The organism is Haemophilus sp. HN_Hi10 (assembly GCF_049821985.1).
In the GTDB taxonomy this organism is placed as follows: domain Bacteria; phylum Pseudomonadota; class Gammaproteobacteria; order Enterobacterales; family Pasteurellaceae; genus Haemophilus; species Haemophilus influenzae_D.
On record NZ_CP187495.1, the window covers coordinates 228953 to 286623 of the forward strand.

Here is a 57671-nt window from a genome sequence, read left to right on the forward strand (position 1 = left end):
ATCCGTTTTGGCAGTGTTTGACCGTGTGCATTTAAATAAAAATGTGCAAACAGATGAAAATCCCTTAATTGAATTTGCAGGCAACCTAAAAACGGATAATTTGCAAAAAATCCAACAAGCCAATAATGTGGGCGATATAGCGTTATCTCATAGCAATGTGCTTGATATTTCAATGGAAACGGGGACAGGCAAAACTTATACCTACACAAAAACGATGTTTGAGCTCAATCGTGTGCTGGGCGTGTTTAAATTTATCGTGGTTGTACCCACTCTTCCCATTAAAGCAGGAACGAAAAACTTTTTGCAAAGCGCGTCGCTTGCAGAACATTTTCGCAAGGATTTTGCAGGGCAATATGGCGAAACAGAAATTGAATTGTATGTGGTAGAAAGCCAAAAAAACAAAGCAAAAAAAGCCTTTATGCCCTCTGAAATTGTGCGTTTTGTGGGGACGGAAGATAAGCAGAAAATCCACGTCTTATTGATTAATGCAGGTATGATTAATTCCGACACAATGGCGGGAAAAGATAGGGGCAATGACGGCAGCCGCTTGATTAAAGATAAGTTTTCTGTGCCCTTTGAGGCCTTGGCTTCAACTAATCCCTTTGTGATTATTGATGAACCGCATAAGTTTGATAAAAATGGCGTTACTTGGCAAAACATACAAAAATTTAATGCTCAATTTATCTTGCGATATGGGGCAACATTCCCTAGTGTTGAAGTAAATAAAAAAGATGAAAACGGCAAAAATGTTAAAAATGAACAAGGAAAAGTTGTTAAATTAACCATACAAAAATATGAAAACTTACTTTATCGATTAAGTGCGATTGATGCGTTTAATGATGATTTAGTAAAAGGCATTCGTGCGTTTACTGAACAAATTGACGGCGATAATGGCGAGCGGATTAAACTGATTGATTTAGACGGCAAAGAAGCGACGTTTATTTTAGATAAACAAGAATTTAAGTTAAGTAAAGGCGAAAATTTAAACCGTATTCATCAAGCCATTAGCGATTTGTTTGTGTCTGAAATGAATAAAAGCGTGCTGGTGTTGAGCAATGGTATTGAGTTGAAAAAAGGCGATACCATCAATCCGTATTCATACAGCGATACTGTGCGGGATAAAATGATGCGACAAGCAATTAGAGAGCATTTTGTCTTGGAAAAAGAATTGCTTACGAGAAATGGCGGACGGATTAAACCGCTCACATTATTTTTTATTGATGATATTGCAGGCTATCGTGATGAGAAAAATCAACTTTCAGGCAGCCTAAAAACCGTTTTTGAGCAAATGGTAAAAGTGGAATTAGAACATCGTTTGCAAACAGAAAATGATGAATTTCTACGCCAATATTGGCAAACGGCATTAAACGATATTGCCAAAACTCACGGCGGTTATTTTTCGCAGGATAACAGCGATAAAGACGACAAAATCGAGCAAGAAGTAAATGAAATTTTGCACGATAAAGAAACCTTGTTATCGCTTGCTAATCCACGTCGTTTTGTGTTTTCCAAATGGACGTTGCGAGAGGGTTGGGACAATCCTAATGTGTTTCAAATTTGCAAATTGCGTTCTAGCGGCTCTGAAACGAGCAAATTGCAGGAAGTTGGTCGTGGCTTACGTTTGCCTGTAAATGAATATATGGCAAGGGTGAAAGATCACGCCTTTTTCTTGAATTATTTTGTGGATAATAGCGAAACGGATTTTGTTAAAAAATTAACTGATGAAGTGAATAGTGCGGTGGTAAAACCGATTGTTTTTACGGCTTTAACTGATGAATTAATTAAGAAAATTCAGACGGCTTATCCTGATCTCAGTAAGAAACAGATTCGCAATCAATTAGCAGATTTAACCGATGACGATGATGTCTTTTTGGAAAATGGCTTTGCTGAAACGAAAAAATTATTCCCAAAAGCCTTTGAAAGTTCAGGCAGCCTGAAAGATGGAAAAATCAAACGTTCAGGTGAAAAAGCTGAAAAAGTCAAAATGCGTATCGCTAAATATGATGAATTAAAATCCTTATGGGAAACGATTAACCAAAAAGCCTTGTTACAATACAAAATTAAAGATGAAGATGAATTTTTGAGTTTGTTTATCCGTTATCTGAAAGAAAATGCGGATAAATTTACGGCAACTGGCATACGCACCGTACAAAATAAAATTCGTGTGGATAATGGTTTATTGTCTGCCACTGAAACAAGAAGCCTGAATGATGAAGTTTTTGAACCGATTAATACGCTGAATTATCGTGAGTTTTTATTGAAATTATCGCAAACGGCTTTGATTCAAATGCAGACTTTGCACAAGGCATTTTTTGCGATTCGTGATGTGTTGGAAATTTCAAACTTCCTGAATGAACGCACGATTCACACAATAAAAGCAGGGTTTGACCGCTGGTTATTACTCAATTCCTTTAATGCGTTTGAAGTAGGATTTAGCCGTGTGAGAGGCAGTGTTCACCCAACCAAATTTACGGATAATCAAGGTAAGGCGTTGCCAGAAGTGAATGCTTCGGATTTAGGCACACAGTTTGATTCGGGTAGTCCATTGGCTGAATTTTTATTTGAAAGTGTGTTTTTTGATAGTGAATTGGAACACGCAAACATTACGAAAAATCAAGTAAAAGAAGTGATTGTGTTTACCAAAATTCCCAAAAATTCCATCAAAATCCCAGTGGCAGGCGGCGGCACATACTCGCCCGATTTTGCTTATATTATAAAAACAAGCTCGGGCGACACGTTGAATTTGATTGTAGAAAGCAAAAATGTACCAGATGATCAATCTTTACGTTCGGAAGAACAGCAAAAAATTAAACACGCAGAAAAATTGTTTAATCTCGTTGCATCGGATACGAAAATTGTGTTCAAAACCCAATTTGAGAAAGATGAAATTGTGAATGTGATAAAAAATGCACAGCAACAATGATGAGTAGTTTGTTTTTCTCATACCTAAAAAATAACCGCACTTATTAAGTGCGGTTAAAAAGAATGATTAATGCACACGAGTCTCTTCTTCATCATCATCAAAAAATTCCCCATCATCGCCGTATTCATCGTCATCGGCATTTGGGTCTTCAAAATAAGTTCCCCAACCGTCATAAATGCCTTTATGTTTTTCTAATAACGGAAGGATTTCTTTTTGTTGAGCATCAATAATTTCCGCTTTTAATTCTACTTCACTGATAATGTCAAAGCAGAAAATTGGTCTGCCATCATCATCTTTAAATTCTTCTGCTTCGGACACTTCATAACCAGCTTTAAACGCATCTACGGCGATTTTTTCTAACAAATCAAAATCATGGTGCGCGATGTGATGCTCAATAATATAAAGGGCATTTGGATCACTACCATCATTCAGTAAATCTTCGATAATTTCACGGGTTTCTGCTTGTAACTCTGCCAATTTTGACATAATAAAATCCTTCAACAAGAACAAAAGTGCGGTTATTTTAGTGGATAAATCACGAAAAGTCGCATAAAATTTCGCACAATTATTTTCGATAAAAAAGAGTCCTTAACTATGCTCGAACAACTCCCTTATTTGGCATTAAAAACTCCGCCAAAAACTACCGCACTTTTAAAGGCTGAATGTGCGGATTTTATTGTAAAAGAGCATTTGGGCTATGAAATGTCAGGCGATGGAGAGTTTGTTGCCTTGTATGTACGCAAAACAGATTGCAACACCTTATTTGTTGGCGAAAAATTAGCTAAATTTGCCGGTATTTCTGAACGCAATATGGGATATGCAGGGTTGAAAGATCGTCGAGCAGTAACAGAACAATGGTTTTGTTTACAAATGCCTGGAATGGAAACGCCCGATTTCAGTCAATTTGAATTAGAGGGCGTAGAGATTTTAACGGTTACTCGACATAATCGAAAAATTCGCACGGGTAGTCTTGAGGGAAATTATTTCGATATTTTATTACGCGGTGCAAAAGAATCTGACGAGCTTAAAGTGCGGTTAGATTTTGTGGCAAATTTTGGTTTCCCCAATTATTTTACGGAACAACGTTTTGGTCGAGATGGTCATAACCTCACGCAAGCATTGCGTTGGGCGCAAGGGGAAATCAAGGTAAAAGATCGCAAAAAACGCAGTTTTTATCTTTCCGCCGCGCGTAGTGAAATTTTTAATTTGGTTGTGGCTGCACGTATTGCAAAGGACGCAACAAATCAAGTTTTGCCAAACGATATTGTGCAATTAACAGGTTCGCACAGTTGGTTCAAAGCGGATGAAAAAGAAGACTTAACTGCTTTGCAAGTGCGGTTAGAAAATCAAGATATTTTGCTTACTGCTCCTTTAATTGGCGAAGATATTTTGGTAGCAAGTGATATTGAAAATGAAATTGTGAGCCGACATTCAGTCTTCGATCCTTTAATGAAACAAGAAAGAATGAAGGCAGCACGTCGCCCATTATTGATGAAAGCAAAAGGGTTTTCTTGGGCATTTGAGCCAGAAGGCTTGCGTTTAAAATTTTATTTGCCAGCAGGCAGTTATGCCACGGCATTAGTTCGTGAGTTAGTAAATTACACAGAAGCATAAGGAAGTACAATGCGAATTTTAGTCAGTAATGATGATGGTTTTCACGCGGAAGGCATTCAGGTTTTAGCAACGGAATTAAGAAAAATTGCAAAAGTCATTGTTGTTGCCCCTGATCGTAATCGAAGTGCAGCATCAAGCTCGCTCACATTAGTGGAGCCACTTCGCCCACGCCATTTAGACAATGGCGATTATTGTGTGAACGGCACACCAGCAGATTGCGTACATTTAGCGTTAAATGGATTTTTGTCTGGCCAAGTGGATTTGGTTGTGTCAGGCATTAATGCAGGTTGTAATATGGGCGATGATACGATTTATTCTGGCACTTTGGCTGCTGCCCTTGAGGGGCGTCATTTAGGTTTGCCCGCTATTGCGGTTTCGTTAGATGGTCGTCAGCATTATGAAACAGCAGCGCGAGTGGTATGTGATCTTATTCCTAAATTACATCATCAATTATTAAACCCTCGTGAAGTGATTAACATCAATGTACCAGACTTACCTTTTGAAGAATTAAAAGGGTATAAAGTATGTCGATTGGGTTATCGTTCATCTTCCGTTGAAGTGATTAAACAAAGAGATCCGCGTGATGAAACCATTTATTGGATTGGTCCTTCAGCATTACCCGAAGATGAAAGCGAGGGAACAGATTTTTATGCCGTGAAGAATGGCTATGTGTCTATTACGCCAATTCAAGCGGATCTTACCGCGCATCATTCATTGCTTTCTTTACAAAATTGGTTAGATCAGGAATTTACCAAATAGAGAAAAATATGAAAATTTTCAGCACGATGTACGATAAAACGATGGAATGGTCAAAACATCGTTTTGCTGTTTTTTGGCTCTCTTTTGTAAGTTTTATCGAGGCGATATTTTTTCCTATTCCGCCCGATGTGATGTTGATTCCAATGTCTATGTCAAAGCCTAAAAGTGCAGTTAAATTTGCATTTTATACGGCAATTGCTTCTGTCATCGGTGGAGTTATTGGTTATGCAATTGGTTTTTATGCAACGGACTGGGTGGAAAACATTGTACAACAATGGGGATATGCTGCGCATTGGGCAAAAGCCGTCAGTTGGTTTAAGCAATGGGGCGTATTAGTTGTGTTTGTGGCAGGTTTTAGCCCAATTCCTTACAAGGTGTTTACGCTCTGCTCTGGCGTGATGCAAATGGCATTTTTCCCTTTTGTCATCACCGCATTTATTTCACGTTTAGCGCGTTTCTTGCTGGTGGCAAAATTAGCCGCGTGGGGCGGGGAGAAATTCGCAGCAAAATTGCGAAAATCTATTGAGATTATTGGCTGGTCAGTGGTTGTACTGGCTATAATCGCTTACTTTATACTGAAAAACTAGGATAGAAAATGAACAAATTAAGTCTTGTTTTAGTAGCTGGATTTCTTTTGGTTGGATGTGCATCAGAACCAGTTAAAGATCCAGATGCATTACCAAATGGCATTATGCAACCAGTAGAAGGCACAGGTGCTGTTGCTGGCGGTAGTTTTATGCCAGAAATTCAAAAAAATACGATACCAACACAAATGAAATAATAACGGAACAATAAGGAATAACTATGAACAAATCGTTTCTCTTACTCCCTTTAAGTCTTGTTGTATTATCGGCTTGTACCTCTAATTCTCCTGCACCTATTTCTGATGCAGATGGAAATCTTTCCCCTAGTGTAGTGCAATCTGTAAATGGCAGTAATGTAGGTGGTGCTTGGCAACCTGAAATTCAAAAAAATTCATTACCTACAATGGGAAATATGGCCACGCCACAACCAAATTTTCAACCGATTAATCAACAACCAGCAATGCCAACAGCACCTGCGCAACCTGCATTTCAACCCTCTCCGAAAACGGTAGTTAGCGCGCCGACAGTACAAACAAAAACAGTTACCAAAACAATTGCTGATTGTGTAGATGGACAGCATATTAATATCCCACGTAATCCAAATACCAATGCGCCAGATTACAGCAAAATTTCAAAAGGCTCTTACAAAGGCAATACCTATAAAGTAAACAAAGGCGATACAATGTTCTTGATTGCTTACTTAGCAGGAATTGATGTAAAAGAATTGGCAGCGTTGAATAACCTATCCGAACCTTATAATTTAAGTTTAGGGCAAGTTTTAAAGATTTCTAATTGTGGCACAAAAACGGTTACTACAACGGTTTCTGTAAAACAGCCTGCAGTCACGGCATCAACAGCAATGCCAGCTAAACCAGCCGTCACTTATACTCCGGGCGCAAACGGTACTCAAATAGGATCTGACGGTACTATTATTGGCCCAATTAAATCAGAGGCTGGCACATCGTCTAGTGTATCTGTGGCAACTTCATCAACACAGGTTACATCATCTGTAAATAATGCGAATAGCACACCGATTAATGCAAATGTCGTTGCACCAATCGCCTCAAATGTTGCGTGGCAATGGCCGACTTCAGGTAATATTATTCAAGGTTTCTCAAGCACAGATGGCGGTAACAAAGGGATTGATATTAGCGGTTCACGAGGACAAGCTGTAAAAGCGGCTGCAGCAGGGCGAATAGTGTATGCTGGCAATGCTTTACGTGGTTACGGTAATTTAATCATCATCAAACATAATGATGATTTCTTAAGTGCTTATGCGCATAACGACAAAATTCTTGTCGCTGATCAACAAGAAGTCAAAGCTGGTCAAGACATCGCAAAAATGGGTAGCTCTGGTACAAATACCGTGAAACTCCACTTTGAAATTCGCTACAAAGGCAAATCAGTAGATCCAGTGCGTTATCTACCAAAACGTTAAGATCTCTTTAAAAAGTGCGATAAAAAATCTCAACAAATTTTTACCGCACTTTTTTATCTGGCTTTTTCCCCTTTCGGCACCTAAAATAGCCGCCATAAAACCTATCTTTATTCAGTTTCAAAGCAGGTAATTAGATGATTTCCGAAGAAAATTTCCAACAGCACACGCCAATGATGCAACAATATCTAAAACTCAAAGCAGAGAATCCAGATACTTTGTTATTTTATCGCATGGGGGATTTTTACGAGTTGTTTTATGACGATGCGAAAAAAGCGGCGGCATTGCTGGATATTTCTTTGACGAAACGAGGGCAATCTGCAGGACAGCCCATTCCAATGGCAGGAATGCCTTATCACGCGGTGGAAGGTTATTTAGCAAAATTAGTGCAGTTAGGCGAATCTGTGGCGATTTGTGAACAGATTGGCGATCCTGCCGCAAGCAAAGGTCCTGTGGAACGTCAAATTGTGCGAATTGTTACGCCTGGTACGGTCAGTGATGAAGCACTGTTGCCAGAACGCCAAGACAATCTGATTGCTGCGGTATATCAAGAAAAAGAAAAATTTGGATTAGCCACTTTAGATATGACTTCTGGGCGTTTTCAGCTTTGTGAACCTGCAGATAAAGAAACATTGCGCGCTGAATTGCAACGTATTGCGCCTGTAGAATTGCTGTATTGTGAAGAATTTAACGAAATGGCTGCGATTGAACATTGCAAAGGATTACGCCGTCGCCCGATTTGGGAATTTGAACTTAGCACTGCCATTACGTTATTAAATCGTCAATTTGGCACAAAAGATTTACGCGCCTTTGGTGTGGAAAAATCCCCTCTCGGCTTAAGTGCGGCAGGTTGTTTATTGCAATATGCAAAAGAAACCCAACGTACTGCATTACCCCATATTCAAAGCATTAGCTTAATTCAAAATCAAGACTGCATTCAGTTAGATGCTGCCACGCGCAGAAATCTTGAATTGACGCAAAATCTTGCGGGTGGCACAGAAAATACGCTAGCGTCTGTCTTGGATAAATGCGTTACGCCAATGGGCAGTCGTTTGCTGAAACGTTGGATTCATCAGCCTATTCGTGATGTGGAAAAATTAAAACAACGCCAACAATCGATTGCGGAAATTCTGAATTTTGATTTGGTCGATGAACTCCAACCTTACTTGCAATTAGTCGGCGATATGGAACGTATTTTGGCGCGTGTGGCATTGCGTTCAGCGCGTCCACGCGATCTCACTCGCTTGCGCACGGCATTAGAACAAATTCCTGCATTACGCACGATTGTGCAACAAAAAACACCGCCATTTTTAACCGCACTTTTCAGCCAAATTGCCGATTTCAGTGAGCAATGGGATTTATTGCAACGTGCATTGATTGAAACTCCTCCGCTTTTAATTCGGGATGGTGGCGTGATTGCTGAAGGCTATAATACCGAATTAGACGAATGGCGTATGCTGTCTGATGGTGCAACGCAATATTTGGAAAACCTAGAAAAAAGAGAACGTGAAAACACTGGCATTGACACCTTAAAAATCGGTTTTAATGCAGTGCATGGTTATTACATTCAAATTAGCCAAGGCCAAGCGCATAAAGCACCCATTCATTATGTACGTCGCCAAACCTTGAAAAATGCAGAGCGTTACATTATTCCTGAGCTCAAAGAATATGAAGACAAAGTACTGAAATCGAAAGGTGCAGCGTTAGCATTAGAAAAGCAGCTTTATGATGAATTGTTTGATTTATTATTACCGCACTTAGGTGCGTTACAGCTGGCTAGCCTTGCACTTTCTGAATTGGATGTATTGGTCAATCTTGCCGAGCGCGCAAATACCCTCAATTACGTTATGCCAACATTCTGTGATGAAGTGAGTGTGAAAATTGAAAATGGTCGCCATCCTGTTGTGGAACAAGTATTGAAAGATCCCTTTATCGCCAACCCTGTGGAGTTAAATCACAACCGTCATTTGTTAGTTATTACCGGGCCAAATATGGGTGGTAAAAGTACTTATATGCGTCAAACCGCATTAATTACATTGCTTGCGTATATCGGCAGCTTTGTGCCGGCAGACAGTGCGCGAATTGGGCCGATTGATCGTATTTTTACTCGAATTGGTGCTTCCGATGATTTAGCCTCGGGGCGTTCAACCTTTATGGTGGAAATGACCGAAATGGCAAATATTCTTCATCAAGCTACAGCGCAAAGTCTCGTACTTATTGATGAAATTGGTCGTGGCACATCCACTTATGATGGCTTATCCTTAGCTTGGGCTTGTGCAGAATGGTTAGCCAAAAAAATCCGCTCGCTTACATTATTTGCCACCCATTATTTTGAATTAACCGCATTGCCAGAACAGCTAGAAGGCATCGCCAATATTCATTTAGATGCTCTTGAGCATAACAACACCATCGCCTTTATGCACGCCGTACAAGATGGCGCCGCAAGTAAAAGTTATGGTTTGGCAGTAGCGGCTTTGGCTGGCGTGCCACAATCCGTTATTAAACTAGCAAAACAGAAATTGACACAATTAGAAAAAAACTCAAGCCATTCAGCCGATCAACAAATTCAAGCATTGCGTGAAGCCAATCACAATCAGGGCGAATTATTGTTTGAACAAGAAACGGACGCATTGAGAGAGGCAATCGAAAAACTTGATCCTGATGATTTAAGCCCTAAACAAGCATTGGCATATTTGTATCAGTTAAAGAAAATGGTGGGGTAAATATTATATCCCAGCGATAAGTTCAAAGGCTTGCGGTGCTTTATCCACCATACGCAATGATAAAGAGGTGTGTACACTGGGTTTTGCTGGTGGATTGTTTACGTGGATTTATGCAGGTTTATATGGATTGGCAGGGAATGGGAGTTGAATTTAAGTTGTAACTTTATGAAAAATAAGGATATTATTTTTTAGCATTAAAATTATGGTACAAAATATAGTACTAAAAAATTTTTTTCGTTGATTTTTGATTGTTTTTTTAATCAAACTTTAAACATCTTAAAGCCACCAGCAAAAAATAAAAATGCGATCTATTTGACCGCACTTTATTGTTTGATATTTGCCTTAGCTATTTTCCTTAATCCACGTTTGAAAATATGGGCTGTTTATTTTTATTGTGCCGTTTGCGTTACGTGTAATAAGCTCTTTTCTTTCTAGCTTTCGCACTTTCCCTTGTATTGTGCTTGAGCTAATATCTTCTACCCCTAACGCTTTAGCAAAATAGGCTCTTTTTTCTTTGCTATATAGCGCATTTTCGCCAGTTACAACGCTCTTTAATATTTCCCGTTCTATTGAGCTTAATTCTTGCCATATCTTCACGCTGTCGCCTAATTCACTCATTTGAGTAATCCTATATTCTGATGCTTGTTTAAGTGATAGATTAGGGTTGATAATCATATCTTGAGCAATTGAACGCATATAAAGAGGGGTAAAATTAAATCGTTCAAAGAGTTCATAAAATTGATGCTTGTCGATTTCTTGCCCTGTTCTGCTGTGATAAATATCGGCTAGAAAATCCGTAAAATCTTTGCCTAAATTTGGAAAATCTAAAGGATGTGCAAAATGAAAAAACGGTGCTTTGTTGTCATTAAACATTGCCCGCAATCCATTTGTGCTACTTCCTGTGAAAATCACTTTTATCTTTTGTTGATTTATATCTAAACCAGTACGCAATGAACGGATTAGCCCTATAGTATGGCTCACTCTTGCCAGTTCTTGAACTTCATCAAGTAACATTAAAACGGGTTTATCGCTAGATTCTGTAATGGCATTAATAATCTGAACAAGGCTTAGTTCATCAAGTTTAGTTTGATTTTTATCTTGTAATTCAACGCCTACGCCCATTAAGTCAATGGCTTTTAGTTTATCAAACAAGTTATTAGTTTTACCGTCCACCACATCAAGAAAGTGTATTAGCTCACGTATAAAAACATGGCTCAATTCGTTACTAGTCCTATCCATAAAACTAAAATAGAACACATTAAACCCTAATTTCTCTGCTTTCGGCTTTACGTCATTAAGTAAAAATTGGGTTTTCCCCATTCTGCGGGGTGCAAAAAGGGTTATGGCGTGTAATATTCCATCTTTTAGGCTTGATAGTAATCGTTCTGCTAATTCAGAACGGGGGAAATAAAGGGGATCTGCCTGTGTCATTTTTAGCCTCTTTATATTGTTTTATACTCTCTTTGTATAATTATACTTTTAATGTATAAAAATGTATAAGCCTTTATTCTGTTTCTGTTGGCTGTCGTGTGATCATGATGAAAGATGATTATCGCTAGTAGTTAGAAATTAAAAGGCTTGCGGTGCTTTATCCACCATACGCAATGATAAAGAGGTGTGTACACTGGGTTTTGCTGGTGGGTTGTTTACGTGGATTTATGCAGGTTTATATGGATTGGCGGAGGGGAATGGGAGTTGAACCCACCCAAGAACGCTGGCGTCCTCAACAGGATTTGAAATCCTGCCACCTCACCGGAGATGACGCCCCTCCGTGGTTGAAATTGCAGTTACTTTAGCGTAAATTAATCAGCAGTTCAACGTTATTTTAAACGGATTCAAAAATGACCGCACTTTTTCAACAACTACCTTCCGTTGATAAAATTCTCAAAACATCTCAAGGCTTACAACTCATTACCGAATTTGGTCACACTGCTGTCGTGGCAACGTGTCGAGAATTATTAACGCAAGCTCGTCAATTTATTCAAAAAAATAATCAACTTCCTGAATATTTTTCTAATTTTGACCGCACTTTTGTAGAAATTCATTCTCGCCTACAAAAACAAAACCAAGTACAAATCAAAGCGGTGCATAATCTGACTGGTACGGTGTTACACACAAATCTTGGGCGAGCGCTTTGGTCTGAAGCAGCACAACAGGCAGCCCTTTCTGCGATGCAAAAAAATGTTTCGCTTGAATATGATTTAGATGAAGGTAAGCGTAGTCATCGCGATAATTACATCAGTGAATTATTATGCAAACTCACAGGTGCTGAAGCAGCCTGTATTGTGAATAACAACGCCGCTGCGGTATTGTTAATGCTGGCAACCTTTGCTCAAGGTAAAGAAGTAATTATTTCTCGTGGCGAATTAATTGAAATCGGCGGTGCATTTCGTATTCCAGATATTATGGAACAAGCTGGATGCAATTTAGTGGAAGTGGGCACCACTAATCGTACTCACCCGAAAGATTATCGTAATGCTATCACTGAAAATACGGCTTTTTTGATGAAAGTGCATAGTAGCAATTATCAAATTTGTGGTTTTACCTCTTCTGTTTCAGAAGAAGAGCTTGCAAAACTAGGGCGAGAAATGAATGTACCCATAGTAACTGATTTAGGCAGCGGCGCATTAGTTGATTTAAGCCAATATGGCTTGCCAAAAGAACCGACCGTGCAAGAAAAAGTCGCACAAGGTGTGGATTTGGTCTCTTTCTCTGGCGATAAATTGCTTGGTGGCGTGCAAGCAGGCATTATTGTGGGTAAAAAAGAATGGATCGAACAATTACAAGCCCATCCACTCAAGCGTGCATTACGTTGCGATAAAGTTATTTTAGCAGGCTTAGAAGCGACATTACGTTTATATTTAAACCCTGAAAAATTAACTGAAAAATTACCAACTTTGCGATTACTCACGCAACCATTAGAACAACTCAAAATAAATGCTATGCGTCTCAAAGAGCGGTTAGAATCTCGTTTAAATTCACAATTTGAAATTCAAATTGAAGCTAGCCAAGCACAAATCGGTAGTGGCTCACAACCGATAGAAAGAATCCCTTCTGTGGCTGTCACTATTGCAGAAAAAACAAACGTAAAACTTTCCGCACTTTCGGCTCGTTTTAAACAACTTTCTCAACCTATTATTGGGCGAATGGAAAACGGAAAAATTTGGCTAGATTTACGTAGCCTTGCGGATATTGAAACATTATTAAATACATTGGATGAACTATGATTATTGTTACTTCAGGTCACGTTGATCACGGCAAAACAGCATTATTAAAAGCATTAACTGGCACAAGTACCGCACATTTACCAGAAGAAAAAAAACGCGGTATGACCATTGATTTAGGGTATGCCTATCTGCCGTTAGAAAACAAAGTGCTTGGTTTTATTGATGTACCAGGGCACGAGAAATTCTTGTCAAATATGCTGGCGGGTTTAGGTGGTGTGCATTATGCAATGTTAATTGTCGCTGCCGATGAAGGCGTTGCAGCGCAAACAAAAGAACATTTAGCAATCTTACGCCAACTTCAATTCCACGAAATTATTGTTGTCATCACAAAAGCAGATCGTACAAATTCAGAGCAAATTGAATCGTTAATCCAAGAAATTAAACAAAATTATAGTTTTTTACGCGATGCTAACTACTTCGTTACTTCAGCAGAAACGGGACAAGGAATTAATGAATTACGTCATTACTTAGCTAATCTACCTGAATTATCTGATACCCAGAAACCTTTCCGCTACGCAATAGACCGAGTATTCAACGTAAAAGGGGCGGGTACCGTCGTGACAGGCACAGCCTTTTCAGGAACAGTGAAAGTAAACGATGAACTTTACCTTTCCACTGGACAGAAAGTTCGTATAAAAGCGATTCACGCACAAAATACATCAAGCGAACAAGGTATTGCGGGGCAACGTTTAGCGTTAAATTTAAATGCTGATTTAGACCGCACGCCAATGAAACGAGGCGATTGGTTATTGCAGAATGAGCCACTTCCACCAACAGATCGCATTAGTGTGCAAATTTTGGCTGAAGTACCATTAAATGAAAGCCAACCAGTGCATATTTATCACGGAGCAAGTCGCACTACGGGTAAGCTCACCTTATTACAGGGAAAAAATGCCGCAAAAAATGACCGTACTTTAGCTGAAATCATATTAGATTCGCCATTATTCTTGGCTTTTGGAGACAAACTTATTTTACGCAGTGGCGATACAAAAACCTTAATTGCCGGCGCACGAGTATTGGAAATTAACTCGCCAAAACGTCATAAACGCACTGAAGTGCGGTTAAATTTCTTAGCGAATTTAGCATTGGCAGAGAACGCCTCGCAACGTATTGCGCTTACCCTTAAACATAATGCGACAACAGCACGCCAATTAATGTGGACGGAACAACTGACTTCCTTGCAATTAGATAAAGCACTCGTCGAGCGAGACGCGGTACGTTATCAAGATTGGTGTTTTAATACTAATTACATACAAGAAAAAACACAGCAAATTTTAACCGCACTTAATACTTATCACGAGCAACATAATGATCAACTTGGTGTAAGCAAAGCCAGATTATATCGAATGACCGCCTTAAACCAGCCTGAAAACTTGATCAATCATTTTATTGATGAAATGTTAGAAGAGGGAAGATTACAGCAAACTCGAGGTTGGCTTCACTTACCCGAACATAAAATCCAATTTAGCCAAGAAGAACAAAAACACTGGGGGAATGTGTTGAATGAATTTGAAAAAGCCCAAGGTCAAGCAATTTGGGTGCGAGATATGGCAAATGCACTCGCTATTGATGAATCAATTATGCGTAATTTTATGTATAAAGCTGGGAAATTGGGTTACCTCACGCCAATCGTAAAAGATAGATTTTTCTTAACTGAAACCATCTATGCTTATGCAAGACTTATTAAACAAATCGCAGAAGAAAAAGGAAAAGTTTCCGTAAATGAAGTACGTGATAAATTGAATTTCGGACGTAAACTTACCGTTCAACTGATGGAATATTTCGACCGAATGGGATTTTTACGTCGCAAAGGTAATGACCATATTCTACGCGATAAGAATGTTTTTGATTTATGATTTAAAAAGGAAAAAAGTATGAAAAAAACGCTCGTTGCTGCATTAATTAGTTCTGTCATCTTACTCACAGGCTGCCAAGATAAAGATACTGAAGCAAAAATAAAACAACTAAATCAAACGGTAGCACAACTCAGTGCTGAAAATACCAAATTAAAAGAGCAAATAGAAAAAACAGTTCCAGCAATTATTGTGGAAAATGATGAAATATTTAATCAATCTGAAATTATTAAACATCCTAAATCGAAAGAAGATTACCAGCCTGAAGAAACCAAAATTGAGTATTCAATTTCAACAATAAAAACCAATATTGATTGGCTTAATGATCTATTGTGGAAAAAATTGACTGAAAATGAAGAAACGAAAAATATTTCTCGCGAACAATTTGTAGCACGTTATCAAACCGCTTTTGAGGAAGACAAAAAAGAGGCAAAAGAAACACCATCTTTTGGAATTTCTCATTCTATATGGACAAATTTTATCGGGCAAAAAGAAAAACTTGCAACCTTTGCGATTAGTTTTTATGACTATGAAGGTGGTGCGCACGGTATTGAAGGTAATCGCTATTTCACAATTGATCTAACTACACGCCATATTTTGACATTAAATGATTTATTTAATGAAAAAGATTTACCGAAAGTAAAAACGCTTTTATGGGAACAATATAATAATAGCAATAAGGAATATGAACCTATTATTGAAGCCGATAGTTTTAATTTATCGAACAATATTTACTTAGATTCAAAAGGTGTACATTTTATTTATGATGTTTATGAAATTGCCCCTTACGCAGCAGGAGAGCAAGATTTAATGCTCCATTTTGGGCAACTAGAAGAATTATTTAAACCAGAATTTAGACAGGGTAATGATATTTAAATCCTTTAACTTTTGAATAGCAATCAAAATCCCTAATTACATTAAAAATGAGAGACTATAGATTTTGCACTTCATTTTTATTATAATAGTCTTTCAATGTAATACTAAGGAGAAAAATTATGGCACTTACGAATTCCTCTATCAGCTTTAGAACAGTTGAGCAAACAAAATCAGAAGCTTATCAAGTTATTGAACAATATGGACTTACCCCATCACAAGTATTCAATATGTTTTTGGCTCAAATTGCCAAGACTCGCTCTATCCCTATTGATTTGAATTATCTTCGCCCAAATAAAGAAACCCTAGCAGCTATTGATGAATTAAATAGTGGTAACGCAGAGAGCTTTTTTATTGAAGCTGGTGAAAATTATTCTGCCGAAGAATTTACAAAACGCATTCTTAATGGTGGTCAATAATGTCAGAAGAGAAGCCATTAAAAGTAAGCTATTCAAAACAATTTGTAAGAGATTTAACTGATTTAGCTAAACGCTCCCCCAATGTGTTAATTGGCTCAAAATACATTACTGCAATATACTGTTTATTAAATCGTTTACCTTTACCCGAAAACTACCAAGATCACGCATTAGTAGGAGAGTGGAAAGGTTATCGAGATTGCCATATTCAAGGCGATTTGGTACTGATTTACCAATACGTTATACAGGATGAATTTGATGAATTGAAATTTTCTCGTTTAAATACACACTCACAAACCGCTTTAAAATAGAAGTAATCTTAAATAATAATCCGCACGTAAAATGTGCGGATTATTTTTTTATAAAGGATTAAAACTCAAACTGAACAGACATTCTGTAATTTCTGCCGGGTGCGTAGAAGCGGTTTAAGCCTTTACCTGTTGCTGTCTGTACTCGGTTAATCGTGCCGATATGACGAATAGAACGGGCAGAGTCCCAAGTGAGATATTTTTTGTTGGTTAAATTATATACACCAGCGGTAAATGTAAGATTTTTAATTGGTTTCCAATAGGCAATCGTATCGATCACTGTATAGCGATTATTACGCCATAATCCGCGAGAATCTTTTACTTCTTTGCCGTTTGCTGTTGATGCTTCCGCATCTTTTTCATTGCCATAAATCTTTTCTTTTCGTTCGACCATACTTGTCCATTGAGAATTAAAGCTATCTTTTGCTTTTTTGGCTGCAACATTAGTGATATACATATCCACGCCCCATTTTTGGCTTGGTGCATCATAGCCAATATTGTATACCGATGTGGTTGGTTGTAAGGCATTCATTGGTTGAGGTTTACGAGCAATGGCTTCGTATTCTGGATGTTTATCTTTATTCAATTCCAAAAATTCTTTATATTTTGGATTTAATCCATTGTCTTTAATTCTGCCTTTTTGATAGGTAAATTTATAGCCTAAATGGAAACCTTGTAGTTTTTCAAATAAATCGCCCATTTCAAGACGTGAAGCAATTTCGATACCTCTGACTCTTGCTCGATCTCGATTTTGGTTTTGATGGAACGGATAAGCGATAGAGCCTTCTTCAATAGGACGTTCGCCTACTTCTACTAAGTCAATAAAATTACGGTAATCGTTTTGAAACGCATTTAACGTAATATAACTACTGTTTTTATAAAAAGTGAACGCGACTTCTTTTGTTTTAGAGGTTTCAGCTTTTAAATCTGTGTTAGGCTGAATGGAAAATTGTGGATGTTTAAATGTCATATAAATTTCATCAGAGGTTGGCGCACGAAAACCATTGGCGTATTTAAGCTGTACACGAAGCCAATCTGTGGGATCAAGGTTTAACGCTAAATTGTAAGAATGATGTTTATAGTCAGTTTTGCGTAATAACAGGGCAAGATTGTCTTTAAAATTTTGGTTATAACAATCTGAATTGTAAGTGCAGTCAGTATAGTCTTTAGGCTTCGAATATTTATTGCCATAAACATAGTCTTTTTGGCCAAATTTCTTAAATAGCCCAGTAATTAATCCTTTAGGAACAGGAATGTTTTCGTCATAACTAGGTAAATATTTTACGTGGTCATAGCGATAATTTAAATCTAGCCCTAGCCAAGAGGTAAGTTGCACATTATCTCCAAAATACAACACATTATTTTTAGTGGTAACAGGGATTAAATAGGTCTCTTTGCCTTTATCAGTATTCATTAAGCTACATCTGTGACTATAATCAGGTGCAGGAGTACGCTTACCATTTTCAAGTTTGTTACAGAAAAAATTGCCAGCCCACCATTGCACATTGGCAACAGTGTTGTATTGATGATTCACCATACTTTTTAGTGTTTTTTCATAAAAACCACCATATTTTAAACTGTGTTGGGTATGCCAAAGGCTAAATTCTTTATCTAAATCAAGTTTAATTTGTTGGGTGTTGGTATTTAAATCACGATCATTGACGAAGTCTGTACTATAGCCATAGCTTTTTGGGAATAAAAAACGTGCGGATTCTTCTTGATAAAAATTATCCCATAGTGGCGTCTTTCCCTTTTTCAGTGTAATTTTTCCATATTTTTTACCATTCGGTAATGTTTCAACTATGATATCTCGCTCTTCATACTCGTATTTATCCTTCCCCTCTTCATCTTTTTCAACAAAAACCTGAAATTTGTTTTTACAATTTAATCTTTCGCAATCAATTAAGACCGAATCAAGTGAGCCTCCAGTGGAATCAATATCGTTATCAACATTTTCACCATTCTTATTCTGAAATTGACCATACCAGCCAGCGTTTTTGTTGTATGTAAGTTTATCCCCATTTTTATCCACAATTTTATAAACTCCGCCTTCTTCTACTAAATGTAGCCCTTGTGGATTACTTACACCATTACAAGTGGATTGATGACAATACTCATCAGAACGTGCTTTATTGGTGATTTTTTGTGAAGAATAACTTAGTTTAATATGATCCCAAAAAGGGGTTTGACTGAAATTTTCATAACTAAATTGAATATTTTTTCGTTTGGATTGATCGTTAATAATACGCTCACCGTATTTTTCACTGTTAGCTGTACTATATGGTCTAAGAGCGTAAGACAAATCTATACCCTTTGTTTCTAAAGTAGAATCATCTAATGCCACACTCAAGCGATGGTTTTCATTAGGCTGAAAGCCCAATTTTATTAAAGTACTTTGGCGGGTAATTTGATAAGGATCGGCTTTTTCACGGGTAGGACCAACCGCACTTAAATCCGCCTGTTTATTGGGATAAATTTTATAATCGTAGTTTTCTATTTCGTGCCCATCACGTTTTGTATCAACGACTAAAATATCAAATTTTTTAGAACGTCCTGCTAATGTAAGTGTCTTAAGGTTTTGATTATTCATTGTTTGATAGCCACGTTTATAGGAAAGATAATAATCTTTATCTATCAGATAATCTCGAGCATCTTTTGTTTCAAAGATAACAGAGCCACCCAATGCGCCACTACCAGATTTTAAGGAGTCAGCACCTTTGGTAATAGTTGCTGTTTTAACATTTTCAATTTCAATGCTATTACGAGTATTATTAAAATTGCCATAGCCTTCAAATAGTTCTTTAAATCCTTGAGAGCTTAAGGTTTCAGCTTGACGAAGCCCATCAACCATAATACCTACACGGTTTTCATCAACCCCTCGAACAGCATAACCACTTGCACCCGTTCTACCTGTTTCAACCACCGTAATACCTGTTTCATAGCGAACGAGATCACGAGAATCAGACGCCTGCTGTTTCGCTAATTTTTTGGCAGAAATTTGGGTTTCACCTACCTTTTTCTCTTTCACATTAATTGTTTCTGTGCTTCCTGAAACATTAATTTGTTCTAGTTGTTCAGAAACATTACTATTTTGGTTGGTTGGTTGGTTGGTTGGTTGGTTGGTTGGTTGGTTGGTTGGTTGGTTGGTTGGTTGGTTGGTTGGTTGGTTGGTTGGTTGGTTGGTTGGTTGGTTGGTTGGTTGGTTGGTTGGTTGGTTGGTTGGGCAGCATAGGCTGTGCTTGCATTTAATGCAAATGCAATAGAGCAAGCAAGCAGGCTGAATTTAAAGTTGGTCATAGGTTTCCTTATTCTTAATGATAATAATTGTCATATATTAAATAATTCAATTTATCTAATCAATATCAAAATGAAAAAGTATAATAAGTACAAAATCCTAATTGCTTTGTATCAGCATAAAAGAAAATCATTTTGACCGCACTTTTGTTTGTAAGCCGTATTTTAAAATCATCAAAATGCAATTTTTAATCACTCTTTTATCGACTGCGTAGATTTCTTTAGTTATAATTGAGCGTCTTTTTATTTAACAAACGTGTTCGGTGTGGATTTTGACCGAGTGCAAATTAATTGAGGTAACAAATGTCATTAAATATTGAAACAACTCAAGGTTTAGAACGTCGCGTAGCGATCACCGTTCCAACTGAAATTGTCTCTAAAGCCATTCACGAAGAATTTAAACGTGCTGCAAAAAATGTGCGCGTAGATGGTTTCCGTAAAGGTCATGTTCCTGCCCATATCATTGAACAACGTTTTGGGGCGTCAATTCGTCAAGATGTATTAAACGATTTATTACCACGTCATTTTTTTGATGCTGTTATTGCAGAAAAAATTAATATTGCAGGTCGTCCAACTTTTGCGATTGAAACTTTTGAAGAAGGTAAAGACTTAGTTTTCACTGCAACTTTCGAGGTTTATCCAGAAGTTAAATTACAAGGTTTAGAAAATATCAAAGTTGAAAAACCAACTGTTGAAATCACGGAAGCTGATATTGATAAAATGATCGATGTGTTACGTAAACAACAAGCTACTTGGGCTGAAAGTCAAGATATTGCAAAAGCAGATGATCGCGTCACTATTGATTTTGTTGGCTCTGTAGATGGCGAAGAATTTGAAGGTGGTAAAGCTACTGACTTCGTATTATTTATGGGTCAAGGTCGTATGATCCCTGGTTTTGAAGAAGGAATTATCGGTCATAAAGCAGGTGAGCAATTTGATATTGATGTGACTTTCCCAGCGGAATACCACGCAGAAAACTTGAAAGGTAAAGCGGCAAAATTTGCGATTACTTTGAAAAAAGTCGAAAATATGGTATTGCCTGAATTAACAGATGAGTTTGTTGCTAAATTTGGCCCTAATACTAAGTCTGTTGCTGATTTGCGTGCAGAAATCCGTAAAAATATGGAACGTGAATTGAAAAATGCGTTAGTTTCTCGTGTTAAACAACAAGTAATTAATGGTTTAATTGAACAAAATCCGATTGATGTACCCGCTTCTGTAGTAGAAGAAGAAATTAATGTATTACGCAATCAAGCGGCTCAACGTTTTGGTGGCAACACACAACAAGCTGCACAGTTACCACGTGAATTATTTGAAGCGGAGGCAACTCGTCGTGTTCAAGTAGGTTTATTATTCTCTGAAGTAATTAAATCTAATGAATTAAAAGCTGATAAAGAACGTGCTAAAGCAATGATTGCAGATATTGCATCAGCTTACGAGCAGCCAGCAGAAGTGGTGGAATATTACAGCAAAAACAAAGAGTTAATGAACAATATTCGTAATGTCGTATTAGAAGAACAAGCTGTTGATGCAGTACTTGCAAAAGCACAAGTAACAGAAAAAGTTTCTTCATTCGATGAAATTATGAATCCACAAGCATAATAAGTAATATCATTATGATTGAATAAAAGTGCGGTCGCTCTTTCTAATAAAAGCGATCGCATTTTTATTTGTGGGTTATTTACGATAAAATAATTAGCAGTTTTAATGAAAAAGGTAAGAAAATGAGCGTAATTCCTATGGTCGTTGAACAGACTTCGCGTGGCGAGCGTTCGTACGACATTTATTCCCGTTTATTAAAAGAACGTGTGATTTTCCTAAGTGGAGAAGTGGAAGATCGTATGGCAAATTTAATTGTGGCACAGCTTCTTTTTTTAGAATCGGAAGATCCAACTAAAGACATCAATATTTATATCAACTCTCCAGGCGGTTCTGTGACTGCAGGTATGGCAATTTACGACACAATGCAATTTATTAAGCCAGATATTCGCACTCTTTGTATTGGTCAAGCCTGTTCAATGGGCGCATTCTTGCTTGCTGGCGGAACTGCTGGCAAACGAGCTGCGTTGCCTAATGCACGAGTGATGATTCATCAACCTTTGGGTGGTTTCCGTGGTCAAGCATCGGATATTCAAATTCACGCACAAGAAATTTTGAAAATTAAACACACCTTAAATGATCGTTTAGCATTCCATACTGGACAAAGTATTGAGCGTATTGAGAAAGATACCGACCGCGATAATTTTATGTCAGCGGAAGAAGCACAAGCGTATGGTTTGGTGGATGAAGTCTTAGTTAAACGTTAAGGGTATACAATGACAGACAAAGATAAAGATTTGCACTGCTCTTTTTGCGGAAAAGAAAAAGACGAAGTAGATAAATTAATTGCTGGCACAGACGGTTATATTTGTAATGAATGTATTGAACTTTGTCACTCAATGCTTGAAGAAAGTAATGATGAAAACCTAGAGGAAAGTGCGGTCGAAAATAAAGATAAATTGCCAACGCCTCACGAAATTCGCGCCCATCTGGATGATTATGTTATTGGTCAAGATTATGCGAAAAAAGTGCTTTCTGTAGCGGTTTATAATCATTATAAACGCTTGCGAACTAACTATGAAAGCAATGATGTAGAGCTTGGCAAAAGTAATATTTTACTTATAGGGCCTACAGGTAGCGGAAAAACGTTACTTGCGCAAACATTAGCTCGTCGTTTAAATGTACCCTTTGCGATGGCAGATGCAACCACATTAACGGAAGCTGGTTATGTGGGAGAAGATGTGGAGAATGTATTACAGAAACTTTTGCAAAATTGTGAATACGATACTGAAAAAGCAGAGAAAGGCATTATTTATATTGATGAAATTGATAAAATTAGCCGTAAATCGGAAGGTGCATCAATTACTCGAGATGTTTCAGGAGAGGGGGTGCAACAGGCTTTATTAAAACTTATTGAAGGTACAATCGCTTCAATTCCACCTCAAGGCGGTCGTAAACATCCACAACAAGAAATGGTAAAATTGGATACGTCTAAAATTCTCTTTATTTGCGGCGGTGCATTTGCAGGATTAGATAAAATTATTGATAAACGCACTCAAACCAGTACGAGTATTGGTTTTAATGCCAAAGTTGAAAAAGATGAAAAACAACAATCTCTTTCTGAATTATTCCGTCAAGTTGAACCTGATGATTTAATGAAATTTGGTTTAATTCCAGAATTTATCGGACGTTTGCCAATGATTGCCCCATTAAGTGAATTAGACGAAGATGCGCTGATACAAATTCTCACAAAACCAAAAAACGCATTAATTAAACAATATCAAGCCTTATTTGAATTGGAAAAAGTAGAATTGGATTTCACACCAGAAGCATTAAAAGCAATGGCGAAAAAAGCACTTGAAAGAAAAACAGGTGCGCGTGGCTTACGTTCTATCGTAGAAGCAGTGTTGTTAGATACAATGTATGATCTACCGTCTCTTGAGAATTTACAAAAAGTTATCGTTGATGAATCGACAATTGTAGATAATCTTGCGCCCAAATTAGAATATTAGATTTAATCGCAAAAGTGCGGTTGTTTTCGCCAGATTTTCTATGTTGATGCTTATTTTCAATAGGCAAGGCGAAAAGAAAATGCTACAATCGCACGTTCTTATGGCATTATTCTTACATTTCCATTTAAAACGGATTCAATTCTATGGCAACCGAAATTGTTGATAAAAAGAAAAATACGCAAGAAGTGATCGTTGAAGGCAAGTCTAAAGGTTTAAATACATTCCTTTGGGTTTTAGCTGTGATATTTTTTGCTGCTGCGGCAATTGGGAATATTTATTTCCAACAAATCTATTCTTTACCGATTCGTGTTATTGGTATGGCTATTGCATTAGTCATTGCATTTATTTTAGCGGCAATTACTAATCAAGGAACAAAAGCACGCGCATTCTTTAATGACTCTCGCACAGAAGCGCGTAAAGTCGTATGGCCAACCCGTGCTGAAGCACGTCAGACAACATTGATCGTTATCGGGGTAACAATGATTGCTTCTCTCTTCTTTTGGGCAGTAGATTCGATTATTGTGACAGTAATTAATTTCTTAACTGATTTGAGATTCTAAAATGACTGAAGAAACAACAGTATCAAAAAAACGTTGGTATGTATTACAAGCGTTTTCTGGCTTTGAAAGTCGTGTAGCTCTAACTTTACGTGAATACATCAAACAACAACAAATGGAAGATCAATTTGGTGAAGTTTTAGTGCCAACTGAAGAAGTGGTGGAAAATGTAGCAGGAAAACGTCGCAAAAGTGAACGTAAATTTTTTCCAGGTTATGTACTTGTAGAAATGGAAATGAATGATGAAACTTGGCATCTAGTAAAAAGCGTGCCAAGAGTGATGGGTTTTATCGGTGGTACACCAGATAAACCTGCGCCTATTTCTAAACGTGAAGTGGATACTATTTTAAATCGCCTTGAACAAAATACTGATAAACCTCGTCATCGAAATGAATATCATCCAGGCGAGGAAGTTCGTGTGACTGAAGGGCCATTTGCTGATTTTAATGGTACGGTAGAAGAAGTGGATTATGAAAAAGGTCGCTTAAAAGTGTCTGTATCAATTTTTGGTCGTGCAACACCAGTTGAGCTTGAATTTGGTCAAGTTGAAAAAATACACTAAGAAATAATTAAAATATAACCGCACTTTTGTAGTGCGGTTTTTTGTTTTTATTTAACAAATTAGGTAGAATAATCCCATATTTATGTAAGGATCAAAAATGAAAACAAAGGCAATTTTGACCGCACTTTTGGGTGCCATTGCACTAACAGGTTGTGCAAATAACAACGACACGAAACAAGCGAGTGAGCGTAATGATTCTCTTGAAGACTTCAATCGAACTATGTGGAAGTTTAACTATAATGTGCTAGATCGCTATGTATTAGAACCTGTTGCAAAAGGTTGGAACAACTATGTGCCTAAGCCGATTTCTTCTGGTCTTGCTGGCATCGCAAATAATCTTGATGAGCCAGTCAGTTTCATAAACCGCTTAATTGAAGGCGAACCGAAAAAAGCATTTGTTCACTTTAATCGTTTTTGGATTAACACTGTATTTGGTCTAGGTGGTTTTATTGATTTTGCAAGCGCAAGCAAAGAATTACGCATAGATAATCAACGTGGATTTGGGGAAACTTTAGGTAGCTACGGCGTAGATGCTGGCACTTATATTGTGCTACCGATTTATAATGCAACAACGCCACGTCAATTAACGGGAGCTGTGGTTGATGCAGCTTATATGTATCCATTTTGGCAATGGGTTGGTGGCCCATGGGCATTAGTGAAATATGGTGTGCAAGCAGTGGATGGCCGTGCGAAAAATATCAATAATGCAGAATTGTTACGTCAAGCTCAAGATCCATATATCACGTTCCGAGAAGCTTATTACCAAAATTTACAATTTAAAGTAAACGATGGGAAATTAGTCGAAAGCAAAGAATCACTTCCCGATGACATACTAAAAGAAATTGATTAATAAACAGAAAAGTGCGGTAAAAAAGAACCGCACTTTTTATCAACTAAGGAGAAAATAATGACTCAAATTATTCATACTGAAAAAGCACCGGCAGCTATTGGCCCTTATGTTCAAGCGGTTGATCTTGGCAATTTAGTTTTAACCTCAGGGCAAATTCCTGTGAATCCTGCAACAGGCGAAGTGCCAGCTGACATCGTTGCGCAAGCACGCCAATCTTTAGAAAACGTGAAAGCGATTATCGAGAAAGCGGGTTTAACCGTAGCCGATATTGTAAAAACAACAGTTTTTGTGAAAGATCTTAATGATTTTACTGCGGTTAATGCAGAATACGAACGTTTCTTTAAAGAAAATAATCATCCTAACTTCCCTGCTCGTTCTTGTGTGGAAGTTGCGCGTTTACCAAAAGATGTGGGATTAGAAATCGAAGCGATTGCAGTGAGAAAATAATTTTCTATTTTGAACCCTTGTTTAAAAGTGCGGTCATAAACTCGCAAGTTTTTGACCGCACTTTTTGTTTATCTGCTGATAACAAAAATTTTACATTACACCTTGAATTTTTTGTGAATTTTCCCCACAAAGGAAATACTTAACCCTAACTTTGAGAGAACACATTATGATGCGAATTCTTCTTTTCTTGGCAACCAATATGGCTGTAATGCTCGTATTGGGGATTATTTTAAGTGTGACTGGTATTGCAGGAAATAGTACTGGCGGCATTTTAATTATGGCGTTGCTATTTGGTTTTGCTGGTTCATTAATTTCCTTATTCCTGTCTAAAACAATGGCATTACGTTCTGTAGATGGAGAAGTGATTACTCAACCTCGTAATCAAACTGAACGTTGGTTAATTGATACCGTTAGTCGCCAAGCGCAGAAAGCGGGTATTCCCATGCCAGACGTGGCAATTTATCATTCACCCGATGTGAATGCTTTTGCTACAGGCGCGACAAAAAGCAATTCTTTGGTAGCAGTGAGTACGGGATTATTAAACAACATGACGGAGGCTGAAGCTGAAGCTGTTTTAGCACACGAAATTTCTCATATTTCCAATGGCGATATGGTGACGATGGCATTATTGCAAGGCGTATTGAATACTTTCGTGATTTTCTTATCTCGTATTATTGCAACGGCGGTAGCAAGTTCGCGTAACAATAATGGAGAGGAAACGCGCAGTTCAGGTATTTATTTCTTGGTTTCGATGGTATTGGAAATGCTCTTTGGTGTGCTTGCGAGTATTATCGCAATGTGGTTCTCACGCTACCGCGAATTTCGTGCAGATGCTGGTTCCGCAAGTTTAGTAGGCAAAGAAAAAATGATTATGGCACTGCAACGTTTGCAACAACTTCACGAACCACAAAATCTCGAAGGTTCTTTAAATGCCTTTATGATTAATGGTAAACGCAGTGAACTCTTTATGAGCCATCCACCACTCGAAAAGCGTATTGAAGCCTTACGCAATCTTTAAAAATTATAAAAAATAACCGCACTTATATATCAAAGTGCGGTTATTTTTTGAGTTATTTTCAGTTGATATTAGAACAATAAAAACGGTGCTATTTCAGCACCGTTCTTTGTTATTGAATCACATTTTAAAGAATAATGTGAGAAAGACCCAAACCGATTAACAAACAGAAAAACATACTTAATAAACCCGGAAGCATAAAGCTGTGGTTTAAAATGTATTTACCGATTTTGGTTGTTCCAGTGGTATCGAAGTCAAGAGATGCGATGATTGGACCGTAGTTAGGAATAAAGAAGTAACCATTTACAGCAACAAATACACCGATTAATACTGGCGCAGGAATACCTAACGCGATACCAAGTGGGAACAATGTTGCTACTGTTGCGCCTTGGCTGTTTACTAATACAGAAAGTACAAATAGCGCGAAAGCAAATGCCCATGGTGCAGTTTCAACTAAGCCTTTTACCATTTCTTTTACTTCAGTAATGTGTGCCTGCATTAAGGTGTCACCTAACCAAGCAATACCGAAGATTGCGATTACTGCACGCATACCTGCATGGAATACAGAACCTTTGGTAATCGCTGTGCCATCTGGTTTACAAGTTAAGATAATCAATGCACCAATTGAAAGCATAATAATTTCAATGGTATGTGCCATTCCCATTGGTTTTCCATCAAAAACAGGTCGAATAGAAGGAACTGCCCCCATTAACACAACAAGTAAAGCTCCAAATAAGAATAAAGAAACAGAAACTTTAGCTGTTTTGCTGACTTCGATTTCTTCGTTTGATGTGTTACTTGAAAAAGCATCTTCGTATTTTGGATCATTTAAACGACGTTGATATTCTGGATCATCTTTTAACTCTTTTCCCATTTTATTAACAAATAAACAAGTAAGGAAAAGTCCTAGAATAGTTGAAGGAATGGTTACCATTAAAACATCGCCAAGATGAATGCCTTGTGGCTCAAGATAAGCAACCACCGCTACCACTGCCGCAGCGATTGGGCTTGCTACGATAGCAAATTGTGATGCAATTACCGCCATTGACATTGGACGTTCTGGACGAATCCCATTTTGACGGCTTACTTCAGCGATAACTGGCAATACAGAATATGCTACGTGGCCTGTACCCGCTAAGAAAGTGAATAACCAAGTTACTGCTGGCGCAATAAACGTAATGTGTTTAGGATTACGACGTAAGATTTTGGTTGCGATTTTGATCATGTAGTCTAAACCGCCAGCTGCTTGCATTGCTGCCGCAGCTGCCACAGTAGCCATAATCATAAACATAACATCAATAGGTAAACCTGCTGGTTTCAAGCCAAAGCCAAAAGAAAGAATAGCAAGACCTAAACCACCAAATACACCTAAACCGATACCACCTACACGTGCACCCACAAAGATACACAATAATACGATGGCAAATTGTAGTAAAAACATTGCAGACATACTGCCCCCTAAGTTAATAAAAAAACACTTTGTTTTATTTGTTGAAACGGCGTGTAATATAGCAACAAATAGGTAGAGATTCCATAACTTGGATCAATAAATTATGGTCAAAAGTGCGGTTATTTCGAGCCACACTACCGTTACTATTAATCTTAAAAGTCTTCGAAATATTGTTGAATTACGTTTGGATCTTTAGTTTGAGTTAAAGCTAATTGTAAGAGAACTCGTGCTTTTTGTGGATTTAAAGTACCTGATGCTACAAAGCCATATTTACTATCATCAACTTCAGCGTCACGAGTTGTATAGCCAGTTGGTACACGAGAAGAACGAACTACAACGACGCCATCTTTCGCAGCTTTTTCTAAGCGATCTAAGTGTGCAGCATTAACATTTCCATTGCCAACTCCAGCTGATACAATCCCTTGATAGCCAGCATCTAGCAATGCGTTTAATGGTTCAACTGGTGCATTTGAATAAGCATAAATAATCCCCACTTTTGGTAGGTGGTCTAATTTTTCTATGTTAAATGGAGTGTTGATGGTATGTTTGCTTTCTGGGGAACGTTCATAGTCCACTTTGCTGTTATGAATATAGCCTAGAGAACCATAATTTGGCGAATGGAAAGTTTGCACTGCGGTAGTACTGGTTTTTGTGACATCACGAGCACCTAGTACTTCATTATTCATTGCGACTAAAACACCACGACCACTCGATTTTTTGTCTGCCGCGACGACGACAGCATTGTAAAGATTTAATGGGCCATCAGCGCTTTTTTCTGTCGCAGGACGCATAGCCCCTACGAGAACAACCGGTTTTTCACATTTTACGGTTAAATCTAAGAAATAAGCCGTCTCTTCCATGGTATCTGTACCATGGGTAATGACAAATCCATCAGTACTTTTACATTGAGCATTGATGGCTTTTGCCAGTTTTAGCCAGACTTCGTCATTCATGTCTTGTGAACCTATTTTTACAATTTGCTCACCTTTAATGTTGGCAATATTTTTTATTTCTGGTACGGCTTCAATTAAAGTATCAATACTTAATTGTCCAGCTTTATACGCAGAATTTACTGAACTTTGCCCGCTTCCTGCAATGGTACCACCCGTTGCCAAGATTGTAATATTTGGCAAGTCTGCTGCATTTGCTATTGAAATACCTAGACCAAATAAAGTACATAAGGCTAATTTAGTTAATTTCATAGATTTCTCCTCAGATGAATAAAAATTCTCCAAAAAGTAATCTAACTAAATTAAGTTATTTATCAACAATGGAAAAACAAATTTATGATCTCGATCACATAATTTTTTGTTGATTGTATAACCTTTCTTTATGCAAGTACGGAATTTAAGCATAATTTTTTTGAAAGATAACCCAAGTGCGGTTATACTTGGGAACTATTTTTTTATACGGTATTAATAGAGAACACAATGCAAGAATTTATCTCAATGGCAACAGAGTTTGCTCAAAAACATACTCTTTTAGCAGTTTCTTGGTTTGCGATTTTCGTAATGGTAATTTATACATTCTACAAAGGCGCAACGAGTAAATTTAAAGTAATTACGCACAATGAAGTTATTCGGTTAATAAATTCCGATGAAGCCATTGTGGTAGATTTACGTAGTCTTGAAGAATTTCAACGTGGACATATCATTAATAGTATTAATGTGCTTCCAAGCGAAATTAAAAATCAAAACATCGGAAAATTGGAGACCCATAAAGAAAAAGCTCTTATATTAGTCGATACAAATGGTACTTCAGCCTCTGCTTCTGCAGTATTTTTAACCAAACAAGGTTTTAATTCTGTATTTGTGTTGAAAGAAGGCCTTTCCGCGTGGGTAGCAGCAAATTTACCTTTAGTTAAAAAACATAAATAATAAGGAATAGAAAATGTCAGAACAAAAACAAGACGTTGCAGCAACAGAAGAACAACAACCGGTTCTTCAAATTCAACGTATTTATGTGAAAGATGTGTCTTTTGAAGCACCAAATCTTCCGCATATTTTCCAACAAGAATGGAAACCAAAACTTGGTTTTGATTTAAGCACTGAAACGACTCAAGTTGGTGATGACTTATATGAAGTGGTATTAAACATTTCTGTTGAAACTACACTTGAAGATAGTGGCGATGTAGCATTTATTTGCGAAGTTAAACAAGCAGGCGTGTTCACTATTAGTGGTTTAGAAGATGTTCAAATGGCACATTGTTTAACCTCTCAATGCCCGAATATGCTTTTCCCTTATGCACGTGAATTAGTATCTAACTTAGTAAATCGTGGTACGTTCCCTGCATTAAACTTATCTCCAGTAAACTTTGATGCATTGTTTGTTGAATATATGAATCGCCAACAAGCAGAAAATGCAGAAGAAAAACCTGAAGAAGAACAAACTAAACATTAATTAAATAGCAAAACAAAAGGCAAGTTAGAAATCCTAGCTTGCCTTTTTTGTTGCTAAAGTGCGGTCAATTAATAGCTTGAATTAATTAACACTTCTTCGCCATAGCCGCCTAAAGTTGGCATTGGTTGATAAGTTGAGTTTGCGGCACGCATTAAACGAATACCACGAACACCTGCTTCTTTAGCTGCTAGTACATCATCATCGCTATCGCCATAGTGAATACTCACTTTATGTGAAATGATTGCAGGCGTTTTGTTATATTTTGTTGTACGTTCACGGCTGCCCATAAATTCAACTGGGTGCATATTCTTAATATTGAACGTTTTTTCTAAAATTGGTGTTACGCCATCTACTTTACCTGCAGTACGGCCAGTGAAAAAGTAAACTTGGTCGCCACGTGCTTGATGCATATTAATTAAATCTATGGCAATTTGTTTAGGAATAGAATATTTATCGCAACCTGCGTTTACTTCATTCCAGAAATCTTGATTTTTCAAATAATCGTGTTTACCTGGTGAGAATTTTTGTTGTCCGTGGTAGAAGCAAGGGCTGCTGAAAAGCACAGTATCATCAATATCAAAGCTTACATTAATTGGTGCTTTACCTTCTAAACTTTGCTTGATTTGATCAACACTAATCCAATGAATTGCTTGCTCTTGTAACATTTCACGAGCATTAGTGCCAGATTGAGTATAAGGTTCAGTTTTACCTGCCATCGCTGGAACTGCAGCTGCAGTTAAAAGTGCGATTACAGATAATTTCATGATGTTTTTCATTGTGTTTCCTCACAAATGTTGATTTAAAAATCGTCCACATCATACACTTTTTTAATATGCATTCAATGACTAGCAATCGTTTGCTAGTTCAAAGTATGATCCAGTTCACATTTTTATTTATGAGTGAAGAATAAATCGTCAATATAAATTTTCCTCTTGAATTTAATCAATTTGTCGCCATATAACGAACAACTTTTCACTTTATAAAAAGGACTGAATAATGACAACGATTGTAAGCGTACGTCGCAATGGACAAGTCGTCGTAGGCGGTGATGGACAAGTTTCTTTAGGCAATACCGTAATGAAAGGTAATGCCCGTAAAGTACGCCGTTTATATAATGGCAAAGTGCTTGCTGGTTTTGCAGGTGGCACGGCTGATGCATTCACGCTTTTTGAATTATTTGAACGTAAACTTGAAATGCACCAAGGGCATTTGCTAAAAAGTGCGGTGGAATTAGCGAAAGATTGGCGTACAGATCGCGCACTTCGTAAGTTAGAAGCGATGTTAATTGTGGCGGATGAAAAAGAAAGCTTAATCATCACGGGTATTGGCGATGTAGTTCAACCAGAAGAAGATCAAATTTTAGCCATTGGGTCTGGTGGTAACTATGCGTTATCTGCGGCACGTGCGTTAGTGGAAAATACTGAACTTTCTGCACGTGAAATTGTTGAAAAATCTTTGAAAATTGCTGGCGATATTTGCGTATTCACAAATACCCATTTCACTATTGAAGAATTACCAAATTAAGGAAAAAGCTATGTCTGAAATGACTCCTCGCGAAATAGTTTCTGAATTAGATCAACATATTATTGGTCAAGCCGATGCAAAACGTGCTGTGGCGATTGCGTTGCGTAACCGTTGGCGTCGTATGCAGCTTCAAGAACCTTTGCGTCACGAAGTAACGCCAAAAAATATTTTAATGATTGGCCCAACTGGCGTGGGTAAAACTGAAATTGCGCGCCGTTTAGCCAAATTAGCTAACGCACCATTTATCAAAGTTGAAGCAACGAAATTTACCGAAGTGGGCTATGTGGGGAAAGAGGTGGATTCCATTATTCGTGATTTAACGGATAGTGCGATGAAGCTTGTTCGCCAGCAGGAAGTTGCGAAGAACAGAGCAAGAGCTGAAGATGCGGCTGAAGAGCGTATTTTAGATGCTTTACTTCCTCCAGCTAAAAATCAATGGGGCGAAGTTGAAAGCAATGATAGTCACAGCAGTACTCGTCAAGCGTTCCGTAAAAAATTACGTGAAGGTCAATTAGATGATAAAGAAATTGAAATTGATGTGTCTGCTGGCGTGTCTATGGGTGTTGAAATTATGGCTCCTCCAGGCATGGAAGAAATGACAAATCAGTTGCAATCATTGTTCCAAAATTTAGGTTCAGACAAAACGAAAAAACGCAAAATGAAAATTAAAGATGCGTTAAAAGCGTTGATTGATGATGAAGCAGCGAAATTAATTAACCCTGAAGAACTTAAACAAAAAGCCATTGATGCTGTAGAACAAAACGGTATCGTCTTCATCGATGAAATCGACAAAATTTGTAAGAAAGGCGAATACAGTGGGGCTGATGTATCGCGTGAAGGCGTGCAACGTGATTTACTTCCGTTAGTGGAGGGTTCGACAGTTAGCACCAAACACGGAATGGTAAAAACCGATCACATCTTATTTATTGCATCTGGTGCATTCCAAGTTGCCCGTCCTTCAGATTTGATTCCAGAGTTGCAGGGGCGTTTGCCGATTCGTGTTGAACTTACCGCATTAAGTGCGGCAGATTTTGAGCGTATTTTAACGGAGCCACATGCCTCTTTAACCGAGCAATATAAAGCGTTGATGGCAACAGAAGGCGTGAATATTGAATTTACAACAGAGGCGGTTAAGAAAATTGCTGAGGCTGCATTCCGTGTGAATGAAAAAACGGAAAATATCGGTGCACGCCGTTTGCATACGGTAATGGAGCGTTTAATGGATAAAATTTCTTTCAGCGCAAGTGATATGAATGGTCAAACGGTCAATATTGATGCAGCTTATGTTGCGGATGCACTTGGCGAAGTGGTTGAAAATGAAGATTTGAGTCGTTTTATTCTTTAAGGATAAAAATTTTACATATAAAAAGTGCGGTAAATTTTTACCGCACTTTTTTGTTTTCTGCATAGAGAAACTAATTAGTTTTTAATTTACTCCAATATTTTTCATAAATATCGACAGCTTCTCCTACATCGCCTTGCATAATTCCTTTTTCTACTTCTTCCGCTGGTGGGAATAATTTTGGATCATTAGCGACTTCCGCACTTAGCAGTGTTTTCGCCCCATTATTTGGCATAGAAAAGCCCATACGTTCAATAACAATTTTTGCATTTTCAGGGCGAAGTAAAAAGTCGATGAACTTATGCGCCCCTTCCACGTTTTTTGCCGAACTTGGAATAGCGTAGTTATCCATCCAGAAAATAGCCCCTTCTTTTGGATAAACAAATTGCAAAGATGGATTTTCTTTCTGAGCTAAGTAAGCTGAACCATTCCAAATCATCCCAATTGTAGCTTCGCCTTGTACGTAAGGGACTTCTGGCGAATCAGAGTTAAAGGTCGCTACATTTGGTAACAGTTTTTCTAAACGCTCATAAGCTGTTTTGATGTCTTCTTCATTGGTGGTATTTGGCGATTTACCATCAAGTAATAATGCTACATGGAACACTTCACGGGCATCACTGGTCATAAGAACTTTACCTTTAAATTCAGGTTTCCATAAATCCGCCCAGCTCGTGATGGTTTTAGGATCAATTTCATCTGCATTAACTTCAATACCTGTTAAGCCGTAAACATAGGGTAATGAATATTTATTTTCTGGGTCGAATTCTTTATGTAATAAATGTTTAGGAATTTGATGAATATTGGTCAATTTACTTTGATCAATCGGTTGAAGCATCTTTTCCTTAATCATTTTATTTACGTAGTAACTTGATGGAAACACCAAATCATAGCCAGAACCCGTATTTTGAGTAAGTTTGAGTTTCGCGTACATTTCTTCGTTGCTTTCAAAGGTAGAATAAATTACCTCGATGCCAGTTTCTTTAGAGAACTGAGCGACTAAATCAGAAGGGACATAGTCTGTCCAGTTATAGACGTAAAGTTTGTTGTTGGCAAAGGCTGAAACCGCGAAAAGTGCGGTGGTGGAAAGGAAAAGATTTTTGAGTGAGTGAGCAAAGAATTTTTTCAATTTATTGACCTCCAAGGGTTATGATTCATTATTCAACGCACAATTTTTGCGCGTGCGCAGTATAGCATTTTTTTCTAAAAGGTTTGACATATTTCCCTTTAGGGGTAAGATTTTGCCAGTTTTTTCCTAAGAGATTTTTTATGCTTAATTTTGCCTATCAAGAACACGTTCGCTCTTATTATTTCGATTCTCGTAACCAAGATTTTCAATTTCCCCCACTTACTCAAATTGAACATACTGATGTATGTGTGATCGGGGCTGGATTTTTTGGTTTATCTGCAGCATTAGAACTGGCTGAAAAAGGGAAAAAAGTCATTGTATTAGAGGGTGCTAGAGTAGGATTTGGGGCTTCTGGTCGTAGTGGTGGGCAGGCAATTAATGGCTTTGAAGAAGGCATTGATGAATACGTTAAACAAGTTGGCGAAGATAAAGCACATAAACTTTGGAATATGTCATTAGAGGCCATTGATATTATTGATGAACGTATTGAAAAATATGGCATTCAATGCGATTGGAAAAAAGGCTATGCCACATTGGCATTAAATGAACGTCGAATGGATGACTTAATTCAAATTGAAAAAGAAAGTCATGAGAATTTTGGCTATCAGAATATGCAACTTTGGGATAAAGCTAAATTAAAACAGCACTTAGGCAGTGATATTTATGTGGGCGGCTTATTTGATAGTAACTCTGGGCATTTGCATCCACTTAATTATTGCTTAGGTTTAGCGAAAGCTTGTGTTGATCTGGGTGTTCAGATTTTTGAACAATCTCCTGTAGTGGATACGGTTGAGAAAAATGGTTGCGTTGAGGTTAAAACAGCTAAAAGTGCGGTTATTTCTCAAGACGTTATTTTAGCCACCAATGCTTATATTGATGCACTCCCGAAATCTATTCATCACTGCATTAATCGTAAAATATTACCTGTAGAAAGTTTTATTATCGCCACAGAGCCGTTAAGCCAAGCAGTTGCTGATTCTATTATTAATAATGGTATGTCGGTGTGCGATAACAATTTATTATTAGACTATTATCGTTTAAGTGCGGACAATCGTCTGCTTTTTGGTAGTGATTCTAGATCAGAAAAAGATATGGTCGCGATTATGCGGAAAAATATGTTGCGCGTATTTCCGCAACTTGAAAATGTCAAAATCGATTATGGCTGGGCAGGCCCCATTGATATGACATTAAATTCAACGCCACATTTTGGTCGTATTTCTCCGCACATTTATTTTGCTCATGGTTATTCTGGTCACGGTGTTGCTTTGACTGGTCTTGCAGGACGAATTGTAGCGGAGGCGATTTTGGGAGACGATGAACGTTTATCTATTTTTGAAGGTCTGAAAGTCCCCTCTGTTTATGGTGGTCGAATTATCAAAGATCTTGCGACAAAGATTGGTGTGCAGTATTACAAGTTTTTAGATAAATACCGTTAAAATACAACAATGTTTTTCTAAAGCATTGCCATCAAAATTGACTAGAATAATTAATTTTTGTATGGGCATAAATTCTAAATCAGTTAAAAAATTTACCGCACTTTAAAGCAGAATTAAAATAATATTTTTCACTACAATTTGTGTTTTCCATTAAGAGAGAGATATGTCAGAAAATTTGTTACTTTTCAGCTTGTTAGCTGTTGTTATTATATTGATTTTATTACTTATTCTACGCCAGCAAAAATATACACATCTTCATCAAGAATTATCGAAAACGACTCAAGATTATAATCAGCTTGCCAGTAAATTTGATGAACTTAGTAGCATTAAAAACCAGTTTGAACAACAAACAATTAAAATACAGACTGAAAATCAAGGGCTGCAATATCGTTTAACTGAACGTGATGAACAAATACATCATCTCACGCAAGAACGACAAAATTTGACTGAAAAATTGACCGCACTTTCTCAAGAATTAACAGGATTAAAAACAACCTTAGCAGAGAAAGAAAAGCATTTTTCAGAGCAACAACAGAACTTTGAACAATCCAAGCAGCAATTAGGTGTGGAATTCCAAAATCTAGCCAATCGGATTTTAGATGAAAAAAGTCGATCATTTAGTCAATCAAATCAAACTGCTTTGGAAACCTTGCTCAAGCCTTTCCGTGAGCAAATTGAAGGTTTCCAAAAACGGGTCAATGAAATTCACTCCGAATCCGTGAAAGGCAATGCAGGCTTGGAAGCTGAAATCAAAAAAGTGCTGGAAATTGGTCTGAATATGTCGCAAGAGGCGAATAATTTAACTTCAGCGCTGAAAGGCGAAAAGAAAACTTTAGGCAACTGGGGCGAAGTGCAATTAGAACGCGCTTTGCAACTGGCTGGACTTGAAGAAAATATGCATTACCGCGCTCAAGCGCATTTTAAAGATGAACAAGGTGGACGAAATTATCCTGATTTTGTGTTGAATCTACCTGATGAGAAACATTTAATTATCGATAGCAAAATGTCGTTGGTGGCTTATGAAAGTGCGGTAAATTCTGAGGATGATTTTGAACGTGAGCGTTTACTAAAAGAACATATTTCCGCATTAAAAACCCATATTAACGATCTGCATAAAAAAGATTACAGCAATCTTATTGGCATGCGTAGCCCAAATTTTGTTCTTATGTTTATTGCAGTGGAACCTGCGTATATTGAAGCTTTAAAAGCTGATCCTGCTTTATTTAATTATGGTTATGAACGTAACGTAATTATGGTTTCTCACACTACATTAATGCCGATTTTACGCACCGTGGCAAACCTGTGGCGTATCGAACGTGGTAATGCTGAGGCAAAAGAAATTGCTGAAAAAGCGGGCGAAATCTATAACCAAATTTGTTTGGTGGCAGAGCGTTTAAACAAACTCGGCAATACGCTTTCCACTGTCAGCAACCAATACAACAGCACAGTAACCGCACTTGTTGGCCAACAAGGTTTAGTTGGCAAAGTAGAACGATTTAAAACCCTTTCCGCAAAAGCCAATAAAACAATGCCCGATGTGGAGTTGTTAAATAATCAGGTGGATTTGGCGAGGTTGAATGTCTTAAATCAAGAAAATCTTCAATAATTTATTCTCCGATTGAATGCAAATTTGGTCGGAGAATTTTTTGTCCTATCTAGAAATTTTGTGATCAATATCCCAAATTTGAAATTTCTTAGTTGTTTTTCTATTTTTGTTCTTTATATTTGTTTTGTCGAAACGTTTCGATATAGAGGTCTGCAGTTTATGACTATGAAAAATATAGGAGTAAAGAATGCGTAAAAAAATTATTTTGGATTGTGATCCTGGACATGATGATGCGATAGCTATGTTACTCGCTTATGGTAATCCAGAGATTGAACTACTTGCAGTCACTACTGTAGTAGGTAATCAAACGTTGGAGAAAGTATCACGAAATGCTTTGGCAATTGCTGAAATTGCGCAAATGAAAAATGTTCCTTTCGCGAAGGGTGCAGACAGACCTATTGTTAGGGAAATTGAGGTTGCACCGAGTATTCATGGTGAATCAGGGTTAGATGGTCCAAAATTACCTGAATCTAATCGAACTTTCAGTGAAAAGCATGCTGTTCAGTTAATCATTGATCTTATCATGTCTCATCCAGAGAATACAATTACACTTGTTCCAACAGGAGGGCTAACGAATATTGCCCTTGCTGCAAGATTAGAACCTAAAATTATTGATCGGGTAAAAGAAGTAGTCCTAATGGGCGGAGGGTATCATACTGGAAATTGGAGTGCCGTAGCTGAGTTTAATATAAAAATTGATCCCGAAGCAGCACATATTGTATTTAATGCTGGATGGAAAGTGACTATGGTTGGATTAGATTTAACACATCAAGCATTAGCCACCCCTGATGTTGTTGAGCGTATCGCAAAAATTGATACTAAGCCTGCCGAATTTGTTGTCGAATTACTTGAATTTTTTGGGAAAATGTACAAACAGGCTCAAGGCTTTAATTATCCTCCAGTTCATGATCCTTGCGCTGTAGCTTATGTTATTGATCCAACTTTAATAGAAACAGTCAGTGTTCCAGTTAATATTGAATTAACGGGAACACACACATTAGGCATGACAGTTGCAGATTTCCGTTATCCACCTAAACCTTGCAATACGCAAGTCGCTACAAAGTTAGATAAAGAACGATTTTGGAATTTAATTATTGATGCAATCAAACGATTAAATTAGTAACAAAGTTTATCTTTCCTTTTACTTTCAATGAGGTCAAATTATGGACGCATTTATTAGTATTTTAGGGATTTTTGTATTATTAGGCATAGCCTATCTCCTTTCCAATAATAGAAAAGCTATTCGTATAAGAACGGTATTTGGTGCATTAGCAATTCAAATCGCTATTGGTGCATTTATTTTGTATGTACCTATTGGTAGAGACGCCCTCTTGGGTATGTCTAATGCAGTAAGTAAAGTTATTGCTTACGCAAATGAAGGTATTTCATTTGTTTTTGGTGGATTGGCATCAGGTGAAAGTGTTGGTTTCATTTTTGCTATTAAGGTGCTTCCAGTCATAGTTTTTTTCTCTGCATTGATTTCCTTGCTTTATTATATAGGTGTAATGCAATGGGTCATTAAATTAATTGGAGGTGGATTGCAAAAAGTCTTGGGAACATCAAAAGCAGAATCTATGTCTGCTGCAGCTAATATTTTCGTTGGACAAACAGAAGCGCCACTGGTTGTAAAACCCTATATTAGCAAAATGACGGAATCAGAGCTTTTTGCTATTATGTGTGGAGGACTAGCATCCATTTCAGGTTCTGTTTTAGCTGGATACGCTGGATTAGGTGTACCTTTAACCTACCTAATCGCAGCCTCTTTTATGGCTGCACCAGCGGGTTTATTATTCGCAAAAATATTATATCCACAAACTGAAAAATTTAACGACGAAATCGAAAATGTTGAATTAGATAAACCATCTAATGCGCTTGAAGCCATTGCTTCTGGTGCTGGTGCGGGAATGACTATGGCATTAAGTATTGGGGCTATGCTAGTTGCATTTATCGCTCTAATTGCACTTATTAACGGTATGTTAGGAGGCATTGGAGAATGGTTTAATCAACCAGAACTATCTTTAGGTATAATTTTAGGTTGGATTTTTAAACCATTGGCATGGGTTATGGGAGTACCTTGGAGTGATGCTGAAGTAGCTGGTCATATGATAGGTATCAAATTAACCGTAAACGAATTTGTTGGTTATTCTGAATTTTCAACTTATCTAGGTATCAATCCACCAGTAGAACTTTCTGATAAAACAAAGGCTATCATTACTTTTGCTCTTTGTGGCTTTGCTAATTTCGGTTCTATAGCTGTATTAATTGGTGGGGTTGGTGGTATGGCTCCAAATCGTCGTGGAGATATTGCTCGATTAGGAATTAAGGCTGTTATTGCTGGCTCTTTAGCTAATTTATTAAGCGCAACTATTGCAGGTTTTTTTATTGGTTTAAGTGGTGTCGCTTTAGCTTAAGTTTCAAAAGTGCGGTAAAAATAGCCGCACTTTTGGTTTATAATTGCTTGATATATGCCTACTACTTTTATAGTGGAGAATAATTATGAAAGGGAAGACTCTCACAATTCTCGGTAGTATCAATGCTGATCACGTTATTTCTGTGCCTTACTTTGCTAAACCTGGTGAAACGCTAACAGGTCAAAATTATCAAATTGCCTATGGTGGCAAAGGTGCCAATCAAGCAGTAGCCGCCGCTCGTTTAGGGGCAAAAGTAGCTTTCATTAGTTGCATTGGATCAGATAGCATTGGCGAAACAATGAAAAATGCGTTTGCCAAGGAAAGGATTGATACAACCCATATTAGTACCGTTTCACAGGAAATGACAGGAATGGCATTTATTCAAGTTGCCCAATCGGGCGAGAACAGTATTGTGCTGGCTAGCGGTGCAAATGCACATTTGGGTGAGATAGTTGTTCGTCAAAGTGAGGTGCAAATTGCACAATCGGATTGCTTGTTAATGCAATTAGAAACCCCACTTTCTGGTGTGGAGCTGGCTGCTCAAATCGCTAAGAAAAATGGTGTTAAGGTTATGCTAAATCCTGCTCCAGCGCAGATTTTATCGGACAAATTATTGAGTTTGATTGATATTATTACACCAAATGAAACAGAAGCTGAAATCTTGACGGGGGTAACGGTAACCGACGAGCAAAGTGCGGTGAAAGCTGCAAGTGTTTTTCACGATAAAGGCATTGAAACCGTAATGATTACCCTTGGCGCGAAAGGTGTGTTTGTCAGTCGAAAAGGTAAAAGCCGCATCATTAAGGGCTTTTGCGTGCAAGCAATAGATACTACTGCAGCTGGTGATACATTTAATGGCGGTTTTGTTACAGCTTTATTGGAAGAAAAATCCTTTGATGAAGCCATTCGTTTTGGTCAAGCTGCCGCTGCGATTAGTGTGACGAAAAAAGGGGCTCAATCCTCTATTCCAACGCGTCAAGAAACTTTAGATTTTCTTGAATACGCTTAAAGTGCGGTGAATTTTTAGGGTGTTTTTATGGCGACAATGAAAGATATTGCACGACTGGCGCAAGTTTCGACTTCCACAGTTTCACATGTCATTAATGGATCGCGTTTTGTTAGCGATGAAATTCGTGAGAAAGTGATGCGTATTGTCGCTGAACTGAACTACACCCCCTCAGCTGTTGCACGAAGTCTTAAGGTGCGCGAAACCAAAACTATCGGGCTACTTGTCACCGCAACAAATAATCCATTCTTTGCAGAAGTGATGGCTGGCGTGGAGCAATATTGTCAGCAGCATCAATATAATCTTATTATTGCTGCCACTGGTGGCGATGCCAAACGCCTACAACAAAATCTGCAAACTCTAATGCACAAACAAGTGGATGGTTTGCTTTTGATGTGTGGTGATAGCCGTTTTCAGGCTGATATAGAGTTAGCCATTTCGCTACCACTCGTTGTGATGGACTGGTGGTTTACTGAGTTAAATGCAGATAAAATACTCGAAAATTCAGCACTTGGTGGCTATTTGGCGACAAAAGCATTAATTGATGCAGGACATCGTAAAATTGGCATTATTACGGGAAATCTCAAAAAATCTGTCGCACAAAATCGTTTGCAAGGTTATAAAAATGCGCTATCGGAAGCAAAAATTGCGTTAAATCCTCATTGGATTGTCGAAAGTCATTTTGACTTTGAAGGCGGTGTACTTGGCATACAATCTTTACTTACTCAATCTTCACGTCCAACAGCAGTTTTTTGTTGTAGTGACACCATTGCTGTTGGTGCATACCAAGCTATTCAGCAACAAGGCTTACGTATTCCGCAAGATCTTTCAATTATGGGCTATGATGACATTGAATTGGCTCGTTATCTCTCACCTCCCCTTTCCACCATTTGCCAACCGAAAGCTGAACTTGGCAAACTTGCTGTAGAAGCACTATTGCAACGAATTAAAAATCCTAATGAAAATTACCGCACTTTAGTGTTAGAGCCGACCTGTATTTTGAGAGGATCAATTTCTACCCCTTCAAACATATAAATAAAATAAGAATAACTCAATTTCCTTATTGCTATTTTCAAAAAAACTGCTATTTTTTTGCGGTTTTTTTGTTTATTTAACCCACTGTTTAATTTAGGAATAAAATCTTATGGAAGAAAACAAACCTGTTGATCCTTATGCGAAATATAACGAACAATCGAATATTATCGCGAAAATAATTTTTGCTAGTCGCTGGTTGCAAGTGCCGATTTATTTGGGCTTGATTGTAACCCTTGCAATCTACTCTTATAAATTTATCAAAGGCTTATGGGAGTTAGTGATTAATGTCAATGAGATGGATTCCAATACAATTATGTTAGGAGTGTTGAATTTGATTGATGTCGTGATGATCGCAAACTTGCTTGTGATGGTAACTATCGGCGGTTATGAAATCTTTGTCTCTAAATTGCGTACGCGTAATCATCCTGATCAACCTGAATGGATGAGCCACGTAAATGCCACCGTGTTGAAAGTTAAACTTTCTATGTCTATTATCGGCATTTCATCTATCCATATGCTGCAAACCTTTGTGAATGCAAGCAATATGCCAGAAAAAACAATGATGTGGCAGTTATTGTTGCACTTGGGCTTTTTAGTATCGGCGATTGCTTTAGCTTATACGGACAAAATTTTGTATAGCACGAGCCATAAAACGCATTAAAAATTTACCGCACTTTTAACCCCGTTCAAATTGAACGGGGTTTTATATATCATATAGTTATAATTTAATTTTTTAGTATGATATGCAGTCTAGAATGGGAAAGCTTAAATAAGATGCTAATCAAATAGAAATTAATCTTCTAAATCTAGAGGCTCTTGCGAAAGTATAATTCCTGTCAGATCTGCGTAAATATAATCTTCTGGGAAAAAGGTTACGCCACCAAAATTCACTGGAATATCACTCTCGCCAGCACTGCTTTCATCTGCACTGACTGGAATTGGCGCAAGGGCATGAATACCAATATCGAGGTTTTCTAATTGCTGAATTTGGCGTACTGCACCATATACAATAATGCCTTCCCAACCATTATCAACGGCAAGTTGAGCCAATTCCGCATCAATCAAACCACGGCGTACCGCACCACCGCCATCAATGACAAGCACTCGACCTTCGCCGTTTTCTTCTAATACTTCAGCAATTAATCCATTACTTTCAAAGCATTTTACTGTAGTGACTTTACCGTAAAAATTACTTACACCACCAAAGCTTGAAAAAATTGGCTCCACGACATCCACTTGTTCTGCATAAAGATCGCAAAGTTCTGAAGTATCAATAAACATAACTTTCCCCTATCAATTGTTGAAATGTTGTTTGCTTTAGTATATGCCGATTTAGCCGATAAGCAAGCCTAAACTAAACAAGATATTGATTAATAAAGAAATCATAGACATTTGAGCCAACATTGGACGCAATTCACTTGGCTGCTGACTGCGATAAACAAAGATCGCATGTTTAGCTAACAATGGCATTGCCAATACAAATAAATAATTTGTCCAAGAAATGGCTGTTGCCACCGCAAATGCTAAATAACATAGAGTAGCCACACTTAATAAAATACAATGATGAACACGCCCTTTATACGCACCTAAACGAACAGCTAAGGTATTTTTGCCAGCTTTCGCATCCTGTTCAATATCGCGTAAATTATTGATATTTAATACCGCACTTGCCAATAAACCAGAACCAATAGCAGGCAAAATAATGTGGCTATCAATACTGTGAGTTTGCAAATAATAAGTGCCGCCAACGCCAAGCAAACCAAAAAATACCAATACAGAAATATCACCCAAGCCCATATAGCCATAAGGTTTTGCGCCAACCGTATAAGTAATGGCAGCAACAATAGCTAAAATGCCAAGCCCAGCGAAAGCGAATAAATCCGAGAGGCTTTCATAAGCGATACCAATCAAGAAACTTCCTGAAAGAAAACTGGCCACCACCATTAGAATTAATCCCCATTTCAGTTCTTTTGCTGAAATGGCGCCTTTTTGAATGCCACGTAATGGCCCAATACGTTCTTCAGTATCTGAACCTTTTTGATGATCCCCATAATCATTGGCAAAATTAGAAAGTACCTGTAATAAAATTGTCGTGAGTAAACAAAGCACCATTACAAGCCCATTAAAACCTTGTGGATTCGCCCAATAACCTAATGCCGAACCTGTAAAAATCGATGCCAACGCTAAGGGCAAAGTTTTTGGTCGAGCCGTCTCCCACCACATTTTCAATTTTTCATTTGTCATTTTTTTTGACCGCACTTTTGATTACAATAGGCCGCGTATTCTACACTAAGACACCCAATTTATGAATGATTTAACCTTATCGCCTATCGCCATTATCCACACGCCTTATAAAGAAAAATTCTCCGTACCACGCCAACCCAATTTAGTTGAAGACGGAGTGGGCATTGTAGAACTCTTACCGCCGTATAATTCGCCTGAAGCCGTAAGAGGATTAGAACAATTCAGTCATCTTTGGTTAATTTTTCAATTCGACCAAATCCAACAAGGAAAATGGCAACCCACCGTACGCCCTCCGCGGTTAGGCGGTAATCAACGCGTTGGCGTGTTTGCTTCACGCGCAACGCACCGCCCAAATCCTCTCGGTTTATCCAAAGTCGAATTACGTCAAGTAGAATGCATCAATGGTAACGTTTTTCTCCATTTAGGTGCGGTAGATTTAGTGGATGGCACGCCGATTTTCGATATCAAACCCTATATTGCCTATGCGGATAGTGAGCCAAATGCGCAATCGAGCTTTGCCCAAGAAAAACCACCAGCAAAACTGACAGTTGAATTTACCGAACAAGCCAAAAGTGCGGTAAAAAAACGAGAAGAAAAACGACCGCACTTAAGTCGTTTCATTCGCCAAGTGCTAGAGCAAGATCCGCGCCCAGCCTATCAACAAGGTAAACCGAGTGATCGTATTTATGGAACAAGTTTGTACGAATTTAATGTGAAATGGCGAATTAAAGCGGGTACGCTTGATTGCGTAGAAGTAATTGAAATAGAAAAAGACAAATAGATGGAATATATCAATAAGGCAGGTAATCCCTGCCTTGGTCGATTTGAATGCTTTATTTTAGGAAAAACTGCCCTTTAGCTAATTTAATAATTGTCATTAAAACCAATAAGCCAATCATTACATTTGAGAAAACAAAGACAAAAATAGACACGCCTTGTAAAACATCACTGTGATAAAAAACAGTTGCGCTATTTGCCATAGAAGCCAATCCGAATGAAAATCCCCATAAACCAACATTAAGCCCTTTTTCTACAATCCAAGGGAATAATCGCAATAAGAAAAATAATTGCAAAAACCCATATCCCCAAAGAATTTTAGCTAAAGTATCTACTTCGCCGTGATTGATCGATAAATAAGCAGATACACACACAAACGCAGGTGCTAAAACAATCCCCATTGTGGCTCTAAATTGTGGCTCAAGAGATGAAATACGTAAATGTTGTAATAATACAGGTTCAAAAATAATCCAAGCAATCATTCCTGCGCCAAAGAATAAATGGCCTAAATCATGATAGCCAAGTAATGCTAGTGAACTTGCACTGGTGAAATTTGCAGCTACCGCAGGCAAATAAAACGGAGGACGAGTAGATTTTTGTTCAAATACACCACCTTGCCATAATTCACTGACACGTAATGTTGAGAAAAGCAATTGACCAATCGTTCCAATCCAAATCATCACTTCAGCAATTAAAGGGTTCCAACGATAAATAATATCGCCCACTAACATGGTTGTAATAGGAATCAACGCAATAAAGGAAAAACGAACTGGGCAATGATACTCTGCTCGAACTTCCTCAAAGTAATAACGAAGTTTATACGCATACATTAAAATGAATAAAATCCAGACCGCACTTGCTACAATGCCGAGAACATCACTTACCATTCGCACAGCAGGAAATAAGTTTTCTAAATGAAGCCAAGCTAAAGATAAGGCTGCCAAACCAAGAGGAATACCGAAATATCCCGTTGGAATAGGGAAAGGTTTAGTTGTATTCATAATATGATCCTTATTTTGAAAAATCTGAGCAAAGTGTAACATAACTATCAACAACAGACTTTTCTAAAAGTCTCAAATTTTTGTGAAATTTCTATGGAGAAACATACTTGTTGTTCTGGAATAAAACCTCTACCCATTTTCATAAAAATAAAAAACCCGAACTTTCATTCGGGTTTTCTTGTACAGGGAATTAATTATTCCGCATCATCTGCCATATTAAGCATTTCAGCTAAGCTTGCACTTGCATCGTCTGCAGTCATGACAAATTCATCAGCGATAGCGGCTTCATCTTCTTCAGATAATTTCGCTACGACATCATCAACTAAACGATGTTTATGACGATTTTGATGATACGCAAAACCTGTACCTGCTGGAATTAAACGACCTACGATTACGTTCTCTTTCAAGCCACGCAATTCATCACGTTTACCTGCCACAGCTGCTTCAGTAAGAACACGTGTAGTTTCTTGGAACGATGCGGCAGAAATGAAGGATTCAGTCGCAAGTGACGCTTTAGTAATACCCAATAATTCGCGTTCAAATTCAACTGGCGGTTTGCCCTCTGCTTCGCGTTGGCGATTAACAATTTTCACGCGAGCCACTTCAACTTGTTCCCCTTCAAGGAATTCTGAGTCGTAAGCTTTAGTAATTACCGCTTTACGTAACATTTGACGAACGATAACTTCGATATGTTTATCGTTGATTTTTACCCCTTGTAAACGGTAAACATCTTGTACCTCGTTCACGATGTATTCAGTTACTGCACGCACACCACGTAAACGTAAAATATCATGTGGTGTTTCAGCACCATCAGAAATTACGTCACCACGCTGTACCATTTCGCCTTCAAATACGTTGAGCTGACGCCATTTTGGAATCATTTCTTCGTAAGTTTCGCCTTCTGTAGGAGTAATTAATAAACGGCGTTTACCTTTGGTTTCTTTACCGAAAGACACGATACCAGAAATTTCAGCCAAGATAGCGGGTTCTTTTGGTTTACGTGCTTCAAATAAATCCGCAACGCGTGGTAGACCACCAGTAATATCTTTAGTACCCACAGATTCTTGTGGAATACGTGCTAATGGTTCCCCTACTTTCACTGCTGCGCCATCATCTAAACTTACGATTGATTTACCTGGTAAGAAGTACTGTGCAAGAACATCAGTTTCAGGTAAGAAAATATCGTTGCCATTTGCATCAACCAATTTAATAGTTGGACGTAAATCTTTACCCGCAGTTGCACGTTCCCCTACATCTTGAACGACGATTGATGATAAACCTGTTAATTCATCAGTTTGACGAGTCACAGTTAATCCATCAATAATGTCTACAAATTTCACAAAACCAGATACTTCAGAGACAACTGGCATGGTATGTGGATCCCAATTTGCGATAGTTTCGCCAGCTGTTACAGCTTGGCCGTCACCTTTACTTAACACCGCACCGTAAGGCACTTTATAGTGTTCTTTAGTACGACCAAATGCATCGGTAATAGTTAATTCCGTGTTACGAGAAGTTAATACTAGTTTTCCTTCATCGTTAGTGACGAATTTTGCATTCATTAAATGCACCGTACCAGTGTTTTTAATTTGCACACTAGATTCTTTCGCTGCCGCAGATGCCGCACCACCAATATGGAACGTACGCATTGTTAGCTGTGTACCCGGCTCACCGATAGATTGAGCGGCAATAACGCCCACCGCTTCGCCTTGGTTAATTAAATGACCACGAGCAAGATCACGACCGTAACATTTCGCACACACGCCAAAGTTAGTATTACAAGTTACAACAGAACGTACTTTTACGCTGTCCACAGAGTTTGCATCCAACACATCACAGAGTTTTTCATCTAATAACGTGTTACGAGGAATTAATACTTCTTCTGTACCTGGTTTTAAAATATCTTCTGCAGCAACACGACCTAATACTAATTCACGAAGTGGCACTTTTTCATCTCCACCTTCGATTAATGGGGTCATTACTAAGCCTTCGTGCGTACCACAGTCATCTTCTACAATCACTAAATCTTGTGCTACATCAACTAAACGACGAGTTAAGTAACCAGAGTTCGCTGTTTTTAATGCGGTATCCGCCAAACCTTTACGCGCACCGTGGGTTGAAATAAAGTACTGTAATACGTTCAAACCTTCACGGAAGTTCGCTGTAATTGGGGTTTCGATGATCGAGCCATCTGGACGTGCCATCAAACCACGCATACCAGCTAACTGACGAATCTGCGCTGCAGAACCACGCGCACCAGAATCCGCCATCATAAAGATACTGTTAAAGGATGCTTGTTTTTCAGGATTACCTTCGCGATTGATGACTTCTTCTTGAGATAAGTTTTCCATCATCGCTTTCGCTACGCGCTCATTCGCCGCAGCCCAAATATCGATTACTTTATTATAGCGTTCGCCTGCAGTCACAAGACCTGATTGGAATTGTTCTTGGATCTCTGCCACTTCTTCTTCCGCTGCAGAAATAATTTCATATTTCTTCGCTGGAATTTCCATATCATCAATACCAACTGATGAACCAGAACGTGCCGCATACGCAAAACCGGTATACATAATTTGGTCAGCAAACATTACCGCTTCTTTTAAGCCTAAACGACGATATGCTTCGTTAATCAGTTTAGAAATAGCTTTTTTACCTAATGTTTGGTTAAACAATGAATAAGGCATACCTTTTGGTGCAATCATCCATAAAATCGCACGACCAATAGTTGTATCGGTTAGCGTGATTTTCGCATCAAATTCGCCCGCTTCATTTTTCACATATTCAGTAATACGCACTTTCACGCGAGAATGTAATTCTGCTTCGCCTGTACGATATGCTTTTTCAGCTTCGCGAGGATCTTGCAATAACATACCTTCGCCTTTACCGTTCACTTTTTCGCGGGTCATATAATAAAGACCTAATACCACGTCTTGTGATGGAACGATAATTGGATCACCGTTTGCTGGTGAAAGCACGTTGTTAGTGGACATCATCAACGCACGAGCTTCTAATTGCGCTTCAAGGGTTAATGGAACATGTACCGCCATTTGGTCACCATCGAAGTCCGCGTTAAACGCTGCACAAACAAGTGGGTGTAATTGAATCGCTTTACCTTCGATTAAGATTGGTTCAAAGGCTTGGATACCCAAACGGTGAAGTGTTGGCGCACGGTTCAATAGAATTGGGTGTTCACGAATAACTTCTGCAAGAATATCCCAAACGATCGCATCTTCACGCTCAACCATTTTCTTCGCCGCTTTGATTGTCGTTGCATAACCACGGCTTTCTAATTTCGCATAGATAAACGGACGGAATAATTCCAAGGCCATTTTCTTCGGTAAACCACATTGGTGTAAGTGCAAGTATGGACCTACAGTGATTACAGAACGACCAGAGTAATCAACACGTTTACCTAATAAATTTTGACGGAAACGACCTTGTTTACCTTTGATCATATCCGCTAATGATTTTAATGGACGACGGTTAGAGCCCGTAATTGCACGACCACGACGACCATTATCTAATAACGCATCAACAGATTCTTGTAACATACGTTTTTCGTTACGCACAATAATATCTGGTGCAATTAAATCTAATAAACGTTTTAAACGGTTGTTACGGTTGATCACACGACGATATAAATCGTTCAAATCTGAAGTCGCAAAACGACCACCATCAAGCGGCACTAATGGACGTAAATCTGGTGGAAGAACTGGTAATACAGTCATTACCATCCATTCTGGTTTATTACCAGATTGAACAAATGCTTCTAATAATTTTAAGCGTTTAGTGATTTTTTTACGTTTAGTTTCAGAGTTAGTTTCTTGTAATTCTTCACGTAATTTTTCACATTCAGCTTCAAGATCCATACCTTTTAAGAGATCTTGAATCGCTTCGGCACCCATTTTCGCTTCAAATTCATCTTGCCAACGATCTTCAGCGTCAAGGTATTGTTCTTCAGTTAATAATTGACCGCGCTCCAAGTCCGTCATACCTGGCTCAGTCACGATGTACATTTCAAAGTAAAGTACACGTTCGATATCGCGCAATGGCATATCTAAAAGTAAACCGATACGAGATGGTAACGATTTTAAGAACCAAATATGTGCAACTGGCGATGCAAGTTCAATATGACCCATACGTTCACGACGAACTTTAGTTTGAGTGACTTCAACACCACATTTTTCACAAATCACACCACGGTGTTTTAAACGTTTATATTTACCACATAAACATTCGTAATCTTTTACAGGCCCGAAGATACGCGCACAGAAAAGACCATCACGTTCAGGTTTGAACGTACGGTAGTTAATGGTTTCAGGTTTCTTCACTTCACCAAATGACCAAGAACGGATCATATCTGGGGAAGCTAACCCAATTTTAATCACATCAAAATCTTCACTGGTTTTTGATTGTGCTTTTAAAAACTTAACTAAGTCTTTCACAAATGTTCTCCTGTCGGAGTTAAAGGTTTAAAGTGCGGTTAAAAATTTCAGAGAATTTTGACCGCACTTCGGCGATTTATTGTTTCGTCATTCTTTCTCTTCGCTCCCCCTGTTTACGGGGGGAGCTGCCGCAGGCTGAGGGGGGAATTGCCCCCTTCCGCCCTTCGGGCACCTTCCCCCGCAAGCAGGGGAAGGCAAGAATGAAATTACTCTTCATCTAACTCGATATTTAAACCAAGTGAGCGGATTTCTTTCATAATTACGTTGAAAGATTCTGGTGTGCCTGGATCCATATGTTGGTTGCCACTTACGATATTTTTATACATCTTCGTACGACCATTCACATCATCGGATTTCACAGTTAGCATTTCTTGTAAGGTGTAGGCTGCACCATATGCTTCAAGAGCCCATACCTCCATCTCACCGAAACGCTGACCACCAAATTGCGCTTTACCACCCAATGGCTGTTGTGTAACAAGGCTATAAGAACCTGTTGAACGAGCGTGCATTTTATCATCGACTAAGTGGTTCAATTTGAGCATGTACATATAACCTACGGTTACTGGACGTTCAAATTTCTCGCCAGTACGACCATCGTAAAGGATAATTTGACCTGAAGTTGGTAATCCACCAAGTTTTAATAGCTCTTTGATTTCCGCTTCGTCTGCACCATCGAACACCGGCGTTGCAACTGGTAAGCCCTTACGTAAATTTCCCGCTAAACGCAATACTTCTTCATCAGTAAAGGTGCTTAAATCCACTTTTTGTGAACCATTACCTAATAAATCGTATGCTTTTTGGATATAGCTACGTAATTTTTCCACTTCTTGTTTTTGTTTAAGCATTGCATTGATTTGATCACCAATACCTTTTGCTGCTAAACCTAAGTGAGTTTCAAGGATCTGACCGATGTTCATACGAGACGGTACGCCCAGTGGGTTTAATACGATTTCAACTGGCTGACCATTTTCATCGTATGGCATATCTTCAACTGGGTTAATTTTCGAAATAACACCTTTGTTACCGTGACGACCCGCCATTTTATCGCCTGGTTGGATTTGACGTTTCACTGCGAGGTAAACTTTAACCACTTTTAATACGCCCGGTGCAAGATCATCGCCTTTAATGATTTTCTTACGTTTCACTTCAAGTTTATGTTCAAACTCTTTACGAAGTTCTTCGTATTGCTCAGCAAGCTGTTCTAATTGATTTTGTTTTTCTTCATCTGCAATGGTTTGTTCTAACCATTTAGTACGCTCTACTTTATCTAATTGCACTGCATCAGCACCACTAGAAATAAGAAGATTACGCACACGAGCAAATAAACCAGCTTCTAAAATCTCTAACTCTTCAGTTAAATCTTTTTTCGCTTCACGAAGTTGCATTTCTTCGATTTCTAATGCACGTTTATCTTTTTCTACGCCATCACGAGTGAAGACTTGAACATCAATAACCGTACCTGATGTACCATTTGGCACGCGTAATGAAGAATCTTTCACATCGGAAGCTTTTTCCCCAAAGATTGCACGTAACAATTTTTCTTCTGGGGTTAATTGAGTTTCGCCTTTAGGGGTTACTTTACCTACTAAGATGTCGCCACCTTTAACTTCGGCACCAACATAAACGATACCAGATTCATCAAGTTTACTTAATGCAGACTCCCCTACGTTTGGAATATCTGCCGTAATTTCTTCTGAACCTAATTTAGTATCACGCGCAACACAAGATAACTCTTGAATGTGAATTGTAGTAAAACGGTCTTGTTGAACAACACGTTCAGAAACTAACATTGAGTCTTCAAAGTTATAACCATTCCAAGGCATAAACGCCACACGAATGTTTTGACCCAATGCAAGTTCGCCCAAATCAGTTGAAGGGCCATCTGCTAATACTTCGCCACGATTAATTGGATCGCCTAAATTCACACAAGGAATTTGGTTAATACAAGTATTTTGGTTAGAGCGGGTGTATTTAATTAAGTTATAAATATCAATACCTGCTTCGCCTGCAATGGTTTCATCTTCATTTACTTTAATCACGATACGAGACGCATCGACGTACTGAACGGTACCACCACGTTTTGCAACAACCGCCACACCAGAGTCAAGTGCAATTGGTTTTTCCATACCTGTACCAACTAATGGTTTGTCCGCACGTAATGTTGGAACTGCTTGACGTTGCATGTTCGCCCCCATCAACGCACGGTTCGCATCGTCATGCTCAAGGAATGGAATTAATGCAGCCGCAACAGATACCACTTGTTGTGTCGAAACGTCCATATAGTGAATATCTTCAGGTTTATATAAACCAGATTCGCCACGTTCGCCACGAGCAGTAACAAATGCATCTGTAAAGCGGTTATTTTCGTCTAAGTTTGAGTTTGCCTGTGCGATGATATAGTTTGCTTCATCAATTGCAGATAAATATTCAATTTCTTCAGTCACTTGGCCATCAATTACTTTACGATATGGCGTTTCTAAGAAACCATAATCATTAGTACGTGCAAACGCAGAAAGTGAGTTGATCAAACCGATGTTTGGACCTTCAGGGGTTTCAATCGGACATAAACGACCATAGTGAGTATTATGTACGTCACGCACTTCAAAGCCTGCGCGCTCACGTGTTAAACCGCCCGGACCTAATGCAGAAATACGACGTTTGTGTGTCACTTCTGACAATGGGTTGTTTTGATCCATAAATTGCGAAAGCTGTGAAGAACCAAAGAATTCTTTTACTGCCGCAGAAATCGGTTTCGGGTTAATTAAGTCTTGTGGCGTGATCGCATCTAAATCGCCTAAAGATAGACGTTCTTTGACCGCTCTTTCAACACGCACTAAACCGATACGGAATTGGTTTTCAGCCATTTCGCCCACGCTACGGATACGACGGTTACCCAAATGGTCAATATCGTCTACTTCGCCGCGACCATTACGGATGTCAATCAATTTACGCATTACCGCAATAATATCTTCATTGCTTAAAATACCCGCACCTTCCCCTTCTGGAAAAGCTAAAGAACGGTTAAATTTCATACGACCTACTGCAGATAAATCATAACGTTCTGCAGAGAAGAATAAATTATTGAATAACGCTTCTGAAGATTCTGGTGTTGGTGGCTCGCCCGGACGCATCATACGATAAATTTCGTAAAGCGCACTGGTTTTATCATAAGTAGGATCGACACGTAGCGTTTCAGAAATATATGGACCGTAATCTAAATCGTTAGTAAATAGAGTTTCGATTGTGGTGTAACCAGCTTGTGCTAATTTTGCGAGGGTTTCTAACGAAATTTCGCCATTTGCAGGACAAATAATTTCGCCAGACTCTAAATCAACATAATCTTTAGATGCAACTTTACCTAAAATATATTCAGAAGGCACAACCACTTGTGAGATATTATCTTTTTCTAATGCTTTGATATGACGTGCGGTAATACGACGACCACGTTCAACATAAACTTTGCCATTTGCTTCAATATCAAAAGAAGCTGTTTCACCACGTAAACGTTCTGGCACTAAAGTCATTAACAATTTATCGCCAGCGATTTCAAAGGTAATTTTATCAAAGAATAGATTTAAGATTTCTTCAGTGGTGTAACCTAATGCACGAAGAATGATTGTTGCCGGCAATTTACGGCGACGGTCAATACGTGCAAATAAGTTATCTTTTGGATCAAATTCAAAATCTAACCAAGAACCACGGTAAGGAATAATACGTGCGTTATAAAGCACTTTACCTGAAGAATGGGTTTTACCTTTGTCAGAATCGAAGAATACGCCTGGACTACGGTGTAATTGTGAAACGATAACACGCTCGGTACCATTAATTACGAAAGTACCGTTATCAGTCATTAATGGGATTTCGCCCATATAAACTTCATTTTCTTTAATATCTTTAACTGCGCGTGAAGAAGATTCTTTATCGTAGCTCACTAAACGTAATTTTACACGTAAGCCTGCTGCATAAGTTGAGCCACGAATTTGGCACTCACGTACATCAAATTCAGGTTCTTCTAAACGATAATCTACATATTGTAATTCTGTATAGCCATTATTGCTTACAATCGGGAATACAGAACGAAATGCCGCTTCTAAACCTTGCTGACCTTCAGGATCTTTTTGAATAAATTTATCAAAAGAATCTAACTGAATGGTTAATAAATAAGGAACATTTAAAACTTGCGGACGTTTACCGAAATCTTTACGAATTCGTTTTTTTTCAGAATAGGAGTAACCCATTGGTTTTCCTCTGCTAACTGTTCAGTGACCTAGCCACAAACTAACTGTGACGTGAATGACCGTTAAAATGACCGCACTCTGAACCTTACTTCTGTAGTGGGGTGACAACTCAAATTACATAGGACGACAACTTGAGCAAAACAACGACAAATAACGGTGAATTTATCATTGTATGGATGTGCTTTCTATCAAAAACACGGTTAAATTAAACAATAAAAGGTCAAAATTGATTAAAAATCAATCTAAATCTTTGCTAATTTTAAGGCGGTAAATTTTAAATGAATGTAGCTTTCTCGTCAAGTTTAAAACGTATGGAGAAATTTTATGAAATAAAAAAACCGCACTTTCAAAAAGTGCGGTTTAAAATCTATCAATTCTTTAAATTATAAAGAAGCTTGATCAACAGCAACACCTGCACCCATAGTGGTAGAGATGCTTACTTTCTTGATGAAGATACCTTTTGCAGTAGTTGGTTTTGCTTTGTTTAAAGCAGCCAATAATGCTTGAAGGTTTTCTTTTAATTGAACTTCAGAGAAGTTTGCTTTACCGATAGTGGTGTGGATGATACCGTTTTTATCATTACGATAACGGATCTGACCAGATTTAGCATTTTTAACTGCTTCAGCAACGTTTGGAGTTACAGTACCAACTTTAGGGTTTGGCATTAAACCACGTGGGCCTAATACTTGACCTAATTGACCAACAACACGCATTGCATCAGGAGAAGCGATAACAACATCAAAGTTCATTTCGCCTTTTTTGATTTGCTCTGCTAAATCTTCCATACCGACTAAATCAGCACCAGCTTCTTTAGCTGCATCTGCGTTAGCACCTTGAGTGAACACAGCTACGCGTACTTCGCGACCAGTACCGTGTGGTAATACAGTTGCACCACGCACGTTTTGGTCAGATTTACGAGGATCGATACCTAAGTTTACTGCAACATCAACGCTTTCTACGAATTTAGCCGTTGCGAATTGTTTTAATACTGCGATTGCTTCGTTGATTTCATATGCTTTAGTAGAATCTACGCCAGCTTTGATTGCTTTCATTTTTTTAGTCAATTTAGCCATCGTATTATTCCTCCACCACTAAGCCCATTGAACGAGCAGTACCAGCGATTGATTTCATTTTGGTTTCGATAGTCGCACCAGTCATATCTGCTGCTTTAGTTTCAGCGATTTGACGAACTTGATCTAAAGTTACTTTACCCACTTTATCTTTGTTCGGTTTACCAGAACCAGATTTGATACCTGCAGCTTTTTTCAATAATACTGCTGCTGGTGGAGTTTTAGTGACGAAAGTAAATGAACGGTCTGCATAGACAGTGATAACAACTGGAATTGGTAAACCTTTTTCTAAGCTCTCAGTACGAGCGTTGAATGCTTTACAAAATTCCATAATGTTCACACCTTGCTGACCTAATGCAGGACCAACTGGTGGTGATGGGTTTGCCATACCAGCTGCAACTTGCAACTTAACATAGGCTTGGACTTTTTTTGCCATTTTAGTTTTCCTCTAATTGGGTAATAACGCTATTAAATAGCTCCCCGATAATTTTCAGTGCAACATATTGCACCACACAAAAATATGAGCCGCGAACGGCTCATAATGGGCGCGGATTATATAAAAAGTGCGGTTGTTTTTCAAGCACTTCTTAAATCCGCTACAAGAAATTATTGCGCATCACCAATTAATACTGAATCTAACGCAATTTCAATCATATCATTGAATGTTAATTGACGTTCTTCTGCCGTGGTTTGTTCGTGAGTACGAATGTGGTCAGACACGGTACAAATCGTTAATGCTTTCACACCATATTCTGCAGCCACACCATAAATTCCAGCAGCTTCCATTTCCACGCCTAAGATACCGTATTTTTCCATTACATCGAACATTTCAACATCAGGTGTATAGAATAAATCAGCGGAGAATAGGTTACCGACACGAACGGCTTTGCCTTTTGCTTTTGCAGCTTGAACTGCGGCTTGTGCCATATCAAAGTCAGCAATAGCTGCAAAGTCGTTATCTTTGAAACGAATACGGTTTACTTTTGAATCAGTACATGCACCTAAACCGATAATCACATCGCGCACTTTTACGTCCATACGAACAGCACCACAAGACCCTACACGGATGATTTTTTTCACGCCATATTCAGTAATTAATTCTTTCGCGTAAATAGAGCAAGATGGGATCCCCATTCCATGTCCCATAATAGAAATTTTACGACCTTTGTAAGTTCCAGTAAAACCAAGCATATTACGAACATTCGTTACTTCAACTACATCTTGTAAAAAAGTTTCTGCAATGTATTTTGCACGAAGTGGATCGCCAGGCATTAAAACAACATCAGCAAATGCACCTTCAGGCGCGTTAATATGTGGAGTCATAATTTTTCCTTAATTTTTGATAATGAATAAAAATGAATAAAGTGCGGTCATTTTTACCGCACTTTTTAATTGATTAAGATAAATTAAAGTGCTGCAGCACCTAAGCCGATAAATAACCCAGCAATAGTTGCACTCATTAAGTTAGCGAGAGTACCAGCGATAACGGCTTTGATACCTAAACGAGCAACATCACTACGACGGCTTGGAGCCATACCACCTAAACCACCGATTAAGATTGCAATTGAG

The 57671-nt window shown here is 38.3% G+C and carries 49 protein-coding genes and 1 tRNA gene (2 of these 50 running past the window's edge); 32 read left to right on the forward strand and 18 right to left on the reverse strand.

Going from position 1 to position 57671, the window contains the following annotated elements; genetic code table 11:
• Positions 1-2923, forward strand: partial view of a type III restriction-modification system endonuclease gene (locus tag ACPT8Q_RS01160; RefSeq protein WP_050948769.1) — the 3' portion only. Its footprint begins 53 nt before the window's first position; 2923 of the gene's 2976 nt are visible here — the last part of the coding sequence; the start codon falls outside the window, past its left edge; its stop codon occupies positions 2921-2923.
• Positions 2924-2989: 66 nt separating this feature from the next.
• On the opposite strand, the gene rraB is transcribed toward ACPT8Q_RS01160, so the two are convergent.
• Positions 2990-3409, reverse strand: a complete 420-nt coding sequence (rraB, locus tag ACPT8Q_RS01165; protein WP_050948770.1) for a ribonuclease E inhibitor RraB — start codon at positions 3407-3409, stop codon at positions 2990-2992.
• Positions 3410-3517: 108 nt separating this feature from the next.
• Between rraB and truD the strand changes: the two genes are divergently transcribed.
• From truD to mutS, 6 genes are all read left to right on the forward strand, one after another.
• Positions 3518-4537, forward strand: coding sequence for a tRNA pseudouridine(13) synthase TruD (gene truD, locus ACPT8Q_RS01170; RefSeq protein WP_050948771.1), 1020 nt, complete (start codon positions 3518-3520; stop codon positions 4535-4537).
• A 9-nt stretch (positions 4538-4546) separates the two neighbouring features.
• Positions 4547-5296, forward strand: coding sequence for a 5'/3'-nucleotidase SurE (gene surE / locus ACPT8Q_RS01175; RefSeq protein ID WP_050948772.1), 750 nt, complete (start codon positions 4547-4549; stop codon positions 5294-5296).
• 8 nt (positions 5297-5304) lie between these two features.
• Entirely contained in the window at positions 5305-5883 is a 579-nt protein-coding gene (locus ACPT8Q_RS01180; RefSeq protein WP_041175269.1) for a YqaA family protein, read from the forward strand.
• Between the two features lie 8 nt (positions 5884-5891).
• Positions 5892-6077 carry a hypothetical protein gene (locus tag ACPT8Q_RS01185; RefSeq protein WP_005654318.1) on the forward strand — a complete coding sequence of 62 codons (186 nt, stop codon included), beginning with the start codon at positions 5892-5894 and terminating at the stop codon, positions 6075-6077.
• A gap of 23 nt (positions 6078-6100) precedes the next feature.
• Complete coding sequence (nlpD, locus tag ACPT8Q_RS01190; RefSeq protein WP_050948773.1) at positions 6101-7318, forward strand: murein hydrolase activator NlpD; 1218 nt, start codon at positions 6101-6103, stop codon at positions 7316-7318.
• Positions 7319-7452: 134 nt separating this feature from the next.
• A complete protein-coding gene (mutS, locus tag ACPT8Q_RS01195) occupies positions 7453-10038 on the forward strand; it encodes a DNA mismatch repair protein MutS (RefSeq protein ID WP_050948774.1) in 2586 nt (861 codons plus the stop codon).
• Positions 10039-10380: 342 nt separating this feature from the next.
• Here the strand turns inward: mutS and ACPT8Q_RS01200 are convergent, their stop codons facing one another.
• Positions 10381-11469 carry an ATP-binding protein gene (locus ACPT8Q_RS01200; protein ID WP_425622282.1) on the reverse strand — a complete coding sequence of 363 codons (1089 nt, stop codon included), beginning with the start codon at positions 11467-11469 and terminating at the stop codon, positions 10381-10383.
• A gap of 245 nt (positions 11470-11714) precedes the next feature.
• A tRNA-Sec gene (locus ACPT8Q_RS01205) sits at positions 11715-11809 on the reverse strand.
• A gap of 70 nt (positions 11810-11879) precedes the next feature.
• Between ACPT8Q_RS01205 and selA the strand changes: the two genes are divergently transcribed.
• The 5 genes from selA (at position 11880) to ACPT8Q_RS01230 (ending at position 16718) form a co-directional block, all read left to right on the forward strand.
• A complete protein-coding gene (gene selA / locus ACPT8Q_RS01210; protein ID WP_425622283.1) occupies positions 11880-13265 on the forward strand; it encodes an L-seryl-tRNA(Sec) selenium transferase in 1386 nt (461 codons plus the stop codon).
• Complete coding sequence (gene selB, locus ACPT8Q_RS01215) at positions 13262-15121, forward strand: selenocysteine-specific translation elongation factor (RefSeq protein WP_112071219.1); 1860 nt, start codon at positions 13262-13264, stop codon at positions 15119-15121. The genes selA and selB overlap by 4 nt, the downstream gene beginning before the upstream one ends.
• 18 nt (positions 15122-15139) lie before the next feature.
• A complete protein-coding gene (locus ACPT8Q_RS01220; protein ID WP_011272185.1) occupies positions 15140-15994 on the forward strand; it encodes a DUF3298 domain-containing protein in 855 nt (284 codons plus the stop codon).
• A 119-nt stretch (positions 15995-16113) separates the two neighbouring features.
• Positions 16114-16410, forward strand: coding sequence for a type II toxin-antitoxin system RelB/DinJ family antitoxin (locus ACPT8Q_RS01225; protein ID WP_425627536.1), 297 nt, complete (start codon positions 16114-16116; stop codon positions 16408-16410).
• The gene (locus ACPT8Q_RS01230) at positions 16410-16718 is read left to right on the forward strand and encodes a YafQ family addiction module toxin (protein WP_042593918.1); all 309 of its coding nucleotides are present in this window, start codon (positions 16410-16412) and stop codon (positions 16716-16718) included. The genes ACPT8Q_RS01225 and ACPT8Q_RS01230 overlap by 1 nt, the downstream gene beginning before the upstream one ends.
• Before the next feature lie 58 nt (positions 16719-16776).
• Here the strand turns inward: ACPT8Q_RS01230 and hgpC are convergent, their stop codons facing one another.
• Positions 16777-19743 (reverse strand): hemoglobin-haptoglobin-binding protein HgpC, encoded by a 2967-nt coding sequence (gene hgpC / locus ACPT8Q_RS01235; protein ID WP_425627547.1) that lies wholly within the window; start codon positions 19741-19743, stop codon positions 16777-16779.
• 38 nt (positions 19744-19781) lie between these two features.
• Entirely contained in the window at positions 19782-20012 is a 231-nt protein-coding gene (locus tag ACPT8Q_RS01240; protein WP_211093806.1) for a PT domain-containing protein, read from the reverse strand.
• A gap of 300 nt (positions 20013-20312) precedes the next feature.
• Between ACPT8Q_RS01240 and tig the strand changes: the two genes are divergently transcribed.
• From tig to htpX, 8 genes are all read left to right on the forward strand, one after another.
• Positions 20313-21611 (forward strand): trigger factor, encoded by a 1299-nt coding sequence (gene tig / locus ACPT8Q_RS01245; RefSeq protein WP_425622285.1) that lies wholly within the window; start codon positions 20313-20315, stop codon positions 21609-21611.
• A gap of 92 nt (positions 21612-21703) precedes the next feature.
• Complete coding sequence (gene clpP / locus ACPT8Q_RS01250; protein WP_257003823.1) at positions 21704-22315, forward strand: ATP-dependent Clp endopeptidase proteolytic subunit ClpP; 612 nt, start codon at positions 21704-21706, stop codon at positions 22313-22315.
• Positions 22316-22324: 9 nt separating this feature from the next.
• Positions 22325-23560 (forward strand): ATP-dependent protease ATP-binding subunit ClpX, encoded by a 1236-nt coding sequence (clpX, locus tag ACPT8Q_RS01255; RefSeq protein ID WP_425622286.1) that lies wholly within the window; start codon positions 22325-22327, stop codon positions 23558-23560.
• A 143-nt stretch (positions 23561-23703) separates the two neighbouring features.
• Positions 23704-24120, forward strand: coding sequence for a preprotein translocase subunit SecE (secE, locus tag ACPT8Q_RS01260; RefSeq protein WP_005648602.1), 417 nt, complete (start codon positions 23704-23706; stop codon positions 24118-24120).
• A gap of 1 nt (position 24121) precedes the next feature.
• On the forward strand, positions 24122-24679 hold the full coding sequence (gene nusG, locus ACPT8Q_RS01265) for a transcription termination/antitermination protein NusG (protein ID WP_342120280.1): 558 nt from the start codon (positions 24122-24124) through the stop codon (positions 24677-24679).
• 97 nt (positions 24680-24776) lie between these two features.
• On the forward strand, positions 24777-25529 hold the full coding sequence (locus ACPT8Q_RS01270) for an MlaA family lipoprotein (protein ID WP_050848034.1): 753 nt from the start codon (positions 24777-24779) through the stop codon (positions 25527-25529).
• 57 nt (positions 25530-25586) lie between these two features.
• Positions 25587-25976 (forward strand): RidA family protein, encoded by a 390-nt coding sequence (locus tag ACPT8Q_RS01275; protein ID WP_048954827.1) that lies wholly within the window; start codon positions 25587-25589, stop codon positions 25974-25976.
• A gap of 163 nt (positions 25977-26139) precedes the next feature.
• The gene (gene htpX, locus ACPT8Q_RS01280; protein WP_171007188.1) at positions 26140-26994 is read left to right on the forward strand and encodes a protease HtpX; all 855 of its coding nucleotides are present in this window, start codon (positions 26140-26142) and stop codon (positions 26992-26994) included.
• Between the two features lie 124 nt (positions 26995-27118).
• On the opposite strand, the gene ACPT8Q_RS01285 is transcribed toward htpX, so the two are convergent.
• Positions 27119-28441, reverse strand: a complete 1323-nt coding sequence (locus ACPT8Q_RS01285; protein WP_050948918.1) for an anaerobic C4-dicarboxylate transporter — start codon at positions 28439-28441, stop codon at positions 27119-27121.
• A 152-nt stretch (positions 28442-28593) separates the two neighbouring features.
• The gene (ansB, locus tag ACPT8Q_RS01290) at positions 28594-29643 is read right to left on the reverse strand and encodes an L-asparaginase 2 (protein ID WP_021034628.1); all 1050 of its coding nucleotides are present in this window, start codon (positions 29641-29643) and stop codon (positions 28594-28596) included.
• A gap of 228 nt (positions 29644-29871) precedes the next feature.
• Between ansB and ACPT8Q_RS01295 the strand changes: the two genes are divergently transcribed.
• The gene (locus tag ACPT8Q_RS01295; RefSeq protein ID WP_021034627.1) at positions 29872-30318 is read left to right on the forward strand and encodes a rhodanese-like domain-containing protein; all 447 of its coding nucleotides are present in this window, start codon (positions 29872-29874) and stop codon (positions 30316-30318) included.
• 13 nt (positions 30319-30331) lie between these two features.
• Positions 30332-30841: a protein-export chaperone SecB gene (secB, locus tag ACPT8Q_RS01300; protein ID WP_048946741.1), complete on the forward strand. Its 510-nt coding sequence runs from the start codon at positions 30332-30334 to the stop codon at positions 30839-30841.
• A gap of 68 nt (positions 30842-30909) precedes the next feature.
• Here secB and aphA read toward each other — a convergent pair whose 3' ends face one another.
• A complete protein-coding gene (gene aphA, locus ACPT8Q_RS01305; protein ID WP_005630577.1) occupies positions 30910-31617 on the reverse strand; it encodes an acid phosphatase AphA in 708 nt (235 codons plus the stop codon).
• 220 nt (positions 31618-31837) lie between these two features.
• Here aphA and hslV point away from each other — a divergent pair, with 220 nt between their 5' ends.
• Together hslV and hslU are read left to right on the forward strand one after the other, a co-directional pair.
• On the forward strand, positions 31838-32365 hold the full coding sequence (hslV, locus tag ACPT8Q_RS01310; RefSeq protein ID WP_021034624.1) for an ATP-dependent protease subunit HslV: 528 nt from the start codon (positions 31838-31840) through the stop codon (positions 32363-32365).
• A 10-nt stretch (positions 32366-32375) separates the two neighbouring features.
• A complete protein-coding gene (hslU, locus tag ACPT8Q_RS01315; protein WP_050948919.1) occupies positions 32376-33710 on the forward strand; it encodes an HslU--HslV peptidase ATPase subunit in 1335 nt (444 codons plus the stop codon).
• Positions 33711-33780: 70 nt separating this feature from the next.
• Here the strand turns inward: hslU and ACPT8Q_RS01320 are convergent, their stop codons facing one another.
• Positions 33781-34833 (reverse strand): extracellular solute-binding protein, encoded by a 1053-nt coding sequence (locus tag ACPT8Q_RS01320; RefSeq protein ID WP_050948920.1) that lies wholly within the window; start codon positions 34831-34833, stop codon positions 33781-33783.
• A gap of 140 nt (positions 34834-34973) precedes the next feature.
• Between ACPT8Q_RS01320 and ACPT8Q_RS01325 the strand changes: the two genes are divergently transcribed.
• From ACPT8Q_RS01325 to ACPT8Q_RS01355, 7 genes are all read left to right on the forward strand, one after another.
• Entirely contained in the window at positions 34974-36269 is a 1296-nt protein-coding gene (locus ACPT8Q_RS01325; RefSeq protein WP_425622287.1) for an NAD(P)/FAD-dependent oxidoreductase, read from the forward strand.
• A 163-nt stretch (positions 36270-36432) separates the two neighbouring features.
• Entirely contained in the window at positions 36433-37875 is a 1443-nt protein-coding gene (rmuC, locus tag ACPT8Q_RS01330; RefSeq protein WP_425622288.1) for a DNA recombination protein RmuC, read from the forward strand.
• A gap of 187 nt (positions 37876-38062) precedes the next feature.
• Positions 38063-38995, forward strand: coding sequence for a nucleoside hydrolase (locus tag ACPT8Q_RS01335; protein ID WP_005691310.1), 933 nt, complete (start codon positions 38063-38065; stop codon positions 38993-38995).
• Between the two features lie 43 nt (positions 38996-39038).
• The gene (locus ACPT8Q_RS01340; protein WP_005691308.1) at positions 39039-40286 is read left to right on the forward strand and encodes a NupC/NupG family nucleoside CNT transporter; all 1248 of its coding nucleotides are present in this window, start codon (positions 39039-39041) and stop codon (positions 40284-40286) included.
• A gap of 85 nt (positions 40287-40371) precedes the next feature.
• Complete coding sequence (rbsK, locus tag ACPT8Q_RS01345; protein WP_050948926.1) at positions 40372-41295, forward strand: ribokinase; 924 nt, start codon at positions 40372-40374, stop codon at positions 41293-41295.
• Between the two features lie 27 nt (positions 41296-41322).
• Positions 41323-42327: a substrate-binding domain-containing protein gene (locus ACPT8Q_RS01350; RefSeq protein WP_050847456.1), complete on the forward strand. Its 1005-nt coding sequence runs from the start codon at positions 41323-41325 to the stop codon at positions 42325-42327.
• A 109-nt stretch (positions 42328-42436) separates the two neighbouring features.
• Positions 42437-42988, forward strand: a complete 552-nt coding sequence (locus ACPT8Q_RS01355) for a TIGR00645 family protein (protein WP_050837863.1) — start codon at positions 42437-42439, stop codon at positions 42986-42988.
• 131 nt (positions 42989-43119) lie between these two features.
• On the opposite strand, the gene rraA is transcribed toward ACPT8Q_RS01355, so the two are convergent.
• Positions 43120-43608: a ribonuclease E activity regulator RraA gene (rraA, locus tag ACPT8Q_RS01360; RefSeq protein WP_005669389.1), complete on the reverse strand. Its 489-nt coding sequence runs from the start codon at positions 43606-43608 to the stop codon at positions 43120-43122.
• A 51-nt stretch (positions 43609-43659) separates the two neighbouring features.
• Positions 43660-44571 carry a 1,4-dihydroxy-2-naphthoate octaprenyltransferase gene (gene menA, locus ACPT8Q_RS01365; protein WP_050948927.1) on the reverse strand — a complete coding sequence of 304 codons (912 nt, stop codon included), beginning with the start codon at positions 44569-44571 and terminating at the stop codon, positions 43660-43662.
• A 61-nt stretch (positions 44572-44632) separates the two neighbouring features.
• On the opposite strand from menA, the gene tsaA reads away from it, so the two are divergent.
• A complete protein-coding gene (tsaA, locus tag ACPT8Q_RS01370) occupies positions 44633-45352 on the forward strand; it encodes a tRNA (N6-threonylcarbamoyladenosine(37)-N6)-methyltransferase TrmO (protein ID WP_050948929.1) in 720 nt (239 codons plus the stop codon).
• A gap of 52 nt (positions 45353-45404) precedes the next feature.
• Here tsaA and tehA read toward each other — a convergent pair whose 3' ends face one another.
• The 7 genes from tehA to ACPT8Q_RS01405 all read right to left on the reverse strand — a co-directional run.
• A complete protein-coding gene (gene tehA / locus ACPT8Q_RS01375; RefSeq protein WP_050948931.1) occupies positions 45405-46349 on the reverse strand; it encodes a dicarboxylate transporter/tellurite-resistance protein TehA in 945 nt (314 codons plus the stop codon).
• Between the two features lie 194 nt (positions 46350-46543).
• On the reverse strand, positions 46544-50794 hold the full coding sequence (rpoC, locus tag ACPT8Q_RS01380) for a DNA-directed RNA polymerase subunit beta' (RefSeq protein WP_050948932.1): 4251 nt from the start codon (positions 50792-50794) through the stop codon (positions 46544-46546).
• Positions 50795-51000: 206 nt separating this feature from the next.
• On the reverse strand, positions 51001-55032 hold the full coding sequence (gene rpoB / locus ACPT8Q_RS01385; protein WP_061837035.1) for a DNA-directed RNA polymerase subunit beta: 4032 nt from the start codon (positions 55030-55032) through the stop codon (positions 51001-51003).
• A gap of 383 nt (positions 55033-55415) precedes the next feature.
• Entirely contained in the window at positions 55416-56105 is a 690-nt protein-coding gene (gene rplA, locus ACPT8Q_RS01390) for a 50S ribosomal protein L1 (protein WP_005649467.1), read from the reverse strand.
• A gap of 4 nt (positions 56106-56109) precedes the next feature.
• Positions 56110-56538, reverse strand: coding sequence for a 50S ribosomal protein L11 (gene rplK, locus ACPT8Q_RS01395; RefSeq protein ID WP_005630840.1), 429 nt, complete (start codon positions 56536-56538; stop codon positions 56110-56112).
• A gap of 170 nt (positions 56539-56708) precedes the next feature.
• Entirely contained in the window at positions 56709-57425 is a 717-nt protein-coding gene (deoD, locus tag ACPT8Q_RS01400; protein ID WP_005651974.1) for a purine-nucleoside phosphorylase, read from the reverse strand.
• Positions 57426-57508: 83 nt separating this feature from the next.
• Positions 57509-57671: the final stretch of a NupC/NupG family nucleoside CNT transporter gene (locus ACPT8Q_RS01405; protein ID WP_061671422.1), read on the reverse strand. 1091 nt of this gene lie beyond the right edge of the window; the window shows 163 of its 1254 coding nt (coding positions 1092-1254); the start codon falls outside the window, past its right edge; its stop codon occupies positions 57509-57511.

Excerpts from the sequence above, each read along its gene's own strand:
- rraB (WP_050948770.1), bottom strand. The coding sequence starts at position 3,409 with ATGTCAAAATTGGCAGAGTTACAAGCAGAAACCCGTGAAATTATCGAA.
- truD (WP_050948771.1), top strand. The coding sequence starts at position 3,518 with ATGCTCGAACAACTCCCTTATTTGGCATTAAAAACTCCGCCAAAAACT.
- surE (WP_050948772.1), top strand. The coding sequence starts at position 4,547 with ATGCGAATTTTAGTCAGTAATGATGATGGTTTTCACGCGGAAGGCATT.
- ACPT8Q_RS01180 (WP_041175269.1), top strand. The coding sequence starts at position 5,305 with ATGAAAATTTTCAGCACGATGTACGATAAAACGATGGAATGGTCAAAA.
- ACPT8Q_RS01185 (WP_005654318.1), top strand. The coding sequence starts at position 5,892 with ATGAACAAATTAAGTCTTGTTTTAGTAGCTGGATTTCTTTTGGTTGGA.
- nlpD (WP_050948773.1), top strand. The coding sequence starts at position 6,101 with ATGAACAAATCGTTTCTCTTACTCCCTTTAAGTCTTGTTGTATTATCG.
- mutS (WP_050948774.1), top strand. The coding sequence starts at position 7,453 with ATGATTTCCGAAGAAAATTTCCAACAGCACACGCCAATGATGCAACAA.
- ACPT8Q_RS01200 (WP_425622282.1), bottom strand. The coding sequence starts at position 11,469 with ATGACACAGGCAGATCCCCTTTATTTCCCCCGTTCTGAATTAGCAGAA.
- selA (WP_425622283.1), top strand. The coding sequence starts at position 11,880 with ATGACCGCACTTTTTCAACAACTACCTTCCGTTGATAAAATTCTCAAA.
- selB (WP_112071219.1), top strand. The coding sequence starts at position 13,262 with ATGATTATTGTTACTTCAGGTCACGTTGATCACGGCAAAACAGCATTA.
- ACPT8Q_RS01220 (WP_011272185.1), top strand. The coding sequence starts at position 15,140 with ATGAAAAAAACGCTCGTTGCTGCATTAATTAGTTCTGTCATCTTACTC.
- ACPT8Q_RS01225 (WP_425627536.1), top strand. The coding sequence starts at position 16,114 with ATGGCACTTACGAATTCCTCTATCAGCTTTAGAACAGTTGAGCAAACA.
- ACPT8Q_RS01230 (WP_042593918.1), top strand. The coding sequence starts at position 16,410 with ATGTCAGAAGAGAAGCCATTAAAAGTAAGCTATTCAAAACAATTTGTA.
- ACPT8Q_RS01240 (WP_211093806.1), bottom strand. The coding sequence starts at position 20,012 with ATGACCAACTTTAAATTCAGCCTGCTTGCTTGCTCTATTGCATTTGCA.
- tig (WP_425622285.1), top strand. The coding sequence starts at position 20,313 with ATGTCATTAAATATTGAAACAACTCAAGGTTTAGAACGTCGCGTAGCG.
- clpX (WP_425622286.1), top strand. The coding sequence starts at position 22,325 with ATGACAGACAAAGATAAAGATTTGCACTGCTCTTTTTGCGGAAAAGAA.
- secE (WP_005648602.1), top strand. The coding sequence starts at position 23,704 with ATGGCAACCGAAATTGTTGATAAAAAGAAAAATACGCAAGAAGTGATC.
- nusG (WP_342120280.1), top strand. The coding sequence starts at position 24,122 with ATGACTGAAGAAACAACAGTATCAAAAAAACGTTGGTATGTATTACAA.
- ACPT8Q_RS01270 (WP_050848034.1), top strand. The coding sequence starts at position 24,777 with ATGAAAACAAAGGCAATTTTGACCGCACTTTTGGGTGCCATTGCACTA.
- ACPT8Q_RS01275 (WP_048954827.1), top strand. The coding sequence starts at position 25,587 with ATGACTCAAATTATTCATACTGAAAAAGCACCGGCAGCTATTGGCCCT.
- ACPT8Q_RS01285 (WP_050948918.1), bottom strand. The coding sequence starts at position 28,441 with ATGTCTGCAATGTTTTTACTACAATTTGCCATCGTATTATTGTGTATC.
- ansB (WP_021034628.1), bottom strand. The coding sequence starts at position 29,643 with ATGAAATTAACTAAATTAGCCTTATGTACTTTATTTGGTCTAGGTATT.
- ACPT8Q_RS01295 (WP_021034627.1), top strand. The coding sequence starts at position 29,872 with ATGCAAGAATTTATCTCAATGGCAACAGAGTTTGCTCAAAAACATACT.
- secB (WP_048946741.1), top strand. The coding sequence starts at position 30,332 with ATGTCAGAACAAAAACAAGACGTTGCAGCAACAGAAGAACAACAACCG.
- aphA (WP_005630577.1), bottom strand. The coding sequence starts at position 31,617 with ATGAAAAACATCATGAAATTATCTGTAATCGCACTTTTAACTGCAGCT.
- hslV (WP_021034624.1), top strand. The coding sequence starts at position 31,838 with ATGACAACGATTGTAAGCGTACGTCGCAATGGACAAGTCGTCGTAGGC.
- hslU (WP_050948919.1), top strand. The coding sequence starts at position 32,376 with ATGTCTGAAATGACTCCTCGCGAAATAGTTTCTGAATTAGATCAACAT.
- ACPT8Q_RS01325 (WP_425622287.1), top strand. The coding sequence starts at position 34,974 with ATGCTTAATTTTGCCTATCAAGAACACGTTCGCTCTTATTATTTCGAT.
- rmuC (WP_425622288.1), top strand. The coding sequence starts at position 36,433 with ATGTCAGAAAATTTGTTACTTTTCAGCTTGTTAGCTGTTGTTATTATA.
- ACPT8Q_RS01335 (WP_005691310.1), top strand. The coding sequence starts at position 38,063 with ATGCGTAAAAAAATTATTTTGGATTGTGATCCTGGACATGATGATGCG.
- ACPT8Q_RS01340 (WP_005691308.1), top strand. The coding sequence starts at position 39,039 with ATGGACGCATTTATTAGTATTTTAGGGATTTTTGTATTATTAGGCATA.
- rbsK (WP_050948926.1), top strand. The coding sequence starts at position 40,372 with ATGAAAGGGAAGACTCTCACAATTCTCGGTAGTATCAATGCTGATCAC.
- ACPT8Q_RS01350 (WP_050847456.1), top strand. The coding sequence starts at position 41,323 with ATGGCGACAATGAAAGATATTGCACGACTGGCGCAAGTTTCGACTTCC.
- ACPT8Q_RS01355 (WP_050837863.1), top strand. The coding sequence starts at position 42,437 with ATGGAAGAAAACAAACCTGTTGATCCTTATGCGAAATATAACGAACAA.
- rraA (WP_005669389.1), bottom strand. The coding sequence starts at position 43,608 with ATGTTTATTGATACTTCAGAACTTTGCGATCTTTATGCAGAACAAGTG.
- menA (WP_050948927.1), bottom strand. The coding sequence starts at position 44,571 with ATGACAAATGAAAAATTGAAAATGTGGTGGGAGACGGCTCGACCAAAA.
- tsaA (WP_050948929.1), top strand. The coding sequence starts at position 44,633 with ATGAATGATTTAACCTTATCGCCTATCGCCATTATCCACACGCCTTAT.
- tehA (WP_050948931.1), bottom strand. The coding sequence starts at position 46,349 with ATGAATACAACTAAACCTTTCCCTATTCCAACGGGATATTTCGGTATT.
- rpoB (WP_061837035.1), bottom strand. The coding sequence starts at position 55,032 with ATGGGTTACTCCTATTCTGAAAAAAAACGAATTCGTAAAGATTTCGGT.
- rplA (WP_005649467.1), bottom strand. The coding sequence starts at position 56,105 with ATGGCTAAATTGACTAAAAAAATGAAAGCAATCAAAGCTGGCGTAGAT.
- rplK (WP_005630840.1), bottom strand. The coding sequence starts at position 56,538 with ATGGCAAAAAAAGTCCAAGCCTATGTTAAGTTGCAAGTTGCAGCTGGT.
- deoD (WP_005651974.1), bottom strand. The coding sequence starts at position 57,425 with ATGACTCCACATATTAACGCGCCTGAAGGTGCATTTGCTGATGTTGTT.